Source organism: Sulfitobacter noctilucae (assembly GCF_000622365.1).
Taxonomy (GTDB): domain Bacteria; phylum Pseudomonadota; class Alphaproteobacteria; order Rhodobacterales; family Rhodobacteraceae; genus Sulfitobacter; species Sulfitobacter noctilucae.
This window is the reverse complement of record NZ_JASC01000001.1, coordinates 1-57671: the sequence shown is the minus strand read 5'-3', so window position 1 is coordinate 57671 and position 57671 is coordinate 1. Positions and strand designations below refer to the sequence as shown.

Sequence of the window (57671 nt, the reverse complement as noted above, 5' to 3'; positions counted from 1 at the left end):
CAAAGGCTCTTCGGGTGTCGCGCATTTTCTTGAGCATCTGCTGTTCAAGGCAACAGACAAAATGGAATCGGGCGAGTTTTCGGCGACAGTCGCTGCCAATGGCGGGCGGGACAATGCATTCACCAGCTATGATTACACAGCCTATTTCCAGCGCGTTGCGGCAGACCGGCTTGAGCTGATGATGCAGATGGAGAGCGACCGGATGAAGAACATCCGCCTGACACCCGACAATATCCGCACTGAACGCGACGTGATCTTGGAAGAACGCAACCAGCGTACCGACAACAACCCCGGTGCCCTGTTTCGCGAACAGATGAATGCCGCGCAGTATCTCAACCACCGATACGGCACGCCCATCATCGGCTGGCGCCACGAAATGGAAGAGCTGGACCTTGAGGATGCCCTGTCGTTCTACGAGCTATACTATTCGCCCAACAACGCCATCCTCGTGGTGTCGGGCGATGTAGAGCCTGAAGAGGTGCGTACACTGGCCGAGAAATACTATGGCGTGATCCCTGCGAACCCGGACCTGCCAGAGCGTTTGCGGACGCAAGAGCCACCGCAGACCGCGGAGCGCCGCATGATCTTTCGCGATGCACGGGTCGCCCAGCCTTATGTCAGCCGTTCCTACCTCGCGCCGGAACGCGACCCCGGCGCACAGGAAAAAGCCGCCGCGCTGACCATTCTGGCGGAAATTCTGGGCGGCGGCACCACGTCTGTCCTTGCAGACAAATTGCAGTTCGAGACTCAGGTCGCCACCTATACCGGTGCCTTTTACCGTGGTGCCACCCTTGATGATACGACCTTTGATGTCGTTGTCGTGCCCGCCGCCGGCACCAGCCTGCAAGAGGCCGAAGACGCGATGGATGGTGCCCTGCGTGAGTTTATGGAAGCTGGCGTTGATCCGGCACAGCTCGACCGTATCAAAAGCCAGATCCGCGCAGAGCAGATCTATGCCCGTGATGATGCCGAAAGCGTTGCCAACCGCTATGGTCAGGCGCTCTCCATCGGGCTGACGGTGGAGGACGTGCAGAACTGGCCCGATGTGTTGGAGGCCGTCACAAAAGAAGACATCATGCAGGCCGCGCGCGATGTATTCGATATCCGCACCTCGGTTACCGGCTGGTTGATGAAAGAGGAGGTCACGCAATGAGACTGTTCTACGCCCTGCTGCTTACACTCGTTGCCGCACTTCCGGCCCGTGCAGATGTTGATATCCAGTCTGTGACCAGCCCCGGTGGGCTGACCGCCTGGCTGGTCGAAGAACCCTCGATCCCTTTCGTCGCACTGGAAATCCGTTTCCGCGGTGGTGCATCTTTGGATGATCCCGACAAACGTGGCGCGGTCAACTTGATGACAGGCCTCTTGGAAGAGGGGGCAGGTGACATGGACGCCCGCGCCTTCATTCGCGCGCAGGAAAAACTGGCCAGCACCCTGAGCTTTGGCGCATCCCGCGACGAAGTATCCGTTTCAGCCAGGTTCCTGACCGAAAACCGCGATGCGACCATTGCGCTGCTGCGGTCGGCACTTCAGGAACCATTGTTTGAACAAAGCGCCATCGACCGTGTGCGGGGGCAAATCCTGTCAGGCATCCAGTCCGATCTGAAAGACCCCGGTGACATTGCCAGCCGCACGTTCAACGAGCTGGCCTTCGGCGATCATCCCTACGGCTTTACAACAAACGGCACCATCGAGTCGGTCACCGCTTTAACCCGCGATGATATCGTCGCGGCGCACCGTGCGGTACTAGCCCGCGACCGCATTTATATCGGTGCTGTCGGTGACATCACGCCCGATGAGCTTGGCACGCTGGTGGACGGCCTTCTGGGCGGCTTGCCGGAGACCGGTGCTCCCATGCCGCCGAAAGCCGATGTCACAATTCCGCCCGGCGTCACCGTCGTTGATTTCCCCACGCCGCAATCGGTGGCGCTCTTTGGCCAGAAAGGCATTGCGCAGGACGATCCTGACTTCTTCTCGGCTCTGGTGCTGAACCAGATCCTTGGCGGTGGATCGTTTGAAAGCCGCCTGATGAACGAAGTCCGCGAAAAACGCGGCCTGACCTATGGTGTCTATTCCTATCTGGCCAGCCGTGATCTGGCGAATGTCTATATGGGATCTGTCAGTTCCTCCAACGATCGGATTGCCGAAGCCATCGAAGTGATCCGCGATGAATGGACCAAGGCCGCCGAGAACGGTGTGACCCAGCAGGAATTGCAGGACGCCAAAACCTATATAACCGGCTCCTATCCGCTGCGGTTTGACGGTAACGGCCCGATTGCCAGTATCCTTGTGGGCATGCAGATGCTGGGCCTGCCGATTGATTACATCCCAACCCGAAACGACAAGGTTGAGGCGGTGACGCTGGAAGACGTCAAGCGCGTCGCGGCAGAGCTGCTCGAGCCCGAGAACCTGCATTTCGTCGTTGTTGGTCAGCCTGAGGGGTTGGAGACAACTGCCGGAAATTAAATCTGAACAAGAGGTAAACGGGGTCGGTAAAGCCTTGTGCCCCAACAAAAACAAAGGGCTGTCCCCGCTGGGACAGCCCTTTTTCTTATCGATGAAACCAATCCGATCCCTATTCGCCGTAAGGCACCCAGATGTTTTTGACCTCTGTTGCAGCTTCCAGGAACGTCCGACCCTCGCCCGCGTTGCCCAGCCAATCCCGCGCGACACCGTTGTTAACCCATGTCCGCTTGAGGTTGCTCGCCGATCCGCGCTCTACAACTTCGCTCAATCCTGCGGTGCCAAAACTCCAGACCGCATCGACATCCATATGTCGCGCCATCGGCTCTGCCACATCTGCCTGCGGGCCGGTCAGGATATTGACCACACCGGCGGGCACATCAGAGGTCTCTAGCACCTGAACGAAATCCGTCGCGGCCAGTGGAAACGGCTCCGACGCGGCGAGGATCACACGATTGCCCATCGCAATAGCGGGGGCCATGCAGGAAACCAGACCCAGCAGCGGCACCTCTGCCGGACACAGCGCGCCAATCACACCCACAGGTTCCTTCATCGCCATCGCCACGCCTCGGATCGGGACGCCGTGGACCTGGCCATCGAATTTGTCGGCCCATGCGGCGTAGGTAAAGAGCCGCCGTATACTGGCCTCGACCTCTTTCATACCGGCCCGTCCGCCTTGCATCGTATTCAGACGCTCCGCGAATTCCTCTGCCCGTGCATCGAGGTTTTCGGCGATGTAATAGAGGATCTGCGCCCGCAAATGCCCGGTTGCCTTGCTCCAGCCTTTGGCAGCCTGCGCCGCTTCTACGGCATTGCGCACATCCTTGCGGTTGGCGAGGCTGGCATGACCCAGCAGCTTGCCCGACTTGCCATAGACCGGCGCGGAGTATCCGCCGTCGGGCCGCGACTGCTTGCCCCCGATATAGAGCTTGGCCGTCCGGTCGATCCCCTCTGCCGGGCCGCCATCACCCGCAGATGCGGTGATCTGCTTGAGCGGTTTTGCCGCCCCCTTCGGCTTGGTATAGGCACTTAAACCTTCCCAGCCACCTTCACGTCCAAAACCGCTTTCGCGCACCCCGCCAAAACCCGCAGCCGCGTCCATCAGATTGGTGCCATTCACCCAGACGATGCCTGCGGCCAGTTTGGGCGCGATGTCCAGCGCCAGATTGATGTTCTCGGACCAGACCGTCGCGGCCAGCCCGTAGCGCGTGTTGTTGGCCAGTTGCACCGCCTCCGCAGGGGTGCGGAAGGTGGTAGAAACCAGCACAGGCCCAAAGATTTCTTCCTGCATCAGCGTATCGGCGGGGTTCAGCCCGGTGATCAAAGTCGGCGGATAGAAACACCCGTCCTGCGGCACATCGGTCGCGGCCACATGGGTCTCGCCGCCAGTATGCTGCGCAACCATCTCGCTCACCGCGCTCACCTGCACCGGGTCGACCATGGCACCCACATCAATGCTTTTGTCCAAGGGAGAGCCGACGCGCAGTTTGTCCATCCGCGCCCGCAGTTTGGCGTAGAACAGATCCGCGACAGGTTCGTGCACCAGCAAGCGCGAGCCTGCGCAGCAGACCTGCCCCTGATTGAACCAGATCGCGTCAACCAGACCCTCAACGGCACTGTCCAGATCGGCATCATCGAACACGATGTAGGGGGACTTGCCGCCCAGCTCCAGGGTCAGCGCCTTGCCACTGCCCGCGGTGACCTCGCGAATGCGCTGCCCCACGGTGGTTGAGCCGGTGAATGCAATTTTGTCTACCTCGGCAGCCACAATCATTTCGCCCACTGCGCCATCGCCGGTCACGATGTTGACCACACCTTTGGGCACACCCGCCTGTCTGCAAATGTCCGCAAACAACAATGCCGTCAGCGAAGTGTACTCCGCCGGCTTCAACACAACCGTATTGCCCATCGCCAGCGCCGGGGCCACTTTCCAGGCCAACATCAACAGCGGGAAGTTCCACGGGATGATCTGCCCGCACACGCCCAAAGCCTCCCGCTCCGGCAGCTCGGCCGCCATCAGCTGCGCCATACCGGCATGATAATAGAAATGCCGCTGCGCCAAAGGCACATCAATGTCACGCGCTTCACGGATCGGCTTGCCGTTGTCCAGCACCTCCAGCACGGCGAACAATCGCGCATGTTTCTGCAACAACCGCGCAATCGCATAGAGCATCTTTGCGCGCCCGTGTCCCCCTTGAGCGGCCCAGTCTGACTGTGCCTTACGGGCCGCTTTCACGGCGGCATCTACATCCTCCTGTGTCGCCTGGGACAAAGTGGCCAGCACGTCCCCCGTCGCGGGATTGCGGCTTTCAAACCCGGCACCGGGAGGCGTGTAAACACCGTCAATAAAATGCCCGAAACGGCCGCCCTGATCGACAATCCACGCCAAGGCCTCAGCGGCTGATTCCGGCGCCTGCCCATAGTCCATCGTCTCGAAAATATCAGCGACACTCATGGTTTCACCCTTTTAAAAATACCCGACACACCGCCTGCTTTACGCGCATCAACTGCTGGCATGGCGGTATCCTGCGGAATAATGACCAGTCACATGATGCTCCAACTGCCGCTCGATATCATTGAGAAGCGATGACGCGCCAAAGCGGAAGAGGTCCGGGCGCAGCCAACGGTCCCCCAGTTCTTCCTTCATCAGTGCAAGATAGGTGACCGCATCCTTCGCCTTCGATATTCCGCCCGCTGGCTTGTAGCCTACGCGTATCCCCGTCCGGTCGTAATAATCGCGGATCGCCCGGATCATCACCAGCGACACGGGCAGCGTGGCATTCACGCTTTCCTTACCCGTCGACGTCTTGATGAAATCTGCGCCCGCCATCATGCACACCAGTGACGCCCGTGCCACATTGCGCAACGAGCCCAACTCGCCTGTGGCAAGAATCGCCTTTACATGCGCATCACCGCAGGCCGCGCGCATCGCTGACATCTCGTCATAAAGGGCCTGCCAATTGCCTGACAGCACATGGCGGCGCGAGATCACAATGTCGATTTCAGCGGCCCCATCGGCCACGCTCATTTCGATCTCTTTCAAACGCAGCGGGAACGGAGAAAGCCCAGCCGGAAATCCGGTCGAAACCGCCGCCACGGGAATGCCGGTGCCAGCGAGCGCGGCAACGGCTGGAGGGATCATCTCGTGATAGACGCAGACAGCGCCTGTCGTGATCGGCCCCATCCCGAGCGCGTCAAGCAGCGCGGGGGCAACCGGCTGCCGTGCTTTTGCACAAAGCCGTTCCACACGCCGCGCTGTATCGTCGCCGGATAGCGTTGTCAGATCAATGCAGGTCACAGCCCGCAATAGCCACGCCGCCTGATGCGCCTTTTTCACTGACCGCCGTGCCGCGATGTTGCCCGCCCGCCGTTCGATGGCCGATGTATTTGCCTGCGCGCTCAGCACCCAATTCAAATCCAGCGGCAGGCCGGGATTGCGCATTTCGGTTACCTGCGGCAGGTGCGTTTGCTCTGTGCTGGTATCGCTAGATGTTTGCGGGTTCAGGGGGGCGGTCATCGACGTCTCCTGTGGGATCAGAGGCCGCAGGGTGCCATGCTCTCAAGGGTTTTGGCAAGCGCGGTTGGCGCGAGGGAAGGGGACTTTGTCCTGCCTCGCGTCACGAACCGCGATAGGTCGAATAGCCGAACGGCGACAGAAGCAAGGGCACATGGTAATGCGCTTGAGAGTCAGAGATTCCAAAGCGCAGCGGGATCACGTCGAGAAAACGCGGGTCTTCGGCAGAGGTGCCATTGGCGTCGAGATAGGCACCGGCTTCGAACACAAGCTCGTATGTGCCGGTGTGAAAAGCGTCTGCAGGCAGTATGGGGCTGTCCGTGCGCCCATCCGCATTGGTGCGCATTTCGGCAAGCTTGGTCCGTGTCTCCCCCTCGATCCGGTACAGCGTGATCTTCAGATCCGCCGCGGGCATGCCACGCGCGGTGTCCAGCACATGGGTGGTCAGGTAACCTTCGGCCATCGTCTTTCTCCTTCACTCTTGTTCTGCAGGTCGCCACACTTAAACTTTCACGCCAAAAGGGAACAATCCAAGCGCAAAGAATTATTCTTCAGCTGATTCGCAGTTTTTCATACAGCGATTCGTTTTTGCTTTGACCTGCGAATCATCCCTTGCTTATAAAGGCGAACAACCAAGAGATGTGTGCTCTATCATTTAAACACACAATATCAGGTATTTTGTCTGGGGGATGCAATGCCAAGCTGGATGACGGGGGCTTTCGCGGCTCTTGTCTTTTTTACATCTATCGTGGCCGCGCAGGACCAAAGAGCAGCAGTCGCCGCCTCTTTTACCTTCAATGGTGCAACTGTGACGATCCATCGCGATGCGCCTGCGCCTGATATCGCGGCGCGTTTCGGGGCAACGCACGGGGCCTGTGATGGACCGTGCATCGACCCGATTCAGGGACCCGACGGCATAGCAACGCTGGGCGAGATGGAGGTGCTGACCTTCCTCGGTAACAAGGTGCAAGACAGCACCGGCCTGATGGTCGATGCGCGCTCCCCCCTAAACCGCGCCAAAGGCTATATTCCCGGCACTGTGAACCTGCCCCACACCGCTGTCGTGCCGGGCAGCACCATGCGCTCGGAGATTCTAATTGCGCTCGGTGCGCGAGAATTTGATGGCGTCTACAACTTTGCTGACGCACCGGATTTGCTGGTCTACGACAATGGCCCGCTGGATTCAGCCGGCACTCTCTTGGTCACCTATATGCTGGCAGCAGGCTTTCCACCCGAGAAGCTGAGCCAGTATCGCGGTGGCATGCTGGTCTGGGCCACACTGGGTCTGAATATCGACGAAGGGCAATCCTGACATGACCAAGATGGAAGACCCTGTCACGCCAACCATCACATTTGACAGCTACGTGCTGCCTGAAACAGTCAAGCAAAAGCCAAATACGCGGGCGATTGTGCAAGCCCGCTATCAAGCGATTGTCGAACGCCGCGCCAAGGCAGCGGCTGACAGGCAGTCAATTGAAGAGCAGCCTGAGCCAAAATCAACTCCGCTGCGACAAAGGCTGCAAATCGCTTTGCCTGCGCAGGGGCAAGCGTGGCTTTCGCGCCTGCCATCAGGAGGCCCGATCACCGCGGTCGTGGCGATCGGCGTGGTGACCTTTGCGCTGGGTGTGGCCCTCGCCCTGTCAATCGCCGGACCGCAGGAGGTTGCCGGGACTCGAAATAATGATGCGCAGTCCGTTACGCGCCAGCAATCGCCCGATCTGACCTCTACCACTGCGCTGCACCAACAGGAAATTGCGACTGCCCTGTCCGCGGAAGCGGCCCCGCAGGACAAACCTCAGCCCCTGATGGCAGCGCAAAGCATTCTAGGCAGTGAGACGATGCTAGCACTGCGCGCGGCAGTGCTCGCCGGTTCCTATACAATTGCCGAGAAAGACGCCGAAGGGTTCGGCCGTCTGGCGCTGACCTTGAATAATGGCGAGGCCAGCAGCCTCAACGCCGATGCATTGCTTTCCGCCGCAGCCGAACAGGGGGCACTGACCATCCCCGCTTCGTTCAGCACGCCGGAAGGGCAGATGGACGCAGACACCATGCTGTTCAGCCTGATCCAGAGCGCCCTCATGCAAGAGGCAACCTTTGCAAGCCGCGAAGCCGCCCGCCAGATGAGCCGACGCGTTTTTGCAGCCTCAAACGCGACGACACAGAAGATAAACGGCCAGCGTACCTATGCGGTGCGCCCCGGCGACAGCCTTGCCTATATCGCCATGCAATTTTACGGCCGACCTGATGCCTATACGCGCATCCTGTCGGCGAACGCAGAGGTCTTGACCTCGCCAACAGAGATACGGACCGGCCAGCGACTAACAATCCCTCAGTAAAATAATAAACACAGTTGCAGCAGCCGGATCGGCAGCGGGTCGTCTCCCATTGGCGGCCCGCTTGCGTTTTGGGGCCGGGGCATCACCGCATGGATTGAAGCGTCGACCCGTTCCGTGCAAGCTGGTGTAAAGGCACAGGCAGGACCGGCAGATGAACAGATATCCCAGAGATTTTCGCGGCTACGGGGCAAACCCGCCTGATGCTGCATGGCCCGGCGGCGCACGGATCGCGGTCCAGTTTGTGGTGAATTACGAAGAAGGCGGCGAAAATTGCCTGCTGCACGGGGATGCCGCGTCGGAGGCATTCTTGTCCGAGATTGTGGGCGCTGCCGCCTGGCCCGGCCAACGGCATTGGAATATGGAAAGCATCTATGACTACGGCGCACGCGCCGGGTTCTGGCGGTTGCACCGTCTGTTCACACAGGCAGGGATCAAGCCGACGGTCTATGGCGTCGCATCGGCACTTGCGCGGGCACCCGACCAAGTCGAGGCGATGCAGGATGCAGGCTGGGAAATCGCCAGTCACGGGTTGAAATGGATCGACTACAAAGACCACGATGCGCAGGCCGAAAGCGCCGATATGGCCGAGGCAATCCGCCTGCACACCGAGGTGACAGGTCACGCACCGAAGGGGTGGTATTGCGGGCGGACGTCGGTAAACACCGTGGCGCTGGCGGCTGAAACGGGCGCGTTTGATTACATTTCAGACACCTATGATGATGATCTGCCGTACTGGATGGAAGCGGGCGGGCGTGAGCAGTTGATCATCCCCTATACGCTTGACTGCAACGATATGCGCTTTGCCACACCGCAGGGTTTCAATGCAGGCGATCAGTTTTTCAACTATCTGCGCGACACCTTTGATGCGCTTTATGCCGAAGGGGTCGAGGGTGCGGCCAAGATGATGTCGGTGGGCCTGCATTGCCGGTTGGTCGGTCGTCCGGGCCGTGTGCAGGCGTTGCGACGCTTCATCGACTATATTAAAGGGTTCGAGGGCGTCTGGACGCCGCGCCGGATCGAGATTGCAGATCATTGGCGCAGCGTCCACGCACCCACCGCACGGGGTCTGCGCTCCAGCAGAATGGCGCGAGACGAATTTGTGACCCGGTTCGGAGGCATCTTCGAGCATTCGCCCTGGATCGCCGAACGCGCCTTTGAGCTTGAGCTTGGTCCCGCCCATGACAGCGCCGCAGGACTGCACAATGCCTTGGTCCGGATGTTTCGGTCCGCAAGCCGGGCCGAGCGGTTGGGCGTGCTGACAGCCCACCCCGATTTGGCGGGCAAGCTGGCGGCGGCAAAACGGCTGACGGCAGAAAGCACCGCCGAGCAGTCTAGCGCCGGTCTGGATGCGCTGACCGATGCAGAGCGCCAGCAGTTCTCAGATCTGAACGCGGCCTATGTGGCCAAGCACGGGTTTCCTTTCATAATCGCGGTCAAGGATCACGACAAGGCGGGCATTCTGCGGGCTTTCACCCAACGCTTGGAGAATGAAACGGCGGTGGAATTCATCACCGCCTGCAAACAGGTCGAACGCATTGCGCGTCTACGGCTGGAGGATATGTTTTGAGCTACGCTTTCCCGCCCGGCGGCCTGCCGGATCAATCGGTCAATCCCGAAGGCACTGCAGTTTTCACGGATGCCTATGCGGTGATCCCTGCACTCACACAGCGCGACATTGTCACCAGCTTTCTGCCGGGTTGGAAGGGCATGCGCATGTGGGTGTTGGCGCGGCCGCTCAGCGGGTTCGCCGAGACATTTTCGCAATATGCTGTGGAACTGGCCCCGCAAGGCGGGACAGATGCACCGGAAGTCGACCCCGAAGCGCAGTCCGTGATCCTTGTTGCGAGCGGTGCATTGACGCTGAACATTGACGGGGCAAAGCACAAGATGGGGGCGGGCGGCTATGCCTATATCCCGCCGGGTGCGGTCTGGACCATCTGGAACGATGGCGATGAAAAGGCCGAGTTTCACTGGGTCCGCAAACGCTATGTCGAGGCTGAGGGCGTGGACCTGCCGCAGGCCTTTGTCACCTCGGATCAGGAAACCGCCCCGATCGTTATGCCCGATTGCGATGGTGTCTGGGCGACGACGCGCTTTGTCGAGCCCACCGATCTGCGTCATGATATGCACGTCAACATTGTGACCTTCCAGCCCGGCGGGCGCATCCCCTTTGCTGAGACCCATGTGATGGAACACGGGCTGTATGTGTTGCAAGGCACGGCGGATTATCTGCTGAACAAGGACTGGGTGCCGGTCGGTCCCGGCGATTTCATGTGGCTGCGTGCCTTTTGTCCGCAGGCCTGTATCGCAACCGGGGACGAACTGTTTCGCTATCTTCTCTATAAGGACGTGAACCGTCATATGCCGCTGTGACCCGCGAGATCACAGCCGAACCCCTGACGGTAGAGGCCTTTGCGCCCTTCGGTGACGTGCTGGATGCCAGCGGCACACCGGACAAGATTATCAATGAGGGACTTTGCGGGCGTCACCACGACCGCGCACGACTTGATTTCGGGCCAGAAGGCCGCGCGGGCATCAGCATTTTCAACGCCGAGCCCCGCAGCTTGCCCTACACCCTCACGCTGATGGAGCGGCATCCGGAAGGCTCCCAAGCCTTTCTGCCGATGACCGGGCATCCGTTTCTGGTGATTGTCGCGCCAGATGCCAATGGCACCCCCGCCAAGCCGCGCGCCTTTCTGACCGCCCCGCATCAGGGCATCAACTTTCACCGCAACATCTGGCACGGTGTTCTAACGCCACTTTTTGCACCGGGCGTCTTCGCTGTTGTCGACAGAATAGGCAATAGTGCCAATCTGGAAGAGGTTTTGCTTGATCCGCCGTATGTTGTGGTCCCTACTTCGGCATAGCCTAAAAAATAGGCACGCATAAAACGACAGGGACATAACCAATGACAGAGATGACCACGGGCGCGTACCGCGATCCTGATGTAACGCCGCCTTTGGCGCAGGCCATTCCGCTGGGGGTCCAGCATGTGTTGGCGATGTTTGCGTCCAATGTGACACCGTCTATCATCGTGGCCGGCGCTGCGGGCCTTGCCTTTGGCGGGGCGGAGCAGGTCTATCTGATCCAGATGGCCATGCTGTTTGCGGGCATTGCGACGCTGTTCCAGACGATCGGTATCGGCCCCATCGGTGCCCGGCTGCCGATCATGCAGGGGACCAGTTTCGCCTTTGTCGGCGTGCTGGCGGGAATCGCCGCGACCCAAGGGTTAAGCGTGGCGCTGACCGCCTGTATCATCGCGGGTGTCATCCACTTTGCGCTGGGCGCGGTGATTGGCAAGCTGCGCTGGTTGTTCCCGCCGCTGATCACCGGTTTGGTGATTCTGGCCATCGGCCTGTACCTGATCCCCGTAGCGATCAAATATGCCGCCGGTGGTGCCGCGACTTTCCAGATGGAGGCCGAGAGCTTTGGCTCTTTGATGCATTGGACCGTGGCCCTGACGGTGGTGATCGTCGCCTTGGTGCTCAAGTTCTTTACCAAAGGCACCACCAGCAATGCCGCCATCCTGATCGGCCTGATCGTCGGCTATCTGGTGGCGCTGGCGTTTGGCATGGTGAACTTTGCCCCTGTCGCCAATGCCAGCTGGATCACCGGCATCGCGCCTTTGCCATATGGATTCGAGTTTTCGTTGGGTGCTGTCATCGCCGTGACACTGGTGTCGGTTGTCTCCGCAATTGAAACAGTGGGCGATACATCTGCCACCACCAAAGCGGGCGCGGGCCGCGAGGCCACAGAGGAGGAAATCGCCGGCGCGACCTATGCCGATGGTCTTGGCACCGCCGTGGCGGGTGTCTTTGGCGGTCTGCCCAACACTTCGTTCAGCCAGAATGTGGGCATCGTCGGCATGACCGGCATCATGTCGCGCCATGTGGTGACGATTGGCGCGATTGTCCTGATTATTTGCGGGTTGGTGCCCAAGATCGGCGCGGTCATCGCCTCCATGCCCTTGCCGGTGCTGGGCGGCGGAGTGATCGTGATGTTCGGCATGGTCGCGGCGGCAGGCCTGAATATGCTGGCCGATGTCGAGATGAACCGACGCAATATGGTGATCATGGCGGTATCCCTGGCCGCCGGGCTTGGCCTGAACCTTGTGCCATCGGCGGTACAATATTTGCCCGGTGTGGTCAAAACGCTGGCGACTTCCGCGGTGGCACCGACGGCGCTTGTGGCGATCTGTCTGAACCTTGTGTTGCCCGACGAGGTCTGATCCAAAGAGCATACACCGCCAATTGCGGCCCTTTCAAACGTGACCTGAGAAAGCGCACCTATGTACGACCTTGCTGCCATGTCCTCATGGATCGAATTTGCGGTCCGCTGGACCCATGTGATCGTGGCCATCGCATGGATCGGATCGTCGTTCTATTTTATCGCCCTGGATCTGGGTCTGCACCGCGACCGCAACCTGGCCAGCGGGGCGGATGGTGAGGAATGGCAGGTGCATGGCGGCGGGTTCTATCACATTCAGAAATACCTGATTGCACCCGACAACATGCCGGACCATCTGGTCTGGTTCAAATGGGAAAGCTATGCGACATGGCTGTCGGGCTTCGCCCTATTGATCCTCGTCTATTACTTCGGCGCGACCTTCTATCTGGTTGATCCCGCGATTGCGGATATCGGCATCCCAACGGCGATCTTTATCTCGTTGGCCTCACTGGCTTTTGGCTGGGTCGCCTATGACCAGATTTGCAAAAGCAGGTTCGGCGATGACAACACGCGCCTGATGGTGCTGCTCTATCTGATCCTCGTGGGGATGGCCTATTTCTATACGTCGGTGTTCTCGGGCCGCGCCGCGCTGCTGCACCTTGGGGCCTTCACGGCCACGATCATGTCGGGCAACGTGTTCTTCACCATCATGCCCAACCAACGCATCGTCGTCGCGGACCTGCAAGCAGGCCGCACGCCTGATGCGAAATATGGCAAAATCGCCAAGCAGCGCAGCACGCACAACAACTACCTGACGCTGCCGGTAATCTTTTTGATGCTCAGCAATCACTACCCGCTGGCCTTCGCCTCCGAAGCGAACTGGATCATCGCATCGCTGGTGTTCCTGATGGGTGTGACGATCCGGCATTACTTCAATTCGGTGCATGCCCGCAAAGGTGATCCGATCTGGACGTGGCTGGTCACGGCGCTGATCTTCATCGTCATCATGTGGCTGTCCACCGCGCCGATGTTCCGTGCAGCGGAGCCGGTCGAGGCGCAGGGGGGCGCGGTACGATTTGCCCAGGCCGAAGGTTTTGACACGGTCAAGGACATCGTCACAGGCCGCTGTTCCATGTGCCACGCGGCAGAGCCTGCGTGGGAAGGGATGCACTGGCCCCCCAAGGGCGTGCGGCTGGAGACGGAATACCAGATCGCCATGGCCGCCAAGCAGATCTACCTGCAATCCGGGCTGACCCATGCGATGCCGCCCGCGAACCTGAGCTACATGCAAGAGGCCGAGCGGGCGCAGATCGTCGCCTGGTACAGGGCCGCGACGGGCGGCTGAAAAAGCGCCACATCTTGGCTGCGAAGGCGCAAGAATCGGGTTCTGTCCGAAGTGCAGCCATGCTAGGTCTAGCGCCATGGCATACCCCAACCCCAATATAAGCGAAACACAACCGGTCATCCGTCAGCTTGATGAAGGGGCGATCAACCGGATCGCCGCAGGCGAAGTGGTCGAACGCCCCGCGTCAGCGGTCAAGGAATTGGTCGAGAACGCCATCGACGCGGGTGCCACGCGCATCACCGTTGAATACGCCGATGGGGGCAAAACCCTGATCCGCGTGACCGACGACGGCTGCGGCATTGCGCCGGGTGATCTGACACTGGCGCTGTCGCGCCATGCGACCTCCAAGATTGATGGTTCTGATCTGCTGAACATCCACACCTTCGGTTTCCGGGGGGAGGCACTGCCTTCGCTTGGGGCTGTCGGGCGGTTGGGGATTTGCAGCCGGGCGGCCGGATACGACGGGGCAGAGATTGCAGTGAAAGGTGGCCAGCTTGGCACGGTGCGGCCAGCCGCGCTTAACGGCGGGACGGTCGTTACCTTGCGCGATCTGTTTTTTGCCACGCCAGCACGGCTGAAATTTCTGCGGACAGACCGTGCCGAAGCACAGGCGATTGGCGATGTGATCAAACGTCTGGCGATGGCAGAGCCTTTTGTGCAATTTACCTTGCGCGATGTTTCTGGCGAAGGCGCGGGCCGCGATGTGTTTCGTGTGGGTGCCGAACAGGGCGATCTGTTTGACGCGCTGCAAGGGCGGCTGGCACAGGTGTTGGGTCGCGAATTTGCTGACAATGCCCTGCCGATTGACGCGGAGCGTGAGGGGCTGCACCTCACTGGTTTTGCCGCTTTGCCGACCTATTCGCGCGGCTCTGCGGTGGCGCAGTATCTCTTCGTGAACGGCCGGGCTGTGCGCGACAAGCTGTTGGTCGGTGCATTGCGCGGTGCCTATTTCGATTTCCTCAGCCGCGACCGCCATCCGGCGGCGGCGCTGTTTTTGGACTGTGATCCGAATCTGGTGGATGTGAACGTGCATCCCGCCAAGTCCGAAGTGCGCTTTCGCGATCCCGGTCTGGCACGCGGGCTGATTGTATCGGCCCTGCGGCACGCGCTGGCCAACGCAGGCCACCGGGCCTCGAGCACCGTGGCAGATGCCACGTTGGGTGCGATGCAGCCGGAGCCGACAGGCGCGCGGATCTACCAGATGGATCGCCCCTCGCTGGGCGCGCGCACTGCGGCTTATGGAGCGCAGGCACCGGGATTTGCAGAGACCGCAGGCGTATGGGGTCGCGTTGATATGCCCGCCGAAGATGTCGTGGAAACGGCGGAAGAGGAATTTCCGCTGGGCACGGCGCGCGGGCAGGTGCACGAAAATTACATCATCGCCCAGACCGCCACAGGCATGGTGCTGGTGGACCAACACGCAGCGCACGAACGGCTGGTTTACGAAAAACTCAAGCGCCAGATGGCCGAGAACGGTGTCGCCGCGCAGGCCCTGCTGATCCCCGAAATCGTCGAGCTTTCGGCTAATGATTGCGCGCTCCTTCTAGGTCTCGCGGATGATCTCGCCCGCTTTGGTCTGGGGCTGGAAGCCTTCGGCGGCAGCGCCGTCGCAGTGCGCGAAACCCCCGCCATTCTGGGCGAGGTCAATGCCCGCGCGCTGTTGCTGGATATTCTTGATGAATTGGCCGACCAGAACGACAGCAACCTGCTGCAAGCCAAGATCGAAGCGATCCTCAGCCGCATTGCCTGTCACGGGTCCATCCGGTCCGGCCGCCGGATGCGGGCCGAAGAGATGAACGCGCTTTTGCGCGAGATGGAGGCGACGCCGCATTCAGGGCAATGCAACCACGGACGGCCTACTTACGTTGAACTCAAGCTGGCCGACATTGAACGGCTTTTCGGGCGCACATGATCCAGATTGGCGAACAGAATTACAGCTTCGATGATCCCATCGTCATCGTGGTGCTTGTCGCGGGGGCCATGGTGCTTCTGATCCTCGCTTTGCTGGTCATGGCAATCCGGGCGGCGGGGAAATCGGCGCGGATGGCGGCCCCCTTGGGCCAGCACATGCAAGTCCTTGGCAGCCATGTGCAACAGTTGGGTGCGGGACAGGAACAACTGCGCGGCGGTTTGCAAACCGTGTCGGACACCCAGGCCAATGCGCAGGCGCAATTGGTGCAAAGCATGGAGGCGCGGCTGGCCGCTGTGCAGCAGAATATGCAGGACCGTCTGGCCGACAATGCGGCCCGCTCGGCACGCTCGCTGGCCGAGATGCAGGAACGCATGAACGCGACCCTGCATGGATCATCTAAGCAAACCACCACCAGCCTGACGCAATTGCAAGAACGGCTGGCGGCCATCGACAAGGCGCAGGACAACATCACCAAGCTGTCCGGCGACGTGCTGTCCTTGCAGGACATTCTCAGCAACAAGCAGCGGCGCGGGATGTTCGGTGAGATCCAGCTGAATGATATTGTCTCAAAGGCGCTGCCGCCGAATAGTTTCGAGTTTCAGCACACCCTGTCCAACGGCAAACGCGCCGATTGTCTGGTGCATCTGCCGAACCCGCCGGGGCCTATCGTTATTGACGCCAAGTTTCCGTTCGAGGCATTCGAGGCATTGGCCTCCGCCGAAGGCAAGGAAGACCAGCAACGCGCCTTGCGGGCGTTCGGTGCGGCAGTACGGGTGCATATCAAGGCAATTTCCGAGAAATATATCATTGAAGGCGAAACGGCAGATGGCGCATTGATGTTCCTGCCGTCCGAGGCGGTTTACGCCGAACTGCACGCCCGTTTGCCCGACGTGGTGCGCGCAGGCTTTGACGCGCGGGTGTGGATCGTGTCGCCGACCACCTGCATGGCCACGCTGAACACCATGCGGGCGATCCTCAAGGACGCAAGGATGCGCGAGCAGGCCGGAGCGATCCGCAAGGAGCTTGGCATGCTGCATGATGACGTGGAGCGGTTGGTGACACGGGTCGGCAATCTGGACCGTCATTTCGGCCAGGCCCGCAAAGACGTGGACGAGATCATGATCAGTAGTGAGAAGGCGGCAAAACGCGCAGGCCGGCTGCACAACTTCGATTTTGAAGAGCTGACCGAGGATAAATCGCCCACCGCTGTCGTGCCACTGACCAAGCCACTGGACTAGGTCAAAGACAGGCAATCGATAAAGACGACATCCGTGTGCAACCTTTTTGTGACTGGCCTCGTGAGTTCACCGTACTACCTCCCACCCACCCGAACTTTACAGGACAATCAAACTCTATGCCGAGCCATCCTTCGACCCTCGCACCGCGAGGGCTTCACCCGCGCCGAAATATCGCTGTGATCGGCGCTGGCATTACTGGAATGGGCGCGGCCCACCGGCTTGCAGACAGCCACAATGTGACCCTGTTCGAAGCAGGTCACAGGCTGGGAGGTCATGCACGGACCGTGATGGCAGGCAAACGCGGCGATCAGCCCGTCGATACCGGTTTCATCGTGTTCAACTATGCCAATTACCCGCACCTTGCGGCGCTTTTTGCCGAGCTTGACGTGCCGGTGGTGAAATCGAACATGAGCTTTGGTGCCTCGATCGACGGGGGGCGCTTTGAATATGCGCTGACCAGCATCGACGCGATTTTTGCGCAAAAGAAGAACCTGCTGAACCCGGGTTTCCTGCGCATGATCCGCGACATCGTGAAATTCAACAACAACGCCCTGCGCGTGGCCGAGGACAAGAGCCTGACCATCGGAGAATTCCTTAATGTATTGGGGATGGGCAACTACTTCCGCAATTACTACCTTTCCCCTCTTTCCGGTGCGATCTGGTCCACACCTACCGAGAAAATCATGGATTTTCCTGCCCATGCGATGGTGCAGTTCTTTGAGAACCACGCGTTGTTGGGGTATTCGGGCCAGCACCAGTGGTACACGGTTGAGGGGGGATCCCAGTCCTATGTCACGCGGCTGGAGGCAGCGATGCGCGGCAAGGGTGTCAACATCCGTTTGAATGCCCCCATTGATGCCGTGCGCCGTGTCGCTACCGGGGTCGAAGTGAAGGCCAAGGGCGGCGACTGGACCCACTATGACGAGGTGATCTTTGCCACCCATTCCGACGACACGTTGGCGCTGCTGTCCGACCCCAGCGCCGAGGAAAGCCGCGCCTTGGGGGCGGTCAGATACCAGCCCAACGATATTGTGCTGCATGCTGATGCCTCTGTCATGCCAAAGCGGCGCAAAACATGGGCATCCTGGGTCTATACCGAAGACAGCAATGCAGCCTCAGACCGCATTGATTTGACCTATTGGATGAATTCGCTGCAACCTATTCCGATGGATGATCCGCATTTCGTGACCCTGAACACCAAGCGGACCATCCGCGAGGATCTGATCTATGATCAGGTCACACTGCGCCATCCGGTCTATGATCTGGCGGCGCTTGCCGCGCAAAAGGACGTGACTGCGTTCAACGGCACGCGCAATACCTGGTTCTGCGGTGCATGGATGCGCAATGGTTTCCACGAGGACGGTCTGGCCACTGCAATGGAAGTGGTCGACGCGATGACAGCGGCTGACAGGCTGGCCATCGCGGCAGAGTGATGCAAACGGTCGATCATATCGCCGGACAGACATTTCACGGGCGGAAGGGTACCGTGGAAAACGCTTTTCGCTACTCGATCGACTATGTGCTGTGCGATGCCGAAGCACCGGTGAAAACGCCATTCCTGTTTGGTCGTAACCGCGCCGGGCTCGCGTCTTTACATGACAGCGACCATGGCGGCGCGGCGAAGCAGGGCAGGGGTGCCTCTTGGGTGCGAGAGGTGCTGGCAGAGCATGGCATCAAGGGCGTTCAGCGCATCGAATTGCTGGCGCAGCCGCGGATGCTGGGCCATGTGTTCAACCCGGTTAGCTTTTGGCTATGCCGCGACACACAGGATGCCTTGATCACCGTGATCGCAGAGGTCAGCAACACCTTTGGCGACCGCCATTGCTATCTATGCGCCCACGATAATCTACGGCCGATCCTGCCGACGGATGAACTGCACGCGACCAAAATCTTTCATGTCTCCCCGTTCCAGCCGGTCGAAGGCGGATATACCTTTCGGTTTGATATAAATGACAGTCGGGTCGGCATCTGGATTGACTACACCGAGGGTAATGGCGGGTTGATTGCCACGCTGACGGGCAAGCGCACACCGATCAGCAATATGTCCATTCTGCGGGCCATCCTGCGTCGCCCCTTCGGTTCGCGCCGCGTGCTGGCGTTGATCCATTGGCAGGCGTTCAAGCTATGGTGGAAAGGCGCACCTTTCCGGTCCCGTCCCGAGCCGCCTAGTTCAGAAATCAGCCGCTGATGTCGATTTGGGCACAGCGCCTTCCGTCTTATGCCTTGTTCGCAGCCCTTTTGTCTGCGGCGGGGCTGCCGATTTATATCCATGCGCCCAAATTCTATGTGGATGAATACGGCGTGTCGCTTGCCGCCCTTGGCGCTGTGTTGTTTGGTCTGCGGTTGCTGGATGTGGTGCAAGACCCGATGCTCGGCCGTCTATCGGAAAAGCTGCGCCACCGGCGCGGGCTGGCCGTGGGCATCGGGGCTTCTGTGATGGCGGGCGCGATGCTGGGGCTTTTTGCGATAACGCCGCCGGTGGCCCCGTTGATCTGGTTCGGCGCGATGCTGACACTGGTCTTTTCGGCTTTCAGCTTTCTGACGATATGCTTCTATGCCCAAGGGGTCGCCAAGGCTGACAGCCTGCCGGGCAGTGGTCACCTCGCGCTGGCCCGTTGGCGCGAAACCGGTGCGCTTTTGGGGGTCTGCGTGGCGTCTGTGGCACCAGTGGCGCTGGGCGCTGTGATGGGTGCACCCTTTGCAGGGTTTGCCGTGGGGTTTGCGGTGCTTGCTATCGCAGCCGGGTTGGCCATGATAGGCGAATGGCGAGAGACCGGCCTGCCACCCTCAACCGGTTTTGCCACAGTGCTGCGTGATCCCTTGGCGCGCAAATTGTTGTTGATCGCGCTGGTCAATGCCGCACCGGTTGCCGTCAGCTCGACCCTGTTCTTGTTTTATGTCGAAATCGCGTTGCAATCGCCGGGTTGGGAAGGGCCGCTCTTGCTGCTGTTTTTCCTGTCGGCAGCTGCCGCAGCGCCGGTCTGGGGTCGGTTGGCGGAACGCTTCGGCGGAAAACCCGTTTTACTTGTTGCGATGGTGCTGGGTATCATCGCCTTTGGCGGGGCGCTGTTTTTGGGGCCGGGGGATGCGCTGCTCTTTGCGGTGGTCTGTGTGGCCTCGGGCGCAGTGCTTGGCGCGGACCTTACGGTGTTGCCCGCGATGTTCGCCACACGGATGGCCAAAATCTCGCCTTCGGCGGCAGAAGGCTTCGGTCTTTGGTCATTTGTTTCGAAATTTACATTGGCTTTGGCTGCTGCCATCTTACTTCCTGCATTGGAAAGCGCAGGTTTGCAGACCACCGGCGGCGAAAGCCCAGCACAAGCGGTGCACCTTCTGGTCTTGCTTTATGCAGGGGTGCCCTGTGCGCTGAAATTGATCGCAATCGCATTGCTGAGCAGTGCCAAAGGTCTGGAGGACCGTTGATGGAGAGCCTGTTACTGATCCTTATTGGCACTGGCCTCGCCTCTTTAATGATCTGGATACGCAAACGCATGGCCGGCTTTTACGGTCAGTCCCCGGCGGACTACGAAGACGGCTGGCCGGTTTTCGATATTCAACAGCATCTGAACGGCGACATGGTCTGTGAAGGCGTCATCTTCGGCCCCTTGGGTCGCGTCACCAGCACATTTATCGCTGACTTCCATATTACATGGGAAGGCAACAAGGCCGTCATGGACGAGGTCTTTCGCTATAATGACGGGTCCCGGCAGACCCGCCAGTGGATCATCACGCTGGGCAGTGGCAGCGACGGGAGCTTCATCACAGAGGCCGATGATGTGCCGGGTAACGGCAGGGGCATGCAGTCGGGCGGCACAGTGCAGATGTGTTATGATATCCGGTTGCCGGACACGTCTGGTGGTCACCTGCTGAACACGATCGATTGGATGTATCTCACCCCTGACGGTGCCATCATGAACCGCAGCCAGTTTCGCAAATACGGTTTCAAAGTGGCCGAATTAGTTGCAACGATCAGACCCAAGGAGACGACATGAGAGAGTGGAAATCGAAACGGTATTGGCTGGTCGGTGCGAGCGATGGACTGGGGGCTGCAGTTGCCCACAAGCTAAGCCGGGCGGGTGCGGAGGTGATTGTCTCGGCGCGATCCGAAGACAAGCTTGCAGCACTTGTGGCGGAATTGCCGGGCAAAGCGAGCTATCAGGTGGTGGACGTCTCGGACAACGATAGCGTCAAAGCCGCTGCCGAAGCGGTGGGCGAGGTTGACGGGGTGATACATCTGGCTGGGGTTTACTGGCCTTTCGGGGCCAAGGAATGGGACGCCGATCAAGCCAATGCAATGGCAGACATCAATTTTACCGGTCTGATGCGGGTGATGGGTCAGGTGGTGCCGGGCATGGTGGCCCGCGATCGCGGTCATATCGTGATCACCTCAAGCCTGACGGGTTTCCGCGGCTTGCCCGGCTCGATCGCCTATACCGCGTCGAAGGCAGGTACCATGTCACTGGCCGAATGTATGTACGCAGACCTGCGCAAGACAGGTGTGGATGTGCAGGTGATCAACCCGGGCTTTATCAAGACCCAGCTTACCGACAAGAACGATTTTAAAATGCCGTTCATCATGGAACCCGAAGAGGCCGCGCAGGAAGTGTTCGAGCACATCAGTTCGGACCACTTCAAGAAGAGCTTTCCCTGGCTCTTTTCGCTGGTGTTCAGGTTCAGCCAGTTCCTGCCCGACTGGCTGTATTTCCGCGTTTTCAGCTGACGGTCAGTCCAGCGCGGCGCGATGGGTGTCAAACATAGCCCGCGCGCGCGCCCAGACCCCGGTTTCGTCCTCCGCTAGACAACGCAGGCTTGGCAAAAGCTGCGCCGCATAGTCTTGCGAGCTTTCCAACGGCAGCATGGATGGCAGGTTGTCGATCGCCATAACATCCAGCGGGGGCGTATCGTGTACGCGCAGCGCGGGTGCCGCCCAGGTGGTCGCGCGGTCATAGACCGGCACAGGGTTGAACGCGCTGTCGGGATCGCAGGCAATATCGCCGACGACCGATAGTTTGCGCGTTTCGGTCAAAGCTGATTTCGGGACAAACACCGGTGTTTTCGGTCCGGCCAGAATGCAGTTCAGAAAAATGTCATGCATCAGGATTTCGGTGAAAGGCCCGCCGCTTGCAGTCTCCTCCATGTCCCAGCCGGTGACCGGGACTGTCATCGCTTGGCATAGGTCCGATGCCCCCGTGCCAACACGCCCCAAAGCGCCGATGATCAGCGCCGAAGGCCGCGCCGCTTTTGTTGCATCAAGTCGGGCCCTGAGATCATCCTTAAGCGCATTGGCATCTGCGTAGGGCGCAATGCCCTGTGCGATTCCGCCCTTTTGCTGCGCGGCCCAGCACATGAGGGCCACAGCAGCACCGGCAAAACCGGCCCAATAGCCAAAGGCCGCAACCCGGCGTCCCGTGTCATCAACCAGATATTCCAGGTCGAGCAGCGAGCCACCGCCCGCCTTGAACCGCTGCAAAAGGATTTGCCCCGCAGCCTGGCCCTTGTAGGCGTGGCCAAACATGATGTGTTGGTGGACCAGCGGCGTACCGTCGTCGGGCAACTCTTTCAAACCAAAGATAATCGCGTCTTGCGGTGCATCTGGCCAACTGTGCGCGGGCGCAATTTTGCAGCCTGTCGCCGCATAATCGTCGGTCGCGATCACCCTGCTGTCCGAAGCTTCAACCGTAACGGTCATGCCCTGAGCCAGCAGCGTTGCAACGCCGTCAGGCGTAATGCCGACGCGGGTTTCATTGTCGCGCTGCTCGGCGCGAACCCAAAGGTGGGGGGCGGTCATAACATACCCTTTGCACGAACGGCTTTCACACTGTCGCGGGCTTCCATCCTTTTCAGGAAGGCGGCGACAGGCGGATAGTCTGCGGGGTCGACGCCATCGCCCGCAAGCCAATTGCAGACCACAAAGAGATAGGGATCGGCGATGGACAGGCTGTCGCCCGTCACGAAATCACCATGCAAACAGTCCGAGGCCACATATGCAGCACATGCTGCCATGGTTTCGGGCACTTTAGCTTTCATGTCTTCAAAGCTGCTGGACTGGTCGGCCCAGCGGCTGCCGCGCATCTTATGGGCATGGGCGACATGCATGGTCGAGGCGAGATAATACATCACTCCACGCATATGCGCTGCGACAACGGGATCAGGGGGCAAAAGACCCGCGTCTGGTGCAAGGGTGGCGACATAATCCAGAAGCGCGCCCGTTTCGGTCAGCGCAGTGCCGCTGTCGGTAACAAGCGTCGGCACACGGCCTTTGGGGTTCAGCGTCAGATAGGCGGCTTTGGTTTGTTCGGCATTGGCAAAGTCAACTTTGACGGCCTCATAGGCCAGGCCCGCCTCCTCCAGCGCGATGGCGACGGCGATAGAAATTGTACCTTTGGCGTAATGAAGTTTCATGGTGGGGCAGCCTTTCAAATATGGGTTTGGGCGATACGCCGATCCGGTCTGTCGAGGTGCGGCACCGCGTTGAACAAAACCGGCGACCAATGTCCGCCGATGGGAAAGAGCCTGTGCATCGAGGTATGCATGATCGCCAGTGCGAGCCGCGCCATCGCAGGGATGTCCAGATGCATTGCTTGCGCCATGGTCATAGAGATCAGCCCGCCGGAGGTGACTACGAGTGCGGGGCCCTTGCCATCACTGATCTCGCGCAACGCATCACTGACCCGGCCGTGAAAACTGTCCCAGCTTTCGGGCGTACCTTCGATTTTACCGGCCCGCCAGTAGTCAAATACCTGGGGCAGATGCAGGGCAAACTGACCTTGTTCGGATGGAAAACTGATGCCGTGCTGTTCCTGCATCAAATTGGCAAGCGTGAAGTATTCAAGCTCGTTCAGCCGCGCATCGCGGACCGGTTCAAGCCCGGTGTCCATGCCTTCAGCGGTTTCGATATGGCGTCGAAGCGTCCCGGTATAGAGCCGCGTGTGATGCGTACCACTGTCGCGCAGATGGTGGCCGAGCCACGCCGCCTGGGTATGGCCCAGCTCGCTCAGCCTGTCATAGCTCAGCTCGTCCGTGGCGGTTGAATTCGCCTGTCCGTGGCGGATCAAAGTGATGTGGGACATGGGTGCTCCTGTTGACGTGGCCCCTTGATAGGCGAGCGGTGCGGCGGTTGAAAGCATGCGCTTTGGTATTTTTGAAAGGGTGAAGGGAGGGGGGTCGCCTATCGGAAACCGCGCTTGGCGTAAAAACGGGGTGGTGTGTCGGGATTGGGACTCCTGCGCTGCCTGCAAAATCGGTAGAAGTGAGGCAGGTGCAGGAGGATGATGTCATGGCCGACAAGATCACATTCACGCTGAACGGCGAAAAGGTTGAGGCCGAGGCAGGTCTGACAATCTGGGAAGTTGCCAATGGGCGCGGACTGGTGATCCCGCATCTTTGCCACAAGCCCGCACCGGGTTATCGCCCCGACGGCAATTGCCGGGCTTGCATGGTCGAGATCGAGGGCGAGCGCACTTTGGCGGCCTCCTGCATTCGCGAGCCGAGCGAAGGGATGGTTGTGACCACGGACAATGCCCGCTCCGAGAGCGCGCGCAAGATGGTGATCGAACTGCTGATGGCGGACCAGCCTGCGCATGAGGTCTCTCATGACAAGTCGAGCCACCTGTGGGACATGGCCGAGTTGAATGATGTGGCAGACAGCCGCTTTCCCAAGCTGGAGGCGGGGCATATCCCGCTGTTGGACGACAGCCATGTGGCGATGAGCGTCAATCTGGATGCCTGCATTCAATGCGGTCTGTGCGTGCGGGCCTGCCGCGAGGTGCAGGTGAACGATGTGATCGGCATGTCGGGGCGGGGGCATGATACCTGGCCGACGTTCGATATGGCCGACCCGATGGGCGACAGCACCTGCGTGGCTTGCGGTGAATGTGTTCAGGCCTGCCCCACGGGGGCCTTGATGCCATCGACCGTGGTGGATGCGGATCAGGTGGGCGACAGCGCGGATTTCGACCGCGAGGTAGAGAGCATTTGCCCGTTCTGCGGTGTCGGCTGTCAGATTTCGCTGAAGGTGAAGGACAACAAGGTCAAATATGTCGAGGGGATCAATGGTCCGGCGAATGAGGGGCGCCTCTGCGTCAAAGGCCGCTTTGGTTTTGATTACATCCACCATGATCACCGCCTGACCAAGCCGCTGATCCGGCGCGAGGATGCGCCGGCCAAGGGGCTGAATGTGGACCCTGACAATTGGCAGGATTTCTTTCGCGAAGCCTCGTGGGACGAGGCGCTGGATTTCGCCGCAGGCGGATTGAAGGATATTGGCGGCACGGGTGTGGCGGGTTTCGGCTCGGCCAAATGCACCAACGAGGAAGCATATCTGTTTCAAAAGATGATCCGTCAGGGCTTTGGTCACAACAACGTCGATCATTGCACGCGGCTCTGCCATGCCTCCTCGGTGGCGGCTTTGATGGAAAACGTCGGATCGGGGGCCGTGACCGCGACCTTCAACGAGATCGAAAATGCAGATGTGGCGATTGCCATCGGCTGCAACCCGATTGAAAACCATCCTGTCGCGGCCACCTACTTAAAGCAGTTCACCAAGCGCGGTGGAAAGCTGATCGTGATGGACCCGCGTGGGCAGGCACTAAAGCGCTATGCCAGCCATATGCTGCAGTTCCGGCCCGGCACCGACGTGTCTATGCTGAATGCGATCATGCATGTGATCGTCGAAGAGGGGCTGTACGACCAGCAGTATATCGAAGCCTACACAGAAAACTGGGAGGCCGAGAAAGAGCATCTGCAGGATTTCACGCCCGAGAAAATGGCCGAAGTCTGCGGCATTGATGCCGAAACGCTGCGCGATGTGGCGCGGGTCTTTGCCGGCGCGAAGGCGGGAATGATTTTCTGGGGCATGGGCGTGTCGCAGCATATCCACGGCACGGACAACGCGCGCTGTCTGATCTCGCTTGCCTTAATGACCGGGCAGGTGGGGCGGCCCGGTGCCGGGCTGCATCCGCTGCGGGGGCAGAACAATGTGCAAGGGGCCTCTGATGCGGGGCTGATCCCGATGTTCTTGCCGGATTATCAGTCGGTGATGGATGATGGCGTGCGATCGGCCTTTACCGATGTTTGGCAGTCCAATGATTTCTCCGCGCAGAAGGGACTGACCGTGACCGAGATCATGGACGCGGTGCACGACGGTGACATTCGTGGCATGTACATTTTAGGCGAAAACCCTGCGATGTCGGATCCGGATGTGGAACATGCCCGCGATGCGCTGGCCAAGCTGGATCATCTGGTTGTGCAGGACATTTTCATCACCGAAACGGCGAATTTTGCCGATGTGATCCTGCCCGCCAGTGCTTTCGCTGAAAAGTCGGGCACGGTGACCAATACCAATCGTCAGGTCCAGATGGGTCGCCCTGCGGTGTCGCCACCGGGGGAGGCGCGCGAGGATTGGTGGATCGAGGTGGAACTGGCCAAGCGGCTGGGTCTGGGGTGGGAGTATGCCAGCCCGGCGGATGTCTTTGCCGAGATGAAGCTGAACATGAAGTCGCTGGACAATATCACCTGGGATCGTCTTGAAGCCGAGAACGCAGTGACCTATCCGTCGCTGTCGCCCAGCGATCCCGGTCAAGCGATTGTCTTTGCCGACGGGTTCCCACGCCCCGATGGGCGGGCGCGGTTCACGCCAGCCTCGATCATTGCGCCGGATGATGTGCCCGATGCCGAGTATCCGATGATCCTCACGACAGGGCGACAGTTGGAACATTGGCACACCGGGTCCATGACCCGCCGCGCCACGGTGCTGGATGCGGTAGAACCTGAGGCAAACTGCTCGTTGCATCCCTCTACCCTGCGCAAGTTGGGCGTGGCACCGGGGGAGCATGTGCGCCTGACCACCAAACGCGGATCGATTGAGATCATGGCGCGGGAAGATCGGGCCGTTAGCCCTGACATGGTTTTCCTGCCTTTTGCCTATGTAGAGGCGGCGGCGAATATCCTGACGAACCCGGCGGTGGACCCTTACGGCAAGATCCCCGAGTTCAAGTTTTCCGCAGTGAAGGTCGAAGCGGTGTCGGACAGGGTTGCGGCAGAGTAACCTGCTGTCGAAAGATCACGGCAGGACTGCGCTTGCCTTTCACTGCGGTGCGCCGAGTCATCGGTTGGAACCGATACCGCCGCTTTCGTGTTTTAACGTGAATGTAGAACACGAAAGGAAACCTCATGCTTATCCGAACCAGTCTGATTGTTGCCCTTATGGGTGGTGCCGCTTTTGCCGAGGACACAAAGAACCCGGTAGAGAGTAAAGATGCGCAGCGGCAGGACGGAAACTACCTGCGGGCCCTTGATGACATGGAAGTCCATGACGCCGCCGGCGAAAAGATCGGCGAAGTCGAAGATGTGCTGATTGATGGGGATGGCATGCCCGTCGCCTATGTTGTCGAAATCGGCGGCTTGCTGGGTATCGGCTCTGACGAAGCGATTGTGCCGATTGACGCTTTCGAGTTTGCCGGCGGTGCCTATGTCTCGAAGATGACTCAGGACCAACTGGAGAATTTGCCGCGCTGGGATGATTGATCGTCACAATCCGCATTAACGCGGCATGGACAAACTCAGGCGTGGCAGTGATGCTGCGCCTAAATTTTTTTGAAGGTGTGTCATGCAAACTGATCCTCAACGGTTTCTTACGGATCTGCATCAACTTCGGTCTTTCGGGGCGGCCGGTATCGGCAAAGGCGTAGTGCGGCCTGCGTACTCGGATGCTGACGTGGCGGCGCGGAAATGGCTGGCAGATCGGTTTACTGAGGCTGGCCTGCGGGTCGAGATTGACCCGATGGGCAATGTCTTTGGTTTGGCGGAAGGGCCATCGCTTTTGATGGGCTCACACTCGGACAGCCAGCCAGAGGGAGGATGGCTTGACGGGGCGCTGGGCGTCATTGCGGCGCTTGAAGTGGCGCGGGCGGCCCGTGAGGCTGGCGGACCGGTGGTATCGGTAGTGTCCTTTCAGGACGAGGAGGGACGTTTTGGCGTCACCACAGGATCGGCGGTTTGGTCCGGGCATCTGGCGCTGGATGATGCGGATGCGCTTGTGGATCATGCGGGCGTTACACTCGCTAAGGCGCGACAGGCGATAGCAGATATGGTCACGGGAGAGGTGGATCCGGCGCAGTTCACAGGCTTTGTAGAATTACATATCGAGCAGGGGCCGACCCTGGACATCAGTGGTGAACAGATCGGGGTGGTGACGGATATCGTCGGAATTCGGGATATGAAGATGACCTTTGAGGGTCAGCAGAATCACGCAGGCACCACACCGATGCATCTGCGGCGCGATGCGTTTCAGGCGGTATCAGCCTTTAACACCGCGCTGAATGACCGGTTTCGCAATGTAGTGACCCCAAGCACAGTTTGGACCATCGGACATCTCAGTTTGCACCCCAATGCGTCTTCCATCGTGCCGGGGCGGGCGGTGTTTTCAATGCAGTGGCGCGATGGCGATGCTGCGCGCTTGGGGCGGATGGAAGAGATCATCCGCGAGACGGCAGCAGAGGTGGCTGAGACACAGGGGATGACACCTTCTTGCGGGCCGCTTTTGGGGCTGGAGCCTGTTGCGATGGATGCTGACCTGCGCAGCGCGCTGCAGCAGGGCGCGGAGGCCGTGGCACCGGGGAACTGGCGCAAGATGCCCTCTGGCGCGTTGCATGATGCGACGAATGTATCGCGCCTGATGCCCGTGGCGATGCTTTTTGTGCCCTCGATCGGCGGCATCAGCCATGCGTTTGAAGAGGATACGCGCGAAGATGATCTGGTCGCTGGTGTGCGGGTGTTGGAGCATGCGGTCAAGGCGCTGGCGGAGTCGTCTTTCGCTGGAAAGTGATAGAAGTCGGCCGGTCGAAGCCCGGATGGGTGGTGCGGGCCACTTCGCGAAAGCCTAGTCGGGTAAAGGCGGCATGATTGCCGGTCAGCTCGACGCGGCTTTGCAGCTCTATTCTGCTCAGTCCATGTGTGTAAGCTCGCGCATTGGCCTGCGTCAGTAATTGGCGGGCGAGGCCGGTGCCGCGGGCCTGCGGCGCGACGGCGAGTTTACCGACAGTGAGCAAATTGGCTTTGACGGTGAAAATGGCGCAAGCAATGAGTGGCGAGCCGAAGGTCCAGATTTCCTGTGTTTCGGCCAGATCACGCAAGGCATCCAGCGTCAGCGAATGCATGGATGAAGGTGGGTCAATCACGCCGTCCATATAGGCAAAGCTCGTGCGGATCAGCGCCAGCGCATCGGCAAGGGCGGTATCATCAGGGCCAAGCCGCCGCAGTGTTAGTGCCACGTTACATCGCCCAAAAAGATATAGCCGGCACCGTATATCGTTTTGATCAGTTGGGGGTTCTTGGGGTCTTCGCGCAGTTTCGTGCGCAGGCGCGAGATGCGCACGTCCATCGCCCGGTCAAAACTTTCGGAGGCTGCACCACCAAGGCTTTCCTGCATTTGGGCGCGGCTGATCAGGCGTTTCGGGCTTTCCAGGAACAGCCGCAGGACTTCACTTTCTGCATGGGAAAAGGGCACTTCGACACCGGCGTCATCCGACAGAATGTAGCGATCGAAATGGGCTTGCCAGCCCGCAAAATGGGCAACGTCACTGCCGCCGCTGGTTGACTTGGGCTTGCGCAGGCGGGCGCGAATACGGGCGACGACCTCAGCCGGATCAAAAGGTTTGATGATGTAGTCATCAGCACCAAGTTCCAGTCCGGTCACGCGGTCCTGCACCTGTGCGCGGCCCGAAATGATGATGACAACCGCGCCTTGCTCAAGCGCCAGACGGTGCACAAGCGTCAGCCCGTCGGTATCGGGCAGGCTCAGATCGACAAGGCAGACATCGGGGGTGCGTTTGGCCAGTGCCGCCTCGAACGCGCGGGCGCGGCCAAAGCTGAGTGTTTCAAAACCCGCTTCCTCCAGCACATCGGCCAGCAGCGTGCGGATTTCGGGTTCATCGTCCAGAATGGTGACCAAAGGGCGGGTCATTGTGCGGCAACCTTATGAGGCGCAATCAGGGCGGTCAGATCGGTGGTGTCAAAGGGTTTGCGCAGCACCGGGGCGACCTGTTGAGCGGCAAGATAAAGAGCATGATCGGTCGGTAGGGACGTCATCAGGACCAGCGGCGTTTGGCCGGAAATGCGGTCGGCCAGATCAAGGCCGGTGCCCTCGCCCACCAGCTGGATATCGGACAAAACGAGCGCAATGTCGGGAAGATCGGCCAGCAAAGCGCTGGCTTCATCGGCGCTGGTTGCTTCGATCACCGAATGGCCCAGCGCCATAAGCATGTCGCGCACGTTGGCCCGGATGTCGCCGTCGTCTTCAACCAGCAGCACAAGGCCCGCCGTATCGGGTAGCGCCATACGGTAGGGCAGACGCAGGACCACAGTTGCGCCACCCTCCGCGCTATTCCGCAGGCGCAGATCGCCGCCAGCGGATTTGGTCAAGTCATAGACCATGGACAGACCCAGCCCGCTGCCTTCGCTGCCTTTGGTGGTAAAAAACGGGTCGATCCCCTGCTCCAGTGCCGAGGCTGAAAACCCCGGGCCATCGTCGGTCACCGACCATTCGATCCATGTATCATGCACATGGCGCAGGGCGATATGGATGCGCCCCGCAGCGCCGCATGCGTCGCGTGCGTTCAGGATCAGGTTCAATAAACAATCGGTCAGGCGGCCTTTGTCGAGCAGTACGGGGGCGTCCGGCATCTGGTTGTCAGTGCTTAGGGTGATACCGGCGGGCAACGTGGGCTTGGCCAGCGTGGTGAGGTCCGCCAGAAGCTGCGCAGGATCGGTCGCCTCGGGCCGCAGCGTGCGCGGACCTGTCAGGTTGGCAATCGAACTGAGAAGTGCGCCGCCGCGCCGGGCTGCGGCCAATGTGCCTTCGATCAGCTTTTGCGCCTCGGGCGCGAGGTCGGATTGCCGCGCGAGCCGCGATTGCATGCCCAGAATGATGGTCAGCAGGTTGGAGAAATCATGCGCCAGCCCTGAGATCACCTGGGCGGCCAGCTCGCGCTTGCGGGTTTGCTGTAAGGCGACACGGGTCTGTGTTTCCTCGGTGATGTCAGTGGACAGAATATAGACACCGTTTTGTCCATCAGGGGTAAAAGCCGCACGGATGCGTCGGGCCGTTGTATCATCGGTGAACTCGGTGACGGCCGGGGCACCCCCATAGGCGCGGTCCAGCGCGGGTTTGATCCTGTCATAGGCAAAAGCGCCCAACGCGTCGGCAATATACAGGCCCACAATCGTTGTGGGCCGCCCGGGCATGATGTGAGGCAAGCGCTGGTTGGAAAAGGTATAGCGCCCCGCCGCGTTCACATGGGCAATATGCGCGGGCAGCATCTCGGTGGTCAGCCGCGTGCGGGCTTCGCTTTCGGTCAGTTGGCGTTTCGTCTCTTCCAGCGTGGTGATCATTGCCGCACGCTCGCGGTTGGTGGCAGACAGCTGCTCTGCATGGGCCAGTACCTGATCCGACAGCGCATCGGACCGGGCATGCAGCAGCTTTTCCTGCGCTTTGGTCGCGGTGATGTCCGTATAAACCGTAACCCACCCGCCTTGGGGCAGGGGGGACCCTTCGACACTGATGGTGTGGCCATTGGCACGGGTGCGTTCCATATAATGCGGCGCAAAGGCCAGCGCCTGATTGATGCGTTCGGTGACAAAGCTGTCGATGTCATCCACTGGCCCGTATTCGCCACGGGTTGCCAGATGGTGAATGGTCTCTTGGAATGTGGCCCCCGGCGTGACGAGCCTGTCAGGCAAGCTGAACATATGTTGGAAAGGGGCGTTGCAGACCACCAGTTTCAGTTGCTCATCATAAATGGTCAGGGCCTGCGCAATCAGGTTCAGACCTGCGCTGGTCATGGCCTTGGCCTGTTCATCCGTGATGTCCATCGGTCCCCTCCGGATTTACCGCTAGCACCAGTTAACGACCTGCGCAAAGCCTCGCCGCAGTTGAGCAAGGCTTGTTACAATTCGTAAGGATTGTGAAAACTTCAAGAAAAAGTTGACGTCCAGCCTGCGTTCAGCACTCTTAGGGTGTGAGAATCGTGAAACACGCGATCGGTCCTGCCGCAAAATGGCAGGTTAGGGAGGAATAACTTTGGCCACGCCACTCGTGCGCGCCGACGGACCGCAGTCCGTACCGGCGCTTTTGCATCGTAACGCCACTCAGTTTGCGAACGCGCCGGCGTATCGCGAGAAAGAATATGGCATTTGGCAAAGCTGGACCTGGGCGCAAACCCGCGATGAGGTCGAAGCGCTGGCGCTGGGCCTCATGGAAATGGGCATCAACGAAGGCGACTTCGTTTCCGTGATCGGACGCAACCGGCCGTACCTCTATTGGGCAATGATGGCCGCCGAAATGTGCGGCGCGGTTCCGGTGCCGCTTTATCAGGACGCAAACGCCGAAGAGATGGCCTATGTGATGAACCACTGTGGCGCACGCTTTGCCATTGTGGGCGATCAGGAGCAGGTCGATAAAATTCTGGACGTTCAGGACCAGCTGCCGGAATTCCAGCAGATGATCTATCTCGATCCACGCGGCCTACGCAAATACGACCACGCGGCGATGAAGCAGTATTCCAACGTGCAAGAGCTGGGCCGCCAGTTCCGCGACAAACACATCAAAGAGCTGGAAGCGCGTCAGGCCAAGCTGGATTATGACAGCACGGGGGTGATGCTTTACACCTCTGGGACCACCGGCAAGCCGAAGGGCGTGGTCCTGTCCAACCGCAACATCATCGAGACCGCAAAATCGTCGTCCGAATTCGACAACCTGCGCCAGAGTGATGACATTCTGGCCTATCTGCCGATGGCTTGGGTGGGTGATTTCATCTTTTCCGTGGGTCAGGCGATGTGGACGGGCTTTTGTACCAACTGCCCCGAGAGCGCCGACACGATGCACGTCGACCTGCGCGAGATCGGGCCGACCTATTATTTTGCTCCGCCACGCGTGTTCGAGACGCAGTTGACCAGCGTGATGATCCGCATGGAAGACGCCAGTCGCATGAAAAAGTGGCTGTTTGATACCTTTATGGCCCATGCACGCAAGGTTGGTCCGGCCATTCTGGATGGCAAACCAGTCAGCCAGTGGGACCGGTTCAAGTACAAGCTGGGCGAGGCGTTTGTCTATGGGCCGCTCAAGAACACGCTGGGCTTCAGCCGCGTGCGCGTGGGCTATACCGCCGGTGAGGCGATCGGTCCCGAGATTTTTGATTTCTATCGGTCATTGGGCATCAACCTTAAACAGTTGTACGGCCAAACCGAAGCGACAGTGTTTATTACGGCGCAGCCCGATGGCGAAGTGCGCAGCGACACGGTTGGCGTAACCTGTCCGGGTGTGGAGCTGAAAATCGCGGAGAACGGCGAGGTATTCTACCGGTCGCCCGGGGTATTTGTGGAGTATTACAAGAACCCCGAAAGCACCAGGGACACCAAGGACGCCGAGGGCTGGGTTGCGACCGGCGATGCGGGCTTTATTGAAGAAGGCACCGGCCATCTGCGCATCATCGACCGGGCCAAGGACGTGGGCAAAATGGCGGATGGATCGCTCTTTGCGCCGAAATACGTCGAGAACAAGTTGAAGTTCTTTCCGAATATCCTCGAAGCTGTTGTTTTCGGGAACGAGAAGGATGAATGCACAGCCTTCATCAACATCGACCTGACGGCGGTGGGAAACTGGGCCGAGCGCAACAACATCGGCTATGCGAGTTATCAAGAGCTGGCGCGGCATCCGCAGGTGATGGACACGATCCAGAGCCATGTTGAAGCCGTGAACGCGAGCGTGGCCGAGGATGAGATGCTGTCGGGATGCCAGGTGCACCGCTTTGTTGTGCTGCACAAGGAACTCGATGCAGACGACGGGGAGTTGACGCGGACACGCAAAGTACGCCGCCGGATCATCGAAGAGAAGTACGACGACATCATTACGGCGCTTTATGACGGGTCGAAGTCCGTCAGCACGGAGACCGAAGTGACTTATGAAGACGGGCGCAAAGGCAGCATCAAAGCGACGCTGGAAGTCCGCGACGCGGCGGTGCAGGCCGTGACACCGACAAAGTTGGCAGCGGAATGACGGCGCGACGCGCGTTTTCGACGACGCCCCGCCCGCCCTCCCGTTCGGTGAGCACTATGGGCCGCGCGCCTGTTGGTGGCGGTGTGTCGGGTATTTTTAAAAAGGGTGAAGGGGTTAGCGCGTGAAAGACACTGCTGACAGCTATGTGACCGCGGACGGCCGGACCATCGGCCCTGTTGTCATGGAAATGAAGAACATCACCCTGCGGTTTGGCGGGGTCGAGGCGATCAAGGACATCTCCTTTGATATCCGGCAGGGGGAGATCCGCGCGATCATCGGGCCGAACGGTGCTGGCAAATCATCGATGCTGAATGTGATTTCGGGGTTCTATATCCCGCAGGAGGGGGAGGTCTGGTACAAGGGCTCCCGCCGCCCGCCGATGAAGCCGTTTCAGGTGGCGCAGCAGGGGATCGCGCGGACCTTTCAGAACATCGCCCTGTTCGAGGGCATGAGTGTTTTGGACAACGTGATGACGGGCCGGTTGACCCATATGAAGACCGGGCTTTTAGCACAGTCTTTCTGGAAAGGTGCTGCCGAGCGGGAAGAAGTTGAGAACCGCGAAGTTGCAGAGAAAATCATCGACTTTCTGGAAATTCAGGCGATTCGGAAGACACCTGTCGCGCGGCTGCCTTACGGATTGAAAAAACGCGTCGAGCTGGCGCGGGCCCTGGCGGCGGAACCGTCGATCCTGCTTTTGGACGAACCGATGGCGGGGATGAACGTCGAGGAAAAAGAGGACATGAGCCGCTTTATTCTGGATGTGAACGATGAGTTCGGCACAACCATCGCGCTGATCGAGCATGACATGGGCGTGGTCATGGACCTGAGCGACCGGGTGGTTGTGATGGATTACGGCAAAAAAATCGGCGACGGCACACCGTCCGAGGTGCGCAACAATCAGGCGGTGATCGACGCCTATCTGGGGGTCGCACATGACTGAGTTTGAGGGAGCGCGGACATGAATGAGCAGCTGGCTTTTACCATTGAGGTCTTTGCAAACGGGCTGATGGCGGGGGTGCTTTATGCGCTGGTCGCTTTGGGCTTTGTTCTGATTTACAAGGCGTCGGGCATCTTTAACTACGCGCAGGGCGTTATGGCGCTTTTTGCGGCGATGACACTGGTGGGGATCCAGAACGGACAGGTGCCGTTTGCCCATCTGATCAACGCGATATTTGGCACGGAAGTGCACCACTTTGGCTGGTCGGTGCACAGCTTTGCCGCGATCCTGCTGACGGTGGTGGTGATGATCGCGTTGGCCTGGGCTGTGCAGCAGTTTGTGTTCAAACATCTGGTCGGGCAGGAGCCGATCATCCTGTTCATGGCAACCATCGGTCTGGCCTACTTTCTCGAAGGCGTCGCGGACCTGATGTGGGGGTCCGAATTGAAGGCGCTGAACGTTTGCGCGTCCGAGGGCAACTGCCTTCCGCAAGGGATGAACGTCTGGCTCGAAGGTACGACCTATGAAGCGCTGGGCTACGGGTTCTTTATCGATAATCTCGATATCGTTGCCTCCATCGTGGCCGCAATCCTTGTGATCGGGCTGGTGATCTTTGCGCAGTACACCAAGCAGGGCCGTGCCATGCGGGCAGTGGCGGATGACCATCAGGCGGCTTTGTCGGTTGGTGTGTCGCTGAACTTTATCTGGGTGTTGGTGTGGTCACTTGCGGGGTTTGTAGCCTTGGTCGCAGGGATCATGTGGGGCGCGAAATCGGGCGTGCAGTTCTCGCTGTCGCTGATTGCGTTGAAAGCACTGCCGGTGCTGATGCTGGGTGGGTTCACCTCCATCCCGGGTGCCATCGTGGGTGGTCTGATTATCGGCGTGGGGGAGAAGCTGTTCGAGTTTCTGATCGGTGCGCCGTACCTCGGCGGTGCGACGGAAAACTGGTTCGCCTACATGCTAGCGCTCTTGTTTCTGGTGTTCCGACCTCAGGGGTTGTTCGGGGAGAAGATCATTGAGCGTGTTTAAAGAAACAATGACGTACAACGAACGCCTTCATGATGGTTGGCTCTGGGTGATCCTGACGCTGACAAATGGTTTTCTGCTTTGGACCAGCATCACAAAAGATACCGGATATCCGGTAATCATTGCGCTCCTCGCGGGCTTTACGCTTGGTATGCTCGTAAACTCACCGATGATAAAAAGACTTTTTGGGAAGGATTGCTGAATGTTCTACCGTGAAGCAGGCGATTTCAGTACGACCTATGCTGACGATCAACAGACCTTTCCGATCAAATTCGACCGGTATCGCTATTATGTGGTGTTGTTCATCGCGATTGTGGTCATTCCCTTTGTGATCAATGACTATTGGGCCAACTCGTTGTTGTTGCCGTTTCTGATCTACGCGATTGCGGCGCTGGGGCTGAATATTCTGGTTGGGTACTGCGGGCAGGTCAGCCTTGGCACGGGCGGATTTATGGCGGTAGGTGCCTATAGCTGCTACAAGTTCATGACCGGTGTGGACATCTGGTGGAGCGGCGAGCTGCTGTTCCGGTTGCCGGAATTCAACATCTTTTTCAGTGTCATTATGGGCGGGGTGATGACCGCGCTTGTCGGTGTCCTGTTCGGTCTGCCAAGCTTGCGCATCAAAGGGTTCTATCTGGCTGTGGCGACACTGGCGGCGCAGTTCTTCCTTGTGTGGCTCTTCAACCGTGTGGCGTGGTTCTATAACTACTCCGCCTCTGGTCAGATCAACGCGCCCGAGCGGGATATGCTCGGGGTGCTGATCACGGGACCAAGCACAGAGCCATGGGCGACCTATCTGTTCTGTCTGTTCTTTACGATCGTCTGTGCGGTAATTGCGCGGAACATGACGCGGGGCGCGTCCGGTCGTAAATGGATGGCGATCCGCGACATGGACATTGCGGCCGAGATCATCGGCGTGAACCCCCTGCGGGCCAAGCTGACGGCCTTTGCGGTCAGTTCCTTTTTTGTCGGCATTTCAGGTGCGCTGTTCTTCTCGGTTTACCTGGGCGCTGTCGAAGTGGGCGAAGCCTTTGGCATTCAGAAGTCGTTTCTTGTGCTCTTTATGATCATCATCGGCGGGCTGGGCAGCATCTTTGGCTCCTTTGCCGGTGCGGCGTTTCTGGTTGTTTTGCCAGTCGCTTTGAAGGTGGTCGGGGTCGACTGGCTGGGCTGGCCGACGGATATCGTGGCGCACCTGAACCTCGTGATTGTCGGCGGGCTGATCGTGATCTTCCTGATCGCGGAACCGCACGGGATCGCGCAGTTGTGGCGCGTGGCGAAAGAGAAATTGAGATTGTGGCCCTTCCCTCACTAGGGCGGACCACGACAAAAAGCGGGGCAAACCCCGTGCAAGACCAATCGGATAAAATCCAAGGGAGGAAACACCGATGAAATATAAACTAGGTACACTGGCCGTTGCAGGCCTGATGGCGGCAGGCCCCGTCATGGCGGATCTCGTATTCCCATCGCTTAGCTATCGCACCGGACCTTATGCGGCGGGTGGTATCCCGTTTGCTGACGGCTATGCGGATTACTTCACCCTTCTGAACGAGCGTGATGGCGGCATCGGCGGCGAGATGATTCAGGTTCCCGAATGCGAAACCGCGTATAACACCGAAAAGGGTGTAGAATGCTACGAGTCGCTGAAAGGCGGCGGCGGGTTGGTTTATCAGCCACTGTCCACCGGTATCACCTATCAGCTGATCCCCAAGGTTACGGCAGATGACATTCCGATGCTGACATCCGGTCTGGGCCGCACCTCAGCCAAGAACGGCAAAGTATTCAGCCATGTGTTCAACTTTCCTGCGAACTATTGGGACGGCGCATCGGTTGCGATCAAGCACATCCTGGACGAGGAAGGTGGCGATCTGAGCGGCAAGAAAATCGCGCTCGTGTATCACAACTCTGCCTATGGCAAGGAGCCGATCCGCACGCTGACCGAGCTGTCTAAAAAGCACGGTTTCGAGTTCAAGGAAGTGCCTGTCGATCACCCCGGTCAGGAGCAGAAATCGCAGTGGCTGCAGATCCGCCGGGACAAGCCGGACTACGTAATCATGTACGGCTGGGGCGTTATGAACCAGGTTGCGGTTCAGGAAGCAGTCAACATCCGGTTCCCGATGGACAAGTTCATCGGCATCTGGTGGTCGGGCTCGGAAAATGACGTTCTGGCGGCGGGCGCTGGCGCGGATGGCTACAAGGCGCTGACCTTTCACAACGTCGGCAGCGATTATCCGCTTTATGACGATCTGAAAGAGCATGTGTTCGACGCGGGCAAGAGTGCCGGAGCAGGCGATCAGGCCGGCACGGTCATTTACAACCGCGGCATCTATGCTGCGATGCTTGTGGCCGAAGCCGCGCGGACGGCACAGGAAATCCACGGCGTTTCGGATATCACACCCTCGCAAATGCGCGATGGCATGGAAGCGCTCGAGATCACCGAAGAGAAGATGGCGAACCTTGGTCTGCCCAACTTCGGTCCCGAGTTTAAGGTTTCGTGCGAAAACCACGGCGGCAACGGCTTTGCTGCGATGACGCAGTGGGACGCTGAAGCCAAGGAATGGAAACTGATCAGCGATTTTGTCCAGTCTGATCAGGATATCGTCCAGCCGCTGATCGATGAGGATTCCGCAGCATATGCGTCGGAGAACAACATCGAAGACAACTGCGGTTAATCCGACCCCCGGATTGATATTCGGGACATAGATGCCACGGGCGCGCGCCCCATTTGAGGGCGCGCGCCATAACGCCAGAGAACCCGGATCAGGTTCGGGATGACGGGAGCAGATGGAATGCTGGACGACGCGACGCAAACACCCACTCAGGTGGAAAACGTCCTTGAGGTGAACAACATCGAGGTGATCTACAATCACGTGATCCTCGTGCTGAAAGGCGTGAGCCTGAACGTCCCCAAGGGCGGCATCACAGCGCTGCTGGGTGGCAATGGTGCGGGCAAGACCACGACGCTCAAGGCGATTTCGGGGTTGCTCGCGTCCGAGCGCGGCGAAGTGACCAAAGGATCCATCAAGTATCGCGGTTTGGATATCGCCCATGCGGACCCGGCCGAAACCGTGAAAAAAGGTGTCGTGCAGGTGATGGAGGGCCGCCACTGCTTTGAGCACCTCACGGTCGAGGAAAACCTCATGACCGGTGCCTATACCCGCGCCGATGGCAAAGGGGCCATCGCGGCAGACCTCGAGATGGTCTATGAATATTTCCCGCGCCTGCGCGAGCGGCGCAAATCGCAGGCGGGCTATACCTCGGGCGGGGAGCAGCAAATGTGTGCCGTGGGCCGTGCGCTGATGTCAAAGCCCGAAACGATTTTGCTGGATGAGCCAAGCATGGGGTTGGCCCCGCAGCTGGTTGAACAGATTTTCGATATCGTGAAGACGATTAACGAGAAGGAAGGCGTGACCTTTCTTTTGGCCGAGCAGAATACGAACGTGGCACTTCGGTTTGCCCACTATGGCTATATTCTGGAAAGCGGTCGCGTTGTGATGGACGGCCCGGCCGCCGACCTGCGCGAAAATCAGGATGTGAAAGAATTCTATCTGGGGATGTCGGACGAAGGGCGCAAGTCGTTCCGCGATGTGCGCTCTTATCGGCGGCGCAAACGCTGGCTTTCCTGATGGTGGCGGGCTGAGCCCCGTTGTGCAGCACATAATTTCCAAGATGAGAATAGCCATGGCTGATCCCTATTTCGACGACCTTGAAACACGCAGTGCAGACGCCCGTGCGGCAGCGCAACTTGACGCGCTGAACGCGCAACTGGCGCATGCTGGCATAAAGGCGCTCGGCAGTCTCGAGGAGCTTTCCCAACTGCCGGTCCTACGCAAATCTGACCTGACTGCCGCGCAGAAAGTCCAGCCGCCTTTTGGTGGGATCAAGGTGCAGAACATCAGCCATGTGTTTCAATCCCCCGGCCCGATCTATGAACCCGGTGGCAGCGGACCGGACTGGTTTCGCATGGGGCGGTTTCTGCATGCTGCGGGTCTAGGCGCGGAAGATACTGTGCAGAACTGCTTTGGCTATCATCTGACGCCGGCGGGCCACATGTTTGAAAGCGGCGCCCGTGCCGTGGGTGCCAAAGTGCTGCCTGCGGGTGTCGGCCAGACCGAACTACAGGTCACGGCCGCGCGGGATGTGGGCACAACGGCCTATGCCGGCACGCCGGATTACCTCAAGATCATTCTAGAAAAAGCGGACGAGATGGGGGTGACGCTCGGCATCACCAAGGCTGCCGTAGGCGGTGGTGCGCTCTTTCCGTCGCTGCGTCAGTATTATGTCGATCGCGGAATTTCCTGTTTGCAGTGCTACGCGACAGCGGACGTCGGCAACATCGCCTATGAAAGTGCCGCAATGGAGGGGATGATCCTCGATGAAGGTGTGATCGTCGAGATTGTGACCCCCGGCACAGGCGATCCGGTGGCCGAGGGTGAGGTTGGTGAGGTGATCGTCACGACACTGAATTTCGATTACCCGCTGATCCGGTTTGCCACGGGAGATATGTCGGCGATCATGCCGGGCATGTCCCCCTGCGGCCGGACCAATGCGCGGATCAAGGGCTGGATGGGCCGTGCGGACCAGACGACCAAGATCAAGGGCATGTTTGTGCGCCCCGAACAGGTGGCCGCTTTGGTCGCACATCATGACGAGGTGACCAAGGCCCGCGTGATCGCAACGCGCGCAGGCGAGCAGGACGTCATGACCGTGCACATCGAAAGTGCAGGCGGGGATGCAGATCACTATGGCCAGTCGGTTGCTGACTTGCTCAAGCTCAAGGGCAAGGTTGTGATCGTAGAACCCGGAAGCCTTCCCAAAGACGGGTTGGTTATCGAGGATCAGCGCAGCTACGATTAAGGGCGGCATCACACTATTCCTGATTCCTATTTGGGCTGTCGATGATCTTTGGCGACACGAAACCATAGATAGAAATTGCTGAGGTGGTGTAGGATCATCCTTCCCGCGATCACCTTACCGCCTCTCGCGTGACGTGGTGCCGCAGCGGGCGGATTGCTCTCTGGTAATTCTGACTGATTTAGTCGAAATAGAGATATGACCACAGGGACAGCATCTATCGACAATCGGCGGCGCGGCCTGAGCGGTTTGCGGGTGTTGTCTGGCATGGCAGTGCTCGCCGCTGCGGTCTGCGCCTTGCCGATGATTGCCGTGATGATCGCCGCGGTGAGCGGGGGCACAGAGACGATCCGGCATCTGATTGACACGGTCCTTGGTGAATATACCCGCACCACTCTGGCGCTGGTGCTCCTGGTCTCTGCCGGGACGTTCATGGTTGGCGTGGGCACCGCTTGGCTGGTGACGATGACCCGTTTTCCCGGTGTGCGCTGGCTTGAGGTAGCGTTGGTGCTGCCGCTGGCTTTTCCGGCTTATGTTCTGGCCTATGCCTATACCTCCCTGCTGGACCATCCGGGTATTGTGCAAACGACTTTGCGGGCGGTGACAGGCTGGGGGCCGCGCGATTATTGGTTCCCTGACATCCGGTCGCTGGGCGGGGCGGCATTGATGCTGACGCTGGTGCTTTATCCATATGTCTACCTGCTGGCCCGTGCGGCGTTTTTGCAGCAAAGCGGGACGACCTTTTTGGCCGCGCGCGCCTTGGGCAAAAGCGCATGGCGGGCGTTCTTTCAGGTCAGCCTGCCGCTGGCGCGTCCTGCGATTGCCGGAGGAGTATTGCTCGCGGTGATGGAGACCATCGCCGATTTCGGTACGGTTGCCTATTTCGGTGTCCAGACTTTTGCCACGGGCATCTACACCGCATGGTTTTCAATGTTCGACAGGGCCGGTGCCGCACAGTTGGCGCTCTGCCTTCTTAGCTTTGCATTGTTGCTGGCGATGCTGGAGCGGATACAGCGCGGCAAGGCGAAATACCATGATCCGGCGCGGCAGGCACCGCGGATGCCGCCGGTGAACCTAAGTAGGGGGCAGGCGGCCTTGGCGATGCTGGCTTGTGGATTGCCTGTGGTGTTTGGCGCGATCCTACCGGTCATTGTCCTGTTCAATATGGGTCTCGGATCAGAGCAGAACCTGCTGAGCCCGCGTTATCTGGGCTTCATCCGCAATTCGCTGACACTGGCTGGGATCGCCGCCGCGGTGACTGTAACGGCGGCGGTCGCGATCGGATTTTACCAGCGGCTGAGATCCGGGCGGCTGCCGCGCGGGGCGGGCTATGTGGCGCGGCTGGGCTATGCGGTACCGGGTGGCGTGATCGCCGTGGGCCTGTTGGTGCCCTTCGCGGCCTTGGACAATGCGCTGGATGCATGGATGCGCGACACCTTTGATATTTCAACCGGCTTGCTGATCACCGGTTCGATCTGGTTGCTGATCGCGGCCTATATGGTGCGGTTTTTGGCGGCAGCGTTGGGGGCCTATGAGGGCGGGCAGGCGATGGTGCATGCGAATATGGATGCTGCCGCGCGGTCCTTGGGGCAGACCCCGGTGGGCACATTGCGTCGGGTGCATTTGCCAATTCTGGCGCCGTCCTTGTTGACGGCCTTGTTGATCGTTTTCGTCGATGTGATGAAGGAACTGCCTGCAACGTTGATCATGCGGCCGTTCAATTTCGACACGCTTGCGGTGCAGGCGTACCGACTGGCCAGCGACGAACGGCTTGATGGGGCGGCGGTGCCGTCGCTGGTGATCGTGGCGATGGGGCTGCTGCCAGTGATCCTGATTTGCCGTCAGGTTGGGCAGAACAGGTAGGGCGCAGACTTTGCTGCGCCCCGGCCTCTGTCAGCTTGCGTTTTCTTCAAGCTTGTCTTGGGTTTTGGTCTCGAAGTCCGACGCATCGTGGCGTTCGCGCAGCTGCATAGACAGGTCATCGCCAAAGGCACGGTTGACCATGCGACCGCGTGTGACGGCAGGGCGGGCGTCGATCGCCTCGGCCCAACGCACCACATTTTTGTAGGACGCCACATCAAGGAATTCGGCCGCCGAATAGAGCCGACCCAGCACCAACTGGCCATACCACGCCCAAATCGCCATATCCGCGATGGAGTATTCGCCCGCGAGCCAATCCTTGCCATCCAATTGACGGTCCAGCACGTCAAGCTGGCGTTTGGTTTCCATTGCGAAGCGGTTGATCGGGTATTCGAATTTCTCGGGGGCGTAGGCATAGAAGTGGCCAAACCCACCGCCCAGATAGGGTGCGCTACCCATCTGCCAGAACAGCCAGCTCATGGCTTCGGTCCGGTCAGAGGGGTCGCTCGGCAGGAAAGCTCCGAATTTCTCGGCCAAGTGCAGCATGATGGCACCGGATTCGAACACCCGCTGTGGGCTGTCGCCGGAATGATCCATCAGCGCGGGAATTTTTGAATTGGGGTTCGCCCCGACAAAACCTGATCCGAACTGCGCGCCTTCACCGATGTTGATGATCCAGGCATCATATTCCGCACCACTGTGGCCCGCCGCCAGGAGCTCCTCCAGCAAGACTGTTACCTTCACTCCGTTAGGTGTGGCCAGCGAGTAAAGCTGCAAAGGATGCTTGCCCACGGGCAATTCTTTGTCATGGGTCGGACCCGCAATGGGGCGGTTGATAGAGGCGAATTTACCGCCAGATTCAGTATCCCATGTCCAAACGGCGGGCGGTGTATAGTCGGTCTTGTCGGTCATTCTTCTTCCTTTGCAGTGCAGTTGTGGGATGCCCCCACCCTGCGGCTTGATCCTAAGGTGGAGCTGTTGCCCTCTGACTTCCAGCGCTATTTAGTCTTGATACGAAACTGTGACAGTTTTTGCAGGGGTTTGACGCAATGGAAAGGGAAGCAAAATGATGCGCGGAATTCTGCGATCTATCGTGATTTGTGTGAGCATACTTACCTTCAATGCTTTGCCCATCCCCGTATCAGCACAGGAGGTTCCCAAAGCACGTCACGGTTTGATGTGGCACCGTACGGGCCTGCCGGCTGTCTTTCCCCTTCAGGTACGCACCCCGGTCGGATCGGATTTCTACCTGATGCTGCGCGATCAGAAGACGCGCGAACCGGCGCTGGCCGCTTATATCAAAGGGGGGCGGTTCTTTCGGGTGCTGGTTCCGCCTGGCACTTTCGACCTGCGGTTCGCCTATGGCGCTGATTGGCAAGGAGAGGCGGCGCTATTCGGGCCGGGGGATCGGACACGGTTCATTGATCTGCCAGAGGCGCTGACCTTCAAGCTGCGCAATTCGACGACGAAAGGCGGGCATATCGTGGATCTCAGGGATCTGGCCGATACCGAAATGGCAAAGGCACGCGTTCTACCGCTTAACCTGTGCCAGACCTTTGCCTTGGAGGTGCCGCGTTACACATCGCGTGGCCCGGTGGTCGATCCTGATGTGCAGTTAAACACTGCATTAGAGGACTTGGAAGACCGCTTTATCCCCGATCCTCTGGTGCAGCCCGACTCGTCAGAGAGCCCCGACCTCCTGCGTCGGGTGCCGCAATATGATCTTCGCCCGAGAGCCTGCTGAGGTCAAACGACCGTCGCGCAATAAAAAAGGCCGCCCGGAAGGCAGCCTTTTTCTGAACATCGCCGTAGCGCGGCGGTTCAGCCCTGGCGGGCTTTGAACCGGCGCTGCGTTTTGTTGATAACGTAAACGCGGCCCTTGCGACGCACAACGCGGCAATCACGGTGCCGGTTTTTGAGCGAGCGGAGCGAATTGCGAACTTTCATGTTCTTATCCTTCCTGTCTTGGCCCCGCCTTATCAATAAAGACAAGGACCAGCGCCGGGTTACGGTTAGCCCCGTGGCCCTATTTACAGGGGCCGAGGGGACAGTGAATATCATGGTGGGCGATACTGGGATCGAACCAGTGACCCCTTCGATGTCAACGAAGTGCTCTACCGCTGAGCTAATCACCCACTTTGTAACGCTTTTTCCCGGGCCCCAAACAAAAATGGGGCGCGAAAGTCCGCGCCTGTCGGGCTGCTATAAAAGGAGTCGCGAAGGTGATCAAGGGGCTTTTGGCATTGATGTGAACTGCGCTATGTATGCGTCAAAGGGGTCACGCATGTCGAAGTCAGCCTACGAAGTCGTTCAGCCCAAGTCAGACCGGTCTTGCGTGGTGTTTGCCTCGCCCCATTCAGGGCGGGATTACCCATGGGCTTTTTTACGGACATCGGTACTGGATGAACACGCCATACGGTCGTCAGAGGACGCATTCGTAGATCAATTGTTTGATTGTGCGCCAATCTTTGGGGCTCATTTTATCAAAGCGGGTGCGCCGCGTGCCTATATCGACCTGAACCGCGCTGCCGATGAATTGGACCCGGCACTGATCGAAGGCGTGCGGCGGCAGGGGCACAACCCGCGTATCGCTTCCGGCCTCGGGGTGATTCCGCGTGTGGTGGCCAACGGGCGCGCAATTTACCGCGGCAAACTGAACCTTGCCGAAGCGGAACGCCGAATCGAGACGTATTGGCGGCCCTATCACAACAGGCTGCAAAGCTTGCTGGATGCGGCGCACCAACGCCACGGCCAAGCGGTGCTGATTGATTGTCATTCGATGCCGCATGAAGCGATGGACGGTGTGGTGCGCTCTGGCATGAAACGCGCCGATATCGTGTTGGGAGACCGCTTTGGTGCGGCAGCCAGCGGCGATGTGGTGGACCGTGTCGAAGCCGCCTTTGCCGCTGCGGGTTTTGTTGTCACTCGCAATGCGCCTTTTGCGGGTGCCTATATCACGCAGGCCTATGGGCGTCCCGCCCGTGCGCAACATGCCGTGCAGGTAGAAATTGATCGCTCGCTTTACATGAACGAGACTTTGATCCGCCCCAATGGTGATTTCGAGCAGGTGCAAAAAGCCTTGCGGCAAGTGGTGGCCGAAGTGGCACAGATCGGACAGGGGCGTGTGCCCTTAGCCGCAGAATAGGCTCTAGCGCAGTTTAAGCAGGCCCAAGCCGATGCACAGAACGCCCAGACCGGTGGCGAGTGTGCGGGCCTGATTCCAGAACTGCCAGTCGGGTGAGTAAGCCAGCCAAATGGCACGGGCGGCATCAATCTGGTTTGGAACGTCCACCAAAGCCAGCGCTTCGTTCCTCGGTACATTGACAGCCATCGTCAGCACGACACCCGGCAACGCGATCAAAAGCGTCGCCAGCCCGAACCAAAGCGCCGCGGTGCGATGCGCCGTCGCCCAAAGCACCAGCGTCGTGATCAAAAGCGCGACCGGCGTGCCGAAAAATGCAGGTGCAAAAACCACATTGCGGACCGAGGCGTTCATCGCCTGCATCGCTGCAATGGCCACACGCGGATCGGCGTTGTCCAGTCCCCACATGGTCGAACAAACCCACGCGTAAAAGAAACCAAACAGCGCAGCAGCAAGGACAAGGGAGAGCAAGGATAGAGGTCGGGCAAGAGCGGTCATCTATATCTCCGTGATTTGCGTACAGATGTGTACGCCTTTACATATCCGTATCGCCGTGTACGGATGCGTGTCAACGCCTTTCTGAAAGGAGACCCGATGCGCAAAGACCAAAGGGAAAGCCGCATGCGTGAAATCGAAGCCGAAGCTTATGCTCTCTTTGCGCAGGCGGGTTTTGAGAACACCTCGATGTTGGCGGTCGCGAAACGGGCGAAAGCCTCAAATGAAACGATGTACCGTTGGTACGGCTACAAAAACGGATTGTTCGCCAGCATGGTCGCCGCGAATGCGCGTGTTGTGCGCGATAGGTTGCAGGAAGCTGCGAACGCCGAAGTGCCGCCCCTTGAGATTTTGAGCCGTGTGGCGCCGGTCCTCTTGGAAATGCTCTTGAGCGAAAGGGCGATTTTGCTGAACCGCGCCGCTGCGTCTGATTCAACGGGTGCCCTGGGACAACTCCTGGCGCTGCGCGGTCGAGAGGATGTGTTGCCGCTGATCGACGCGGTCTTGCAAGATGCCGTGCGGGAAGGCCAGTTGCACCCACCGGATGACGGGCCGCTTCCCGCGCTGTTCATGCATCTGCTTTTGGGCGATCAGCAAATCAGGCGGGTTATTGGAACGATGCCGGCGCCGACAAAGGCGGAAATAGCAGCGCAGGCCACGCTTGCCATAAGTCGTCTGCGTGCCCTTTGCGTCTAGCGCAGTGCCCGGCCTTTCACGATGGCCTTGGCACCAAAGCGGGAGCGGATCGTATCGGTGGCTTTTTCTGCCTTGCTCCGCTGATGCGCATCCGGATCAAGAAGATCACCGGCAAGGTCTGCGCCTTCTCCGTGACTGAGATCAGAGATGCCGACACCGATCAGTCGGAAGGGGCCGGGATCGTCCAACTGGTCAAAAAGCGCACGCGCGTGGCGATAGATCCGGTCGGCCAGTTGCGTCGGATCGCTTAGTGAAATGCGCCGCGTCAGAGATTTGAAATCCGATCGCTTGATCTTGAGCGTCACAACACGGCCCGCGATTTCCTTGGCCTTGGCACGGTCCGCGACCTGTTCGGACAAGCGCCACAGGTGACCATCCAGAATGTCGGGGTCAGAGGTGTTGTCGCCAAAGGTGGTTTCCTTGGAAACAGATTTCACCGGATCATTGGCCGAAATGCGGCGTTTGTCCTGTCCGCGTGCCAGATGCCAGAGCCGTTCCCCCATACCGCCAAACCGCGCGATCAGGTCTGTTTTGTCCCAGCGCAACAGATCCGCGAAGGTACGAATGCCTGCCTTTTCCAATGCGGCCTGCGTCACGGCACCGACACCCCAGATGAGTTTTACAGGCCGGTCCCGCAGAAAACTGTCAGTCTCTGCCGCACCAATGACCGCAAATCCATGCGGCTTGTCCAGATCAGACGCGACCTTGGCCAGAAACTTGTTGTGGCTCAGACCGATGGAACCGGTCAGCCCTAGTTCGACCTTCATCCGGCGCACCAGTCGCGCCAGCATCACCGCAGGTGGCGCGCCATGCAGACGGGCGGTGCCGGTCATGTCGAGAAACGCTTCGTCCAGCGACAGTGGCTCGATCGCGGGGGTCAGTTCCTCCATCATGGCGCGGATTGCCCGGGAAGCTTCAACATAGGCCTCCATGCGGGGTTTAATAATGACCGCCTCGGGGCAAAGTTTGAGCGCCTGAAACATCGGCATGGCCGACCGCACCCCCCGGATCCGCGCCACATAGCACGCGGTCGAGACCACACCGCGCCGTCCACCGCCGATAATCACGGGCTTGCCGTTCAACGCCGGATTGTCCCGCTTTTCGACCGATGCATAAAAAGCGTCGCAGTCCATATGGGCGATGGTCAGGTCAAACAGTTCATCATGCGACAGCACACGCGGACTGCCGCAGGCAGGGCAACGGCGGCTGACAGGAATTTCGGCAAGGCAATCACGGCACAGGCTGGCCATCGAACACACCATTGTGGAAGGGTGGCACCAGAATATCCCAACCACAGGCGATTGAACATGCGCAATAAAGACGTCTTTGACGGGGCCAAAGTCGCGCTGTTGCTGGGCGATCAATTGCTGGTAATCTTGCGCGACGACTTACCCGGACTGCGCTATGCCGGATGCTGGGATTTACCCGGTGGCGGGCGTGAGGGCACCGAAACGCCGCTGCAGTGCATGCAGCGGGAGTGTTTTGAGGAAGTCGGGTTGTGCATTGACGCAGCTGATGTTGTCCGAGCGGGCAGTTTTGCCGGCCTGCGAGGGGCGCAATGGTTTTTCGCGGCGCGGCTTCCGCCCGAGCGGGTTGGGGACATCAGGTTCGGATCAGAAGGCCAGCGTTGGGCGCTCATGCTGCCACAGGAATTTATCCAACATTCCAAAGGGATACCGCATTTGCAAGATAGGGTCTGCTTGACTGTCTCAGAAAGCTGGTGGGTGGCTCAAGAAAGCCCCCCGCTGCCTTAAGCGGGGGGGAGGTGACGAACATCAGGAAGATCCAGTTCGTCGGGGAGTATCACCTAGGGTAAGCATAGCAGCGATATGTGATTTTACATAGTCCGGAATTCCGGACCGCGTGGGCAAATCTATTGTTGTTGTGAATTTACTACAGTCACAGGTTGAATCCTAGCCTAACCGATCTCGTCAAGAATGGCGCGGGCAGCCGCAGCTGGATCGTCGGCTTTCCAGATCGGGCGGCCCACAACGATGTGATCTGCGCCGTCCTCTATGGCGCTGGCGGGTGTCGCGACACGCTTTTGATCGCCCATCGCGGCCCCCCGCGGACGCACGCCAGGGGTCACGATCAGGCGGCCTGCAGCCTCTGGCAGGGCGCGGATGCCCGCCGCTTCCTGTGGTGATGCGATAACGCCATCGGCCCCCGCCTCGAATGCGCGGGCAGCTCGGGTTAGCACCAGCTCAGGCAGATCGCCGGGCTGGATCAGCGCCGCATCCAGATCGGCACGGTCCAGCGATGTTAGAATGGTCACACCGAGAATCTTCATGTTGCTGCCCGCTGCACCCTCTTTGGCGGCGCGTACAACATGCGGATCTCCGTGGACTGTCAGAAAATCCAGATCGAATTGGGCCAGCCCGCGCACGGCGGCTTCAACAGTCGCTCCAATGTCGAACAGTTTCATATCAAGGAAGATACGCTTGCCATGCTCTTGCTTGAGCTCGTTGGCCAGTGCCAGCCCGCCGCCCGTCAACATGCCCAGCCCGATCTTGTAGAACGACACCGCATCGCCGATTTTCTGGGCCATTTCCAACCCCGCCACAGCATGTGGAACATCAAGGGCAACGATCAGACGGTCATCAGACATGGGGGCTCCACCGGTTCAAGACATTTGCCGATGGACTGCCTGAGGGGGCCGCGCGGGTCAAGTGCCGCGCGGCTGCCCCTCGTGCTTTACGCGGCGCGCTGCATGTCCTTCGAGGGAGAAGGGTGCATCTGGCCTGCACAAAGATCGTTGCCGTCGCGGTGTCGCTGTTTGGCCTGCTGGACCAGTTTAAACGCCGCGCTCATAGGCGGGGTGGTGATTGTGCCTGCGACAGCACAGGGATAACGGAACGTGCCCTGTGCGGTTTTGACCGTCACAAGTGCTTCGAACATCTCTGTCGCGGGGTTAAAGGTTATCTGCTCTGGTGAAATAGGTTTGATCTGCATTTGTACGCCTCCGGTGCCTGACCCTTTGTTGGGCCTTAACGGTAATGTAGAATGCGGCTGGCAGGTTCAAAAAGGGGAATAACAGCGGGATCGCGTCAGAAAAAAGCCGGACAAACCCAAGGGGAGTGTCCGGCAAGGAAGAGATCTGCAGGCAGTACATGATCTCTGCTGAGGCACCTCACGGTTTCAGACGAAACCAAAGGCGACAAAGGCCCCGGTAGGGAACCGGGTGTAAGTTATGCGGCGTGTCTGTCCGGACGCGTCACAAGTGCTTCGAGCCACTGCGCGGCATCGAACATACGACGTCCGGCGCGTTGGGAGGGGCGGTGGCTGTTCGGTTCGCTGAACAGTCCGCCCCGATGCTGATGGCGCCGGATCGCTTGTTTCGCTAAACCGGCGGCGGCTTGTTCGAATGTAAAATCAAGGGGTGCAGTGATCTCGCAGGCGTAGCGGCGTACGATTGTATTGTCATGAACAACAACGAGCGCCTCGAAGGCTTGGGTCGCTGCGTTGTACCTGACATCGTCCAATTGAATGGGGCATGTATACATGTCGAGAACCTCAAATTATTTCGTATGCCTTAGTGAGCATTTTGTACTGGAGAAACGCGCTGAGCCCTCAAAGGGTTTCCAAATTGTAGAAATTTTGTGGATAACTTTAAAATTTCTTTATTTATAAGCTGGTTAGGTTTTGCGCTTTCGCGTAGAAATTGCGCTGATGTTGGCGAACAAGCTATGTGGTTTGCAGGCAAATGCCCTCATTACGTACCCAAAGATGCGCTTCGACCGCTTTGCGATGCCTGCGATTTGTGCACTTTTCAGGCGGTCCTATCTTGAACCAAACCACATGTTTACCCACTTCTAATCCGAGGCCCAAACCTTGGCGTGCCGCAAAGCGGGCGCAGACATTACGGGTGCTTTATAGAGGAGAGTAAGATGGACTTGAGCAAGTTCACAGAGCGGTCGCGCGGCTTTATCCAGGCGGCACAGACCATCGCAACACGCGAAAACCACCAACGATTGACCCCCGAACACATTTTGCAGGCTTTGTTGGACGATGATCAGGGTCTTGCGACCAATATGATCAACGCCGCAGGCGGTGATGCCAAGAGCGTGCGTGAGGCGTTGGCCTTGTCGATGGGCAAGATGCCTGTTGTGACAGGCGACGCGGCGCAGGTCTATTTGGACAATGCGACGACCAAAGTGTTGGCCGAAGCGGAAGCGGTCGCCAAGAAAGCGGGCGACAGCTTTGTTCCGGTCGAGCGTATCCTGATGGCGCTATGCATGGTGAAATCCGGTGCCAAGACCGCGCTGGATGCCGGAAAGGTAACAGCGCAGGGACTGAACGCCGCGATCAATGATGTGCGCAAGGGGCGCACGGCTGATACGGCCAGCGCCGAAAATGGCTATGAAGCGTTGAAGAAGTACAGCACTGATTTGACCGAACGCGCCCGTGAGGGGCGGATCGATCCGATCATCGGACGCGACGAGGAAATCCGCCGTGCCATGCAGGTGCTGAGCCGCCGGACCAAGAACAACCCTGTTCTGATTGGTGAACCGGGCGTGGGTAAAACCGCGATTGCCGAAGGCATGGCCCTGCGGATTGTTGACGGAGATGTGCCCGAGAGCCTACGCAACAAGCGTCTGCTTTCGCTCGATATGGGTGCTCTGATCGCCGGTGCGAAATATCGCGGTGAATTTGAAGAGCGTCTGAAGGCCGTATTGACCGAAGTCACCGAAGCAGCGGGCGAGATTGTCCTTTTCATTGACGAAATGCACACGCTGGTTGGTGCGGGCAAGGCAGACGGGGCGATGGATGCCTCTAACCTGTTGAAACCGGCACTTGCACGGGGTGAATTGCACTGTATCGGCGCGACCACTTTGGACGAATACCGCAAATACGTCGAAAAAGACGCGGCACTTGCGCGGCGGTTCCAACCTGTGATCGTGCAAGAGCCGACGGTCGAAGATACCGTGTCGATCCTGCGGGGCATCAAGGAAAAGTATGAACTGCACCACGGTGTGCGGATCAGCGACTCTGCCCTGGTCGCGGCGGCGACGTTGAGCCACCGCTATATCACCGACCGTTTTCTGCCGGACAAGGCGATCGACCTAATGGACGAAGCCGCCTCGCGTTTGCGCATGGAAGTCGACAGCAAGCCAGAAGAGCTGGACCAGCTGGACCGGCAAATCCTGCAGTTGCAGATCGAGGAGCAGGCGCTGAAGCTGGAGGACGATCAGGCCTCCAAGGACCGGCTTGAGACCTTGCAGAAAGATCTGGCCAATTTGCAGGAGAAATCCGACGGCATGACCGCTGCATGGCAGGCCGAGCGGGACAAGCTGGCCGGTGCCCGTGACATCAAGGAAAAGCTGGACCAAGCACGCGCCTCTTTGGATATCGCCAAGCGAGAGGGCAATCTGGCCAAGGCGGGTGAGCTGTCTTACGGCGTCATTCCGCAGTTGGAGAAAGAGCTTGAAGCCGCAGAATCCCGTGACGACGGGATGATGGTGGAAGAGGCTGTGCGCCCTGATCAGATCGCAAGCGTTGTCGAACGCTGGACAGGTATTCCCGCAGGGAAAATGCTGGAAGGCGAGCGGGATAAGCTGTTGCGGATGGAAGACCAACTGCATGGCCGCGTCATCGGCCAGAATGCTGCGGTCAAGGCAGTTGCCAATGCGGTGCGCCGTGCGCGTGCGGGTCTGAATGATGAGAACCGTCCGCTTGGATCGTTCCTGTTTCTGGGACCAACCGGCGTGGGTAAAACCGAGCTGACCAAAGCCGTGGCCGAATTCCTCTTTGATGACGACAACGCCATGGTGCGTATTGATATGTCGGAGTTCATGGAGAAACACGCCGTGGCCCGTTTGATCGGTGCCCCTCCCGGCTATGTCGGCTATGACGAGGGCGGTGTGTTGACCGAAGCGGTGCGGCGCAGGCCCTATCAGGTAGTGCTGTTCGATGAGGTCGAAAAGGCGCATCCGGATGTGTTCAACGTGCTGTTGCAGGTGCTTGATGACGGTGTGCTGACCGACGGTCAGGGGCGCACAGTGGATTTCAAGCAAACGCTGATCATCCTGACATCCAACCTTGGTGCGCAAGCGCTGAGCCAACTGCCCGACGGTGGTGACATGGCAGGTGCCAAGCGCGATGTGATGGACGCGGTGCGCGCGCATTTCCGCCCCGAGTTCCTGAACCGTCTTGACGAGACGATCATCTTTGACCGGCTGGCCCGCGAGGATATGACCGGCATCGTCGAAATCCAACTGGCGCGTTTGTTGAAGCGGTTGGCGGGGCGCAAGATCGACCTGTCGCTGGACGAGACCGCTAAGGTCTGGCTTGCAGATGAAGGCTATGACCCGGTGTTCGGGGCGCGGCCGCTGAAGCGTGTGATCCAGCGGGCGTTGCAAGACCCCTTGGCCGAGATGCTGCTGGCAGGCGATATCCGGGACGGCGATCTAATCGAAGTCACGGCGGGCGCAGATGGTCTGATCATCGGCGACCGCATTGCGGCCAGCAACAGACCCAAGCCGGATGATGCGACGGTGCACTAATCGCTGCACAATGATATATAGAGAAAGGCCGGTGCGATGCGCCGGCCTTTTTTGTTTTCGGGTTCTGTAATGGACGCACCACGTCAGCGTCTTCTATGATTGCCAGCAAATAGATCGACATCATACAAGAAAGACTGCTTCTATGGGAGATAACGTGGGTAAAGAGACAGCCAGACCTCATAAACAGGTCCAGAAGTACCGGGCAAACCCTCGCCCCATTATTCACTCTCACGATCTGTGGCAGGAAGAGTTCTGGAACGTCAGGCGAGATTCTGACGGGACCTGCTCCTTTTCATTTCTTGCGGCACGTCAGGGCGGGGGCACGGACACCTATGAAATTACCGAAGCTGAATTCGAAGATGTGAAGGCGGGCAAGCTGACCTATGCCGATTTGATCCGGTTGACGGAGCACGATCCGATGCGAGAGCGCGTGAAGTAGATCCAAGCTGAAACGTTTTGTTGATGCGCGTCTGATCCAATCCACATAGGACGCGCACAAGCGCACGGCACTCTCCGGTTCTTGAGACAGAAAAGCCCGCCAACATCTGTTGACAGGCTCTTTTTTAAATAACCCACATCGAGATGGGGTCTGTCATCGCTTAGGGCATGATCACTTTGTCGATCACGTGGATCACGCCGTTGGATGCTTCGATATCCGCTGTCGTCACATTGGCATCATCCACCATCACGCCATCATCAAGGTCGATCATCACAGTGGTACCTTGCACAGTTTCAGCTTGCATATCGTCGGTAAGGTCGGTGGACATCACTTTGCCCGCGACCACGTGATATGTCAGGATACCGGCCAGCGCTTCTTTGTTCTCTGGCTTCAGCAAATCTTCGACTGTGCCTTCGGGCAAAGCGGCGAATGCTTCGTCGGTTGGCGCGAATACAGTAAAGGGCCCTTCGCTTTTCAGCTTCTCCACCAGACCGGCGGCTTCAGCGGCGGCCAGCAATGTAGTGAAGTTTCCGGCACCGGCGGCCGTATCGACGATATCTTTGCTGTGGCCATCCGCAAATGCGGTGGTGCCCATCAGCGCGGCGGAAGCAGTCAGTGCGAGTACAGTTCTACGAAACATAGTGTTCTCCTCAAGTCTTGGTCCATGCCGTCGTGGCATCGCAGACCATACGCGCTTGGCGGAGCATCGTTCCCGTGAGATTTTCCGTCGGTGCGGCCATCTTGCGCGTTGATAAATAGGGTGCCCTGCCTAAGCGTTGGGGCCTTCCAATGACCACTCAAAACAATGTGAAAAACGCAATGGATTCCGTGATGGAACCGAGGGGAATTTTGGTGGTTTTCGGTGCGTTTCACCGCCTGACATTTCGGTGTGATGGCTGAAATGATCGCGAAAGGATTTGGGTTAGCCACGGCCACGCCCTACCTGTTGCATATAGTAGAGTATGGAGAGACCGCATGGCACACCGTTGGACCAACACCTTGACCCGTCAGGATATCACATCTGAGGCGTCATTTCTGAACCGGCGGCAGCTGATGGCCGGACTTGCAGCGGGTGTCGGTCTGGCTGGTGTTGGCGGTATGGCCCGCGCGCAAGAGGCGCTGGAGCCGAATTCCTACGAAGACATTACTCAATACAACAACTACTACGAGTTCGGCACCGGCAAGGGAGATCCCGCCGCCAATGCGGGCTCGCTGACCACATCACCGTGGACGGTCAAGATTGATGGCCTTGTCGATAAGCCCGGTGACTATGCAATGGCCGACATTATGGATGCCATGACGCTCGAAGAGCGCATCTACCGGTTCCGCTGTGTCGAGGCATGGTCGATGGTCATCCCGTGGAACGGGTTCGAGCTTGCCGATCTGCTGGCAATGGCAGGCGTGCAGGACGGCGCGAAATATGTAGCGTTCGAGACGGCGCTGCGTCCGGACGAGATGCCCGGCGTGCGTTTCCCGGTTCTGGACTGGCCCTATGTCGAAGGGCTTCGGCTGGACGAGGCGATGCATCCGCTGACAATTATGGCCACAGGTATCTATGGCAAACCGATCCCGAACCAGAACGGTGCCCCGATGCGGTTGGTTGTGCCGTGGAAGTACGGGTTCAAATCCATCAAGTCTGTCGTGCGGATCACACTCACAGACAGCGAGCCGCCGACCAGCTGGAACAAGTCGAATGCCCGCGAATACGGGTTCTATAGTAATGTGAACCCCGAAGTGAGCCATCCGCGCTGGTCACAGGCAAGCGAACGGATGGTGGGCGGTGGTCTTTTTGCCAAGCGCCAGCCCACACTGATGTTCAACGGCTACGAAGAGGAGGTGGCGAGCCTTTATAAAGGTATGGACCTCAAGGCAAACTTCTGAACCGGACAGTAGTATAGAGTGATGAGTATTGTAGATCGCATAAACGGATTTGCCCGGAAGGTACCAACCTGGGCTGTCTATATACTTTATCTCCTACCTGCCCCTTACTTCTTCTATCTCGCGCTGACGGGGGGCCTTGGCCCCGACCCGGTGAAACCGCTGGAACATGATTACGGACAGATCGCGCTGCAGCTTTTGATCATTGGACTGTGCATTACGCCCCTGCGCCAATACGTCGGCCTGAACCTGATCAAGTTTCGCCGCACTATTGGTGTTCTGGCCTTTACCTATGTGACGCTGCATCTGCTGGTCTGGGCCTTTCTGGATGTGCAGACGCTCGGACGGGTGGTCGAGGACATTATCAAACGTCCCTACATTACAATTGGGATGGCCGGGTTCGTTTTGTTGCTGCCGCTGGCGCTGACCTCGAACAACTGGTCGGTGCGCAAACTCGGGCCAAGATGGCGCAAACTGCACAAGCTTACCTATGCTGCGGTTCTGCTAGGGGGAGTTCACTTCATATGGCTGGTAAAAGGCATCCAGCTCGAGCCACTCCTATATATGGCCGTGATCTTGGGACTACTGTCTTTACGGCTTCGTAAGCCGAACAGAAGAGCTTCTGTAACGGGGTAACAGCGACAGTTATAGAGAGTGTGAAAACGAGAGCCGCCTTCCGGGGCGGTTTTTGCTTATGTAGCGGGATGGCTCCCCGCTGTCTGACAGGGAATTGGGCTGAACCACTGGTCTAATGGCGTCTGAAACGGCGAGGCCGCCACTGAATCGAGCAGTTTGCGAAGGGATTCCTATCCGCTTCCAAGGTTCTTAGGGCCAGCGAGGGTGGAATCACACGTGTATCGGATACGGATAGAGAGTGAACCGGCCGATTCACCTCCGAAATGTTGGCGCAAACAGGGCGAGTCTCCGGAACGCTTGGGGGTAAGCCTGTGGATAACTCTAGATCTGGTAATTCACGCGTAAGAGCTGACCATAGGTCAGAGTAATAATCCTGCCCGATCGAGCCGTTCTACGAAGCAAATGCCAAGCAAACCCCTGTTTTCACGAGAAAATATGCCTCCGTTACAAAAAGTGCATATTTCCCGAAAAAAGGGGTTGCGGGTCTCAGTCACTATCCGTAGAACCCCCCTTACCGGACGAGCAGAGACGCTCCAACGGGGCGCCAGACGGGCCACAACGAAGCAGACGCTAAGGGGTGGTCGGGACGGTAAGAGAAGAAAATCTGAGGTATTTTGGCGGGGCGCGCCGTTTTAGTTAGGGCGCATCTGGTCATATTTGTCTCGACGCTGTTTGAAAATTTGATATCTGAAGAGATATGTGGGCGGTTTGGTTCATTCGATGGATCAACGTCTGTATATCGCGCTCTTAGGCTTCGGCCGATGATGGAGTGTCAGCTTCACTGTTTGGACGGCTTTCGACTTCTTTGAAGTCCTAAGCACAACAAACAGAAAGACTGTTCATTAAGTTTCAGTAAGGCTTAATGGACGATGTGCAGAGGTTCGACGTCAAGGATAAGATCGTAAGATCTTTTCAACTTGAGAGTTTGATCCTGGCTCAGAACGAACGCTGGCGGCAGGCCTAACACATGCAAGTCGAGCGCACCTTCGGGTGAGCGGCGGACGGGTTAGTAACGCGTGGGAACATACCCTTCACTATGGAATAGCCATTGGAAACGATGAGTAATACCATATACGCCCTTCGGGGGAAAGATTTATCGGTGAAGGATTGGCCCGCGTTAGATTAGATAGTTGGTGGGGTAATGGCCTACCAAGTCTACGATCTATAGCTGGTTTTAGAG

The 57671-nt window shown here is 58.8% G+C and carries 53 protein-coding genes, 1 tRNA gene and 1 rRNA gene (1 of these 55 running past the window's edge); 37 read left to right on the top strand and 18 right to left on the bottom strand.

What is annotated here, in order from left to right; all coding sequences use genetic code 11:
• Nucleotides 1-1153, top strand: the 3' portion of a protein-coding gene (locus Z945_RS0100275; protein ID WP_152541003.1) for a M16 family metallopeptidase. The gene continues 176 nt to the left of window position 1, outside the view; 1153 of the gene's 1329 nt are visible here — the last part of the coding sequence; its start codon lies off the left edge, out of view; the stop codon is at nt 1151-1153.
• Complete coding sequence (locus Z945_RS0100270; RefSeq protein ID WP_025050123.1) at nt 1150-2466, top strand: M16 family metallopeptidase; 1317 nt, start codon at nt 1150-1152, stop codon at nt 2464-2466. The genes Z945_RS0100275 and Z945_RS0100270 overlap by 4 nt, the downstream gene beginning before the upstream one ends.
• A 109-nt stretch (nt 2467-2575) precedes the next feature.
• Here Z945_RS0100270 and Z945_RS0100265 read toward each other — a convergent pair whose 3' ends face one another.
• The 3 genes from Z945_RS0100265 to uraH form a co-directional block, all read right to left on the bottom strand.
• Nucleotides 2576-4918, bottom strand: coding sequence for an aldehyde dehydrogenase family protein (locus Z945_RS0100265; protein ID WP_025050122.1), 2343 nt, complete (start codon nt 4916-4918; stop codon nt 2576-2578).
• A gap of 48 nt (nt 4919-4966) precedes the next feature.
• The gene (deoC, locus tag Z945_RS0100260) at nt 4967-5980 is read right to left on the bottom strand and encodes a deoxyribose-phosphate aldolase (RefSeq protein ID WP_037970176.1); all 1014 of its coding nucleotides are present in this window, start codon (nt 5978-5980) and stop codon (nt 4967-4969) included.
• 100 nt (nt 5981-6080) lie between these two features.
• Nucleotides 6081-6440 carry a hydroxyisourate hydrolase gene (gene uraH, locus Z945_RS0100255; protein ID WP_025050120.1) on the bottom strand — a complete coding sequence of 120 codons (360 nt, stop codon included), beginning with the start codon at nt 6438-6440 and terminating at the stop codon, nt 6081-6083.
• Between the two features lie 231 nt (nt 6441-6671).
• Between uraH and Z945_RS0100250 the strand changes: the two genes are divergently transcribed.
• The 14 genes from Z945_RS0100250 to Z945_RS0100185 all read left to right on the top strand — a co-directional run bounded on the left by Z945_RS0100250 (nt 6672) and on the right by Z945_RS0100185 (nt 21695).
• Nucleotides 6672-7289 (top strand): rhodanese-like domain-containing protein, encoded by a 618-nt coding sequence (locus Z945_RS0100250; RefSeq protein WP_152540993.1) that lies wholly within the window; start codon nt 6672-6674, stop codon nt 7287-7289.
• 1 nt (nt 7290) lies between these two features.
• Nucleotides 7291-8313, top strand: coding sequence for a LysM peptidoglycan-binding domain-containing protein (locus tag Z945_RS0100245; RefSeq protein ID WP_025050118.1), 1023 nt, complete (start codon nt 7291-7293; stop codon nt 8311-8313).
• 151 nt (nt 8314-8464) lie between these two features.
• The gene (puuE, locus tag Z945_RS0100240; RefSeq protein ID WP_025050117.1) at nt 8465-9880 is read left to right on the top strand and encodes an allantoinase PuuE; all 1416 of its coding nucleotides are present in this window, start codon (nt 8465-8467) and stop codon (nt 9878-9880) included.
• Nucleotides 9877-10686 (top strand): bifunctional allantoicase/(S)-ureidoglycine aminohydrolase, encoded by an 810-nt coding sequence (locus tag Z945_RS0100235; protein WP_025050116.1) that lies wholly within the window; start codon nt 9877-9879, stop codon nt 10684-10686. Before puuE ends, Z945_RS0100235 begins: the two co-directional genes overlap by 4 nt.
• Nucleotides 10683-11180, top strand: a complete 498-nt coding sequence (locus Z945_RS0100230) for an ureidoglycolate lyase (RefSeq protein WP_025050115.1) — start codon at nt 10683-10685, stop codon at nt 11178-11180. Before Z945_RS0100235 ends, Z945_RS0100230 begins: the two co-directional genes overlap by 4 nt.
• A gap of 41 nt (nt 11181-11221) precedes the next feature.
• Complete coding sequence (locus tag Z945_RS0100225; RefSeq protein ID WP_025050114.1) at nt 11222-12541, top strand: uracil-xanthine permease family protein; 1320 nt, start codon at nt 11222-11224, stop codon at nt 12539-12541.
• 60 nt (nt 12542-12601) lie between these two features.
• On the top strand, nt 12602-13825 hold the full coding sequence (locus tag Z945_RS0100220) for a urate hydroxylase PuuD (RefSeq protein ID WP_025050113.1): 1224 nt from the start codon (nt 12602-12604) through the stop codon (nt 13823-13825).
• Between the two features lie 76 nt (nt 13826-13901).
• A complete protein-coding gene (gene mutL, locus Z945_RS0100215) occupies nt 13902-15737 on the top strand; it encodes a DNA mismatch repair endonuclease MutL (RefSeq protein ID WP_025050112.1) in 1836 nt (611 codons plus the stop codon).
• Nucleotides 15734-16975, top strand: coding sequence for a DNA recombination protein RmuC (locus tag Z945_RS0100210; protein WP_025050111.1), 1242 nt, complete (start codon nt 15734-15736; stop codon nt 16973-16975). Before mutL ends, Z945_RS0100210 begins: the two co-directional genes overlap by 4 nt.
• A gap of 116 nt (nt 16976-17091) precedes the next feature.
• Nucleotides 17092-18408 carry an NAD(P)/FAD-dependent oxidoreductase gene (locus tag Z945_RS0100205; protein WP_025050110.1) on the top strand — a complete coding sequence of 439 codons (1317 nt, stop codon included), beginning with the start codon at nt 17092-17094 and terminating at the stop codon, nt 18406-18408.
• Nucleotides 18405-19163, top strand: coding sequence for a DUF1365 domain-containing protein (locus Z945_RS0100200; RefSeq protein ID WP_025050109.1), 759 nt, complete (start codon nt 18405-18407; stop codon nt 19161-19163). Before Z945_RS0100205 ends, Z945_RS0100200 begins: the two co-directional genes overlap by 4 nt.
• Complete coding sequence (locus Z945_RS0100195; RefSeq protein ID WP_025050108.1) at nt 19163-20398, top strand: MFS transporter; 1236 nt, start codon at nt 19163-19165, stop codon at nt 20396-20398. The genes Z945_RS0100200 and Z945_RS0100195 overlap by 1 nt, the downstream gene beginning before the upstream one ends.
• Nucleotides 20398-20967 (top strand): DUF3833 family protein, encoded by a 570-nt coding sequence (locus Z945_RS0100190; protein ID WP_025050107.1) that lies wholly within the window; start codon nt 20398-20400, stop codon nt 20965-20967. Before Z945_RS0100195 ends, Z945_RS0100190 begins: the two co-directional genes overlap by 1 nt.
• Nucleotides 20964-21695: an SDR family NAD(P)-dependent oxidoreductase gene (locus Z945_RS0100185; protein WP_025050106.1), complete on the top strand. Its 732-nt coding sequence runs from the start codon at nt 20964-20966 to the stop codon at nt 21693-21695. The genes Z945_RS0100190 and Z945_RS0100185 overlap by 4 nt, the downstream gene beginning before the upstream one ends.
• 3 nt (nt 21696-21698) lie before the next feature.
• Here Z945_RS0100185 and Z945_RS0100180 read toward each other — a convergent pair whose 3' ends face one another.
• From Z945_RS0100180 to Z945_RS0100170, 3 genes are read right to left on the bottom strand one after another with little or no spacing between them, the layout of a single operon-like run.
• Nucleotides 21699-22763: a saccharopine dehydrogenase gene (locus Z945_RS0100180; protein ID WP_025050105.1), complete on the bottom strand. Its 1065-nt coding sequence runs from the start codon at nt 22761-22763 to the stop codon at nt 21699-21701.
• Nucleotides 22760-23377 carry a glutathione S-transferase family protein gene (locus Z945_RS0100175; protein WP_025050104.1) on the bottom strand — a complete coding sequence of 206 codons (618 nt, stop codon included), beginning with the start codon at nt 23375-23377 and terminating at the stop codon, nt 22760-22762. The genes Z945_RS0100180 and Z945_RS0100175 overlap by 4 nt, the downstream gene beginning before the upstream one ends.
• 14 nt (nt 23378-23391) lie before the next feature.
• Nucleotides 23392-24045 (bottom strand): histidine phosphatase family protein, encoded by a 654-nt coding sequence (locus Z945_RS0100170; RefSeq protein WP_025050103.1) that lies wholly within the window; start codon nt 24043-24045, stop codon nt 23392-23394.
• Between the two features lie 206 nt (nt 24046-24251).
• On the opposite strand from Z945_RS0100170, the gene fdhF reads away from it, so the two are divergent.
• From fdhF to Z945_RS0100155, 3 genes are all read left to right on the top strand, one after another.
• Entirely contained in the window at nt 24252-27020 is a 2769-nt protein-coding gene (fdhF, locus tag Z945_RS0100165) for a formate dehydrogenase subunit alpha (RefSeq protein WP_025050102.1), read from the top strand.
• A 125-nt stretch (nt 27021-27145) separates the two neighbouring features.
• The gene (locus tag Z945_RS19160; protein WP_025050101.1) at nt 27146-27499 is read left to right on the top strand and encodes a PRC-barrel domain-containing protein; all 354 of its coding nucleotides are present in this window, start codon (nt 27146-27148) and stop codon (nt 27497-27499) included.
• Between the two features lie 82 nt (nt 27500-27581).
• Nucleotides 27582-28799 (top strand): Zn-dependent hydrolase, encoded by a 1218-nt coding sequence (locus tag Z945_RS0100155; RefSeq protein ID WP_025050100.1) that lies wholly within the window; start codon nt 27582-27584, stop codon nt 28797-28799.
• Here Z945_RS0100155 and Z945_RS0100150 read toward each other — a convergent pair.
• The 3 genes from Z945_RS0100150 to Z945_RS0100140 are packed head-to-tail and all read right to left on the bottom strand — an operon-like array spanning nt 28762 to nt 31843.
• A complete protein-coding gene (locus Z945_RS0100150) occupies nt 28762-29244 on the bottom strand; it encodes a GNAT family N-acetyltransferase (protein ID WP_025050099.1) in 483 nt (160 codons plus the stop codon). The genes Z945_RS0100155 and Z945_RS0100150 overlap by 38 nt on opposite strands.
• Nucleotides 29235-29936 carry a response regulator transcription factor gene (locus Z945_RS0100145; protein ID WP_025050098.1) on the bottom strand — a complete coding sequence of 234 codons (702 nt, stop codon included), beginning with the start codon at nt 29934-29936 and terminating at the stop codon, nt 29235-29237. The genes Z945_RS0100150 and Z945_RS0100145 overlap by 10 nt, the downstream gene beginning before the upstream one ends.
• Nucleotides 29933-31843, bottom strand: a complete 1911-nt coding sequence (locus Z945_RS0100140; RefSeq protein ID WP_025050097.1) for a PAS-domain containing protein — start codon at nt 31841-31843, stop codon at nt 29933-29935. Before Z945_RS0100140 ends, Z945_RS0100145 begins: the two co-directional genes overlap by 4 nt.
• Before the next feature lie 208 nt (nt 31844-32051).
• On the opposite strand from Z945_RS0100140, the gene Z945_RS0100135 reads away from it, so the two are divergent.
• From Z945_RS0100135 to Z945_RS0100095, 9 genes are all read left to right on the top strand, one after another.
• Nucleotides 32052-34025: an AMP-binding protein gene (locus tag Z945_RS0100135; protein ID WP_025050096.1), complete on the top strand. Its 1974-nt coding sequence runs from the start codon at nt 32052-32054 to the stop codon at nt 34023-34025.
• Nucleotides 34026-34146: 121 nt separating this feature from the next.
• On the top strand, nt 34147-34965 hold the full coding sequence (locus Z945_RS0100130) for an ABC transporter ATP-binding protein (protein WP_025050095.1): 819 nt from the start codon (nt 34147-34149) through the stop codon (nt 34963-34965).
• An 18-nt stretch (nt 34966-34983) separates the two neighbouring features.
• Nucleotides 34984-35991, top strand: coding sequence for a branched-chain amino acid ABC transporter permease (locus Z945_RS0100125; RefSeq protein ID WP_025050094.1), 1008 nt, complete (start codon nt 34984-34986; stop codon nt 35989-35991).
• Nucleotides 35978-36190, top strand: coding sequence for a hypothetical protein (locus Z945_RS0100120; protein WP_152540991.1), 213 nt, complete (start codon nt 35978-35980; stop codon nt 36188-36190). The genes Z945_RS0100125 and Z945_RS0100120 overlap by 14 nt, the downstream gene beginning before the upstream one ends.
• Nucleotides 36191-37303: a branched-chain amino acid ABC transporter permease gene (locus tag Z945_RS0100115; protein ID WP_025050092.1), complete on the top strand. Its 1113-nt coding sequence runs from the start codon at nt 36191-36193 to the stop codon at nt 37301-37303. It begins immediately after the preceding gene.
• Nucleotides 37304-37376: 73 nt separating this feature from the next.
• Nucleotides 37377-38660 (top strand): ABC transporter substrate-binding protein, encoded by a 1284-nt coding sequence (locus Z945_RS0100110; protein WP_025050091.1) that lies wholly within the window; start codon nt 37377-37379, stop codon nt 38658-38660.
• 117 nt (nt 38661-38777) lie between these two features.
• A complete protein-coding gene (locus Z945_RS0100105; protein WP_025050090.1) occupies nt 38778-39614 on the top strand; it encodes an ABC transporter ATP-binding protein in 837 nt (278 codons plus the stop codon).
• Between the two features lie 55 nt (nt 39615-39669).
• Nucleotides 39670-40845, top strand: a complete 1176-nt coding sequence (locus Z945_RS0100100; protein ID WP_025050089.1) for a phenylacetate--CoA ligase family protein — start codon at nt 39670-39672, stop codon at nt 40843-40845.
• A gap of 195 nt (nt 40846-41040) precedes the next feature.
• Complete coding sequence (locus Z945_RS0100095; protein WP_025050088.1) at nt 41041-42705, top strand: ABC transporter permease; 1665 nt, start codon at nt 41041-41043, stop codon at nt 42703-42705.
• Nucleotides 42706-42735: 30 nt separating this feature from the next.
• Here Z945_RS0100095 and yghU read toward each other — a convergent pair whose 3' ends face one another.
• Complete coding sequence (gene yghU, locus Z945_RS0100090) at nt 42736-43614, bottom strand: glutathione-dependent disulfide-bond oxidoreductase (protein WP_025050087.1); 879 nt, start codon at nt 43612-43614, stop codon at nt 42736-42738.
• 154 nt (nt 43615-43768) lie between these two features.
• Between yghU and Z945_RS19155 the strand changes: the two genes are divergently transcribed.
• Nucleotides 43769-44446: a hypothetical protein gene (locus Z945_RS19155; RefSeq protein WP_052862579.1), complete on the top strand. Its 678-nt coding sequence runs from the start codon at nt 43769-43771 to the stop codon at nt 44444-44446.
• A gap of 77 nt (nt 44447-44523) precedes the next feature.
• Here the strand turns inward: Z945_RS19155 and ykgO are convergent, their stop codons facing one another.
• Both ykgO and Z945_RS0100075 read right to left on the bottom strand, forming a co-directional pair.
• Nucleotides 44524-44649, bottom strand: a complete 126-nt coding sequence (gene ykgO / locus Z945_RS20560; RefSeq protein ID WP_005850168.1) for a type B 50S ribosomal protein L36 — start codon at nt 44647-44649, stop codon at nt 44524-44526.
• 113 nt (nt 44650-44762) lie between these two features.
• Nucleotides 44763-44837: transfer RNA gene (locus Z945_RS0100075), tRNA-Val, on the bottom strand.
• A gap of 149 nt (nt 44838-44986) precedes the next feature.
• On the opposite strand from Z945_RS0100075, the gene Z945_RS0100070 reads away from it, so the two are divergent.
• The gene (locus Z945_RS0100070) at nt 44987-45847 is read left to right on the top strand and encodes an N-formylglutamate amidohydrolase (protein WP_025050085.1); all 861 of its coding nucleotides are present in this window, start codon (nt 44987-44989) and stop codon (nt 45845-45847) included.
• Nucleotides 45848-45850: 3 nt separating this feature from the next.
• Here Z945_RS0100070 and Z945_RS0100065 read toward each other — a convergent pair whose 3' ends face one another.
• A complete protein-coding gene (locus Z945_RS0100065) occupies nt 45851-46342 on the bottom strand; it encodes an anthrone oxygenase family protein (protein WP_025050084.1) in 492 nt (163 codons plus the stop codon).
• Between the two features lie 96 nt (nt 46343-46438).
• Between Z945_RS0100065 and Z945_RS0100060 the strand changes: the two genes are divergently transcribed.
• A complete protein-coding gene (locus tag Z945_RS0100060; RefSeq protein WP_025050083.1) occupies nt 46439-47035 on the top strand; it encodes a TetR/AcrR family transcriptional regulator in 597 nt (198 codons plus the stop codon).
• Here the strand turns inward: Z945_RS0100060 and Z945_RS0100055 are convergent.
• A complete protein-coding gene (locus Z945_RS0100055) occupies nt 47032-48285 on the bottom strand; it encodes a DNA polymerase IV (protein ID WP_025050082.1) in 1254 nt (417 codons plus the stop codon). The two genes, Z945_RS0100060 and Z945_RS0100055, sit on opposite strands and share 4 nt — an antisense overlap.
• 57 nt (nt 48286-48342) lie before the next feature.
• On the opposite strand from Z945_RS0100055, the gene Z945_RS0100050 reads away from it, so the two are divergent.
• Nucleotides 48343-48789, top strand: a complete 447-nt coding sequence (locus Z945_RS0100050; protein ID WP_025050081.1) for an NUDIX hydrolase — start codon at nt 48343-48345, stop codon at nt 48787-48789.
• 164 nt (nt 48790-48953) lie between these two features.
• Here the strand turns inward: Z945_RS0100050 and pyrF are convergent, their stop codons facing one another.
• The 3 genes from pyrF to Z945_RS0100035 all read right to left on the bottom strand — a co-directional run bounded on the left by pyrF (nt 48954) and on the right by Z945_RS0100035 (nt 50538).
• Entirely contained in the window at nt 48954-49643 is a 690-nt protein-coding gene (pyrF, locus tag Z945_RS0100045) for an orotidine-5'-phosphate decarboxylase (protein ID WP_025050080.1), read from the bottom strand.
• 86 nt (nt 49644-49729) lie between these two features.
• Nucleotides 49730-49987 carry a hypothetical protein gene (locus Z945_RS19150; protein WP_025050079.1) on the bottom strand — a complete coding sequence of 86 codons (258 nt, stop codon included), beginning with the start codon at nt 49985-49987 and terminating at the stop codon, nt 49730-49732.
• Between the two features lie 236 nt (nt 49988-50223).
• Nucleotides 50224-50538, bottom strand: coding sequence for a hypothetical protein (locus tag Z945_RS0100035; protein WP_025050078.1), 315 nt, complete (start codon nt 50536-50538; stop codon nt 50224-50226).
• A gap of 384 nt (nt 50539-50922) precedes the next feature.
• Between Z945_RS0100035 and clpB the strand changes: the two genes are divergently transcribed.
• Complete coding sequence (gene clpB, locus Z945_RS0100030; RefSeq protein ID WP_025050077.1) at nt 50923-53538, top strand: ATP-dependent chaperone ClpB; 2616 nt, start codon at nt 50923-50925, stop codon at nt 53536-53538.
• Between the two features lie 142 nt (nt 53539-53680).
• Nucleotides 53681-53977: a hypothetical protein gene (locus tag Z945_RS0100025; RefSeq protein ID WP_025050076.1), complete on the top strand. Its 297-nt coding sequence runs from the start codon at nt 53681-53683 to the stop codon at nt 53975-53977.
• A gap of 160 nt (nt 53978-54137) precedes the next feature.
• Here the strand turns inward: Z945_RS0100025 and Z945_RS0100020 are convergent, their stop codons facing one another.
• Nucleotides 54138-54617 (bottom strand): fasciclin domain-containing protein, encoded by a 480-nt coding sequence (locus Z945_RS0100020; RefSeq protein ID WP_025050075.1) that lies wholly within the window; start codon nt 54615-54617, stop codon nt 54138-54140.
• A gap of 335 nt (nt 54618-54952) precedes the next feature.
• Between Z945_RS0100020 and msrP the strand changes: the two genes are divergently transcribed.
• From msrP to Z945_RS0100005, 3 genes are all read left to right on the top strand, one after another.
• On the top strand, nt 54953-55858 hold the full coding sequence (gene msrP, locus Z945_RS0100015; protein ID WP_025050074.1) for a protein-methionine-sulfoxide reductase catalytic subunit MsrP: 906 nt from the start codon (nt 54953-54955) through the stop codon (nt 55856-55858).
• Between the two features lie 21 nt (nt 55859-55879).
• Entirely contained in the window at nt 55880-56491 is a 612-nt protein-coding gene (msrQ, locus tag Z945_RS0100010) for a protein-methionine-sulfoxide reductase heme-binding subunit MsrQ (RefSeq protein WP_025050073.1), read from the top strand.
• 913 nt (nt 56492-57404) lie between these two features.
• A 16S ribosomal RNA gene (locus Z945_RS0100005) occupies nt 57405-57671 on the top strand; the annotation flags it as partial.

Coding starts and splice junctions, on each gene's coding strand:
- uraH (WP_025050120.1), bottom strand. CDS start 6,440: ATGGCCGAAGGTTACCTGACCACCCATGTGCTGGACACCGCGCGTGGC.
- Z945_RS0100095 (WP_025050088.1), top strand. CDS start 41,041: ATGACCACAGGGACAGCATCTATCGACAATCGGCGGCGCGGCCTGAGC.
- Z945_RS0100270 (WP_025050123.1), top strand. CDS start 1,150: ATGAGACTGTTCTACGCCCTGCTGCTTACACTCGTTGCCGCACTTCCG.
- Z945_RS0100115 (WP_025050092.1), top strand. CDS start 36,191: ATGTTCTACCGTGAAGCAGGCGATTTCAGTACGACCTATGCTGACGAT.
- puuE (WP_025050117.1), top strand. CDS start 8,465: ATGAACAGATATCCCAGAGATTTTCGCGGCTACGGGGCAAACCCGCCT.
- Z945_RS0100110 (WP_025050091.1), top strand. CDS start 37,377: ATGAAATATAAACTAGGTACACTGGCCGTTGCAGGCCTGATGGCGGCA.
- Z945_RS0100070 (WP_025050085.1), top strand. CDS start 44,987: ATGTCGAAGTCAGCCTACGAAGTCGTTCAGCCCAAGTCAGACCGGTCT.
- Z945_RS0100175 (WP_025050104.1), bottom strand. CDS start 23,377: ATGAAACTTCATTACGCCAAAGGTACAATTTCTATCGCCGTCGCCATC.
- Z945_RS0100225 (WP_025050114.1), top strand. CDS start 11,222: ATGACAGAGATGACCACGGGCGCGTACCGCGATCCTGATGTAACGCCG.
- Z945_RS0100055 (WP_025050082.1), bottom strand. CDS start 48,285: ATGGCCAGCCTGTGCCGTGATTGCCTTGCCGAAATTCCTGTCAGCCGC.
- Z945_RS0100180 (WP_025050105.1), bottom strand. CDS start 22,763: ATGACCGCCCCCCACCTTTGGGTTCGCGCCGAGCAGCGCGACAATGAA.
- mutL (WP_025050112.1), top strand. CDS start 13,902: ATGGCATACCCCAACCCCAATATAAGCGAAACACAACCGGTCATCCGT.
- Z945_RS0100025 (WP_025050076.1), top strand. CDS start 53,681: ATGGGAGATAACGTGGGTAAAGAGACAGCCAGACCTCATAAACAGGTC.
- pyrF (WP_025050080.1), bottom strand. CDS start 49,643: ATGTCTGATGACCGTCTGATCGTTGCCCTTGATGTTCCACATGCTGTG.
- Z945_RS0100145 (WP_025050098.1), bottom strand. CDS start 29,936: ATGACCCGCCCTTTGGTCACCATTCTGGACGATGAACCCGAAATCCGC.
- Z945_RS0100245 (WP_025050118.1), top strand. CDS start 7,291: ATGACCAAGATGGAAGACCCTGTCACGCCAACCATCACATTTGACAGC.
- Z945_RS0100195 (WP_025050108.1), top strand. CDS start 19,163: ATGTCGATTTGGGCACAGCGCCTTCCGTCTTATGCCTTGTTCGCAGCC.
- Z945_RS0100170 (WP_025050103.1), bottom strand. CDS start 24,045: ATGTCCCACATCACTTTGATCCGCCACGGACAGGCGAATTCAACCGCC.
- msrP (WP_025050074.1), top strand. CDS start 54,953: ATGGCACACCGTTGGACCAACACCTTGACCCGTCAGGATATCACATCT.
- Z945_RS0100125 (WP_025050094.1), top strand. CDS start 34,984: ATGAATGAGCAGCTGGCTTTTACCATTGAGGTCTTTGCAAACGGGCTG.
- fdhF (WP_025050102.1), top strand. CDS start 24,252: ATGGCCGACAAGATCACATTCACGCTGAACGGCGAAAAGGTTGAGGCC.
- msrQ (WP_025050073.1), top strand. CDS start 55,880: ATGAGTATTGTAGATCGCATAAACGGATTTGCCCGGAAGGTACCAACC.
- Z945_RS0100050 (WP_025050081.1), top strand. CDS start 48,343: ATGCGCAATAAAGACGTCTTTGACGGGGCCAAAGTCGCGCTGTTGCTG.
- Z945_RS0100060 (WP_025050083.1), top strand. CDS start 46,439: ATGCGCAAAGACCAAAGGGAAAGCCGCATGCGTGAAATCGAAGCCGAA.
- Z945_RS0100210 (WP_025050111.1), top strand. CDS start 15,734: ATGATCCAGATTGGCGAACAGAATTACAGCTTCGATGATCCCATCGTC.
- Z945_RS0100185 (WP_025050106.1), top strand. CDS start 20,964: ATGAGAGAGTGGAAATCGAAACGGTATTGGCTGGTCGGTGCGAGCGAT.
- Z945_RS0100140 (WP_025050097.1), bottom strand. CDS start 31,843: ATGGACATCACGGATGAACAGGCCAAGGCCATGACCAGCGCAGGTCTG.
- Z945_RS0100190 (WP_025050107.1), top strand. CDS start 20,398: ATGGAGAGCCTGTTACTGATCCTTATTGGCACTGGCCTCGCCTCTTTA.
- Z945_RS0100265 (WP_025050122.1), bottom strand. CDS start 4,918: ATGAGTGTCGCTGATATTTTCGAGACGATGGACTATGGGCAGGCGCCG.
- Z945_RS19155 (WP_052862579.1), top strand. CDS start 43,769: ATGATGCGCGGAATTCTGCGATCTATCGTGATTTGTGTGAGCATACTT.
- ykgO (WP_005850168.1), bottom strand. CDS start 44,649: ATGAAAGTTCGCAATTCGCTCCGCTCGCTCAAAAACCGGCACCGTGAT.
- Z945_RS0100020 (WP_025050075.1), bottom strand. CDS start 54,617: ATGTTTCGTAGAACTGTACTCGCACTGACTGCTTCCGCCGCGCTGATG.
- clpB (WP_025050077.1), top strand. CDS start 50,923: ATGGACTTGAGCAAGTTCACAGAGCGGTCGCGCGGCTTTATCCAGGCG.
- Z945_RS0100250 (WP_152540993.1), top strand. CDS start 6,672: ATGCCAAGCTGGATGACGGGGGCTTTCGCGGCTCTTGTCTTTTTTACA.
- Z945_RS0100065 (WP_025050084.1), bottom strand. CDS start 46,342: ATGACCGCTCTTGCCCGACCTCTATCCTTGCTCTCCCTTGTCCTTGCT.
- Z945_RS0100035 (WP_025050078.1), bottom strand. CDS start 50,538: ATGTATACATGCCCCATTCAATTGGACGATGTCAGGTACAACGCAGCG.
- Z945_RS0100105 (WP_025050090.1), top strand. CDS start 38,778: ATGCTGGACGACGCGACGCAAACACCCACTCAGGTGGAAAACGTCCTT.
- Z945_RS19160 (WP_025050101.1), top strand. CDS start 27,146: ATGCTTATCCGAACCAGTCTGATTGTTGCCCTTATGGGTGGTGCCGCT.
- Z945_RS0100100 (WP_025050089.1), top strand. CDS start 39,670: ATGGCTGATCCCTATTTCGACGACCTTGAAACACGCAGTGCAGACGCC.
- Z945_RS19150 (WP_025050079.1), bottom strand. CDS start 49,987: ATGCAGATCAAACCTATTTCACCAGAGCAGATAACCTTTAACCCCGCG.
- deoC (WP_037970176.1), bottom strand. CDS start 5,980: ATGACCGCCCCCCTGAACCCGCAAACATCTAGCGATACCAGCACAGAG.
- Z945_RS0100220 (WP_025050113.1), top strand. CDS start 12,602: ATGTACGACCTTGCTGCCATGTCCTCATGGATCGAATTTGCGGTCCGC.
- Z945_RS0100205 (WP_025050110.1), top strand. CDS start 17,092: ATGCCGAGCCATCCTTCGACCCTCGCACCGCGAGGGCTTCACCCGCGC.
- Z945_RS0100155 (WP_025050100.1), top strand. CDS start 27,582: ATGCAAACTGATCCTCAACGGTTTCTTACGGATCTGCATCAACTTCGG.
- yghU (WP_025050087.1), bottom strand. CDS start 43,614: ATGACCGACAAGACCGACTATACACCGCCCGCCGTTTGGACATGGGAT.